This window comes from Lactobacillus xujianguonis (assembly GCF_004009905.1).
In the GTDB taxonomy this organism is placed as follows: Bacteria; Bacillota; Bacilli; order Lactobacillales; family Lactobacillaceae; genus Lactobacillus; species Lactobacillus xujianguonis.
In genome coordinates, this window is sequence record NZ_ML136887.1 from 1 (window position 1) to 45,820 (window position 45,820).

41 protein-coding genes and 3 pseudogenes are annotated in these 45,820 nt (G+C 39.0%); 36 read left to right on the forward strand and 8 right to left on the reverse strand.

From position 1 onward, the window contains the following. Positions 1-348 precede the first annotated feature (348 nt). The 7 genes from EJK17_RS07445 to EJK17_RS07475 all read left to right on the forward strand — a co-directional run bounded on the left by EJK17_RS07445 (position 349) and on the right by EJK17_RS07475 (position 10,067). Entirely contained in the window at positions 349-621 is a 273-nt protein-coding gene (locus tag EJK17_RS07445; RefSeq protein WP_236629362.1) for a hypothetical protein, read from the forward strand. 373 nt (positions 622-994) lie between these two features. Beyond that, on the forward strand, positions 995-3,643 hold the full coding sequence (locus EJK17_RS07450) for a P-loop NTPase fold protein (RefSeq protein WP_103661984.1): 2,649 nt from the start codon (positions 995-997) through the stop codon (positions 3,641-3,643). Between the two features lie 338 nt (positions 3,644-3,981). Then, complete coding sequence (locus EJK17_RS07455; RefSeq protein ID WP_103661985.1) at positions 3,982-6,186, forward strand: glycoside hydrolase family 31 protein; 2,205 nt, start codon at positions 3,982-3,984, stop codon at positions 6,184-6,186. Continuing rightward, positions 6,179-7,168, forward strand: a complete 990-nt coding sequence (locus tag EJK17_RS07460) for a LacI family DNA-binding transcriptional regulator (RefSeq protein ID WP_168180764.1) — start codon at positions 6,179-6,181, stop codon at positions 7,166-7,168. The genes EJK17_RS07455 and EJK17_RS07460 overlap by 8 nt, the downstream gene beginning before the upstream one ends. A 15-nt stretch (positions 7,169-7,183) precedes the next feature. Beyond that, a complete protein-coding gene (locus EJK17_RS07465) occupies positions 7,184-8,401 on the forward strand; it encodes an extracellular solute-binding protein (RefSeq protein ID WP_127796313.1) in 1,218 nt (405 codons plus the stop codon). 126 nt (positions 8,402-8,527) lie between these two features. Next, on the forward strand, positions 8,528-8,779 hold the full coding sequence (locus tag EJK17_RS11835) for a hypothetical protein (RefSeq protein ID WP_236629363.1): 252 nt from the start codon (positions 8,528-8,530) through the stop codon (positions 8,777-8,779). 787 nt (positions 8,780-9,566) lie between these two features. Then, on the forward strand, positions 9,567-10,067 hold the full coding sequence (locus tag EJK17_RS07475) for an O-acetyl-ADP-ribose deacetylase (protein ID WP_103661987.1): 501 nt from the start codon (positions 9,567-9,569) through the stop codon (positions 10,065-10,067). A gap of 38 nt (positions 10,068-10,105) precedes the next feature. Here the strand turns inward: EJK17_RS07475 and EJK17_RS07480 are convergent, their stop codons facing one another. After that, on the reverse strand, positions 10,106-11,350 hold the full coding sequence (locus EJK17_RS07480; RefSeq protein WP_103661988.1) for an MFS transporter: 1,245 nt from the start codon (positions 11,348-11,350) through the stop codon (positions 10,106-10,108). Between the two features lie 141 nt (positions 11,351-11,491). Between EJK17_RS07480 and EJK17_RS07485 the strand changes: the two genes are divergently transcribed. Beyond that, positions 11,492-12,475, forward strand: a complete 984-nt coding sequence (locus EJK17_RS07485; RefSeq protein WP_103661989.1) for a cytochrome C5 — start codon at positions 11,492-11,494, stop codon at positions 12,473-12,475. A gap of 78 nt (positions 12,476-12,553) precedes the next feature. Here the strand turns inward: EJK17_RS07485 and EJK17_RS07490 are convergent, their stop codons facing one another. Beyond that, positions 12,554-12,925 (reverse strand): aggregation-promoting factor C-terminal-like domain-containing protein, encoded by a 372-nt coding sequence (locus EJK17_RS07490; protein ID WP_369823616.1) that lies wholly within the window; start codon positions 12,923-12,925, stop codon positions 12,554-12,556. A gap of 184 nt (positions 12,926-13,109) precedes the next feature. On the opposite strand from EJK17_RS07490, the gene EJK17_RS07495 reads away from it, so the two are divergent. Next, complete coding sequence (locus EJK17_RS07495) at positions 13,110-15,641, forward strand: M1 family metallopeptidase (protein WP_103661991.1); 2,532 nt, start codon at positions 13,110-13,112, stop codon at positions 15,639-15,641. Between the two features lie 128 nt (positions 15,642-15,769). Beyond that, a pseudogene (locus EJK17_RS07500) lies at positions 15,770-17,263 on the forward strand (peptide MFS transporter). 98 nt (positions 17,264-17,361) lie between these two features. Here EJK17_RS07500 and EJK17_RS11450 read toward each other — a convergent pair. Together EJK17_RS11450 and EJK17_RS07505 are read right to left on the reverse strand one after the other, a co-directional pair. Then, the gene (locus EJK17_RS11450; RefSeq protein ID WP_168180766.1) at positions 17,362-17,529 is read right to left on the reverse strand and encodes a hypothetical protein; all 168 of its coding nucleotides are present in this window, start codon (positions 17,527-17,529) and stop codon (positions 17,362-17,364) included. 15 nt (positions 17,530-17,544) lie between these two features. Further along, on the reverse strand, positions 17,545-18,756 hold the full coding sequence (locus tag EJK17_RS07505) for a L,D-transpeptidase family protein (protein WP_103661992.1): 1,212 nt from the start codon (positions 18,754-18,756) through the stop codon (positions 17,545-17,547). A gap of 165 nt (positions 18,757-18,921) precedes the next feature. On the opposite strand from EJK17_RS07505, the gene EJK17_RS07510 reads away from it, so the two are divergent. Further along, complete coding sequence (locus tag EJK17_RS07510) at positions 18,922-19,725, forward strand: DUF4931 domain-containing protein (RefSeq protein ID WP_103661993.1); 804 nt, start codon at positions 18,922-18,924, stop codon at positions 19,723-19,725. A gap of 19 nt (positions 19,726-19,744) precedes the next feature. On the opposite strand, the gene EJK17_RS07515 is transcribed toward EJK17_RS07510, so the two are convergent. Further along, positions 19,745-20,392 (reverse strand): hypothetical protein, encoded by a 648-nt coding sequence (locus tag EJK17_RS07515; protein WP_103661994.1) that lies wholly within the window; start codon positions 20,390-20,392, stop codon positions 19,745-19,747. A gap of 59 nt (positions 20,393-20,451) precedes the next feature. On the opposite strand from EJK17_RS07515, the gene yaaA reads away from it, so the two are divergent. Next, complete coding sequence (yaaA, locus tag EJK17_RS07520) at positions 20,452-21,213, forward strand: peroxide stress protein YaaA (RefSeq protein ID WP_103661995.1); 762 nt, start codon at positions 20,452-20,454, stop codon at positions 21,211-21,213. Here yaaA and EJK17_RS07525 read toward each other — a convergent pair. Beyond that, positions 21,210-21,965 (reverse strand): alpha/beta hydrolase, encoded by a 756-nt coding sequence (locus EJK17_RS07525; protein WP_103661996.1) that lies wholly within the window; start codon positions 21,963-21,965, stop codon positions 21,210-21,212. The two genes, yaaA and EJK17_RS07525, sit on opposite strands and share 4 nt — an antisense overlap. Positions 21,966-22,097: 132 nt before the next feature. Between EJK17_RS07525 and EJK17_RS07530 the strand changes: the two genes are divergently transcribed. The 4 genes from EJK17_RS07530 to EJK17_RS07545 all read left to right on the forward strand — a co-directional run bounded on the left by EJK17_RS07530 (position 22,098) and on the right by EJK17_RS07545 (position 25,224). Further along, positions 22,098-22,697 carry a histidine phosphatase family protein gene (locus tag EJK17_RS07530; RefSeq protein ID WP_103661997.1) on the forward strand — a complete coding sequence of 200 codons (600 nt, stop codon included), beginning with the start codon at positions 22,098-22,100 and terminating at the stop codon, positions 22,695-22,697. Between the two features lie 259 nt (positions 22,698-22,956). After that, positions 22,957-23,487 (forward strand): TetR/AcrR family transcriptional regulator, encoded by a 531-nt coding sequence (locus EJK17_RS07535; RefSeq protein ID WP_103661998.1) that lies wholly within the window; start codon positions 22,957-22,959, stop codon positions 23,485-23,487. Next, the gene (locus EJK17_RS07540; protein ID WP_103661999.1) at positions 23,487-24,548 is read left to right on the forward strand and encodes an FtsX-like permease family protein; all 1,062 of its coding nucleotides are present in this window, start codon (positions 23,487-23,489) and stop codon (positions 24,546-24,548) included. The genes EJK17_RS07535 and EJK17_RS07540 overlap by 1 nt, the downstream gene beginning before the upstream one ends. Position 24,549: 1 nt before the next feature. Further along, on the forward strand, positions 24,550-25,224 hold the full coding sequence (locus tag EJK17_RS07545) for an ABC transporter ATP-binding protein (protein ID WP_103662021.1): 675 nt from the start codon (positions 24,550-24,552) through the stop codon (positions 25,222-25,224). Between the two features lie 168 nt (positions 25,225-25,392). Here the strand turns inward: EJK17_RS07545 and EJK17_RS07550 are convergent. Next, a pseudogene (locus tag EJK17_RS07550) lies at positions 25,393-26,805 on the reverse strand (C69 family dipeptidase). A gap of 95 nt (positions 26,806-26,900) precedes the next feature. On the opposite strand from EJK17_RS07550, the gene EJK17_RS07555 reads away from it, so the two are divergent. The 6 genes from EJK17_RS07555 (at position 26,901) to EJK17_RS07580 (ending at position 30,997) form a co-directional block, all read left to right on the forward strand. Next, a complete protein-coding gene (locus EJK17_RS07555) occupies positions 26,901-27,131 on the forward strand; it encodes a hypothetical protein (protein WP_103662000.1) in 231 nt (76 codons plus the stop codon). Between the two features lie 127 nt (positions 27,132-27,258). Continuing rightward, positions 27,259-27,885 carry a TetR/AcrR family transcriptional regulator gene (locus EJK17_RS07560; RefSeq protein WP_103662001.1) on the forward strand — a complete coding sequence of 209 codons (627 nt, stop codon included), beginning with the start codon at positions 27,259-27,261 and terminating at the stop codon, positions 27,883-27,885. 164 nt (positions 27,886-28,049) lie between these two features. After that, positions 28,050-28,589, forward strand: coding sequence for an NADPH-dependent FMN reductase (locus tag EJK17_RS07565; RefSeq protein WP_103662002.1), 540 nt, complete (start codon positions 28,050-28,052; stop codon positions 28,587-28,589). 12 nt (positions 28,590-28,601) lie between these two features. Then, entirely contained in the window at positions 28,602-29,150 is a 549-nt protein-coding gene (locus EJK17_RS07570; RefSeq protein ID WP_103662003.1) for an NADPH-dependent FMN reductase, read from the forward strand. A gap of 102 nt (positions 29,151-29,252) precedes the next feature. Further along, on the forward strand, positions 29,253-30,047 hold the full coding sequence (locus EJK17_RS07575; protein ID WP_127796314.1) for a tyrosine-protein phosphatase: 795 nt from the start codon (positions 29,253-29,255) through the stop codon (positions 30,045-30,047). Positions 30,048-30,049: 2 nt separating this feature from the next. Then, entirely contained in the window at positions 30,050-30,997 is a 948-nt protein-coding gene (locus EJK17_RS07580; RefSeq protein ID WP_103662005.1) for an FAD:protein FMN transferase, read from the forward strand. Between the two features lie 101 nt (positions 30,998-31,098). Here EJK17_RS07580 and EJK17_RS07585 read toward each other — a convergent pair whose 3' ends face one another. Further along, complete coding sequence (locus tag EJK17_RS07585) at positions 31,099-31,635, reverse strand: CvpA family protein (protein ID WP_103662006.1); 537 nt, start codon at positions 31,633-31,635, stop codon at positions 31,099-31,101. Between the two features lie 164 nt (positions 31,636-31,799). Between EJK17_RS07585 and rsmG the strand changes: the two genes are divergently transcribed. From rsmG to EJK17_RS07655, 14 genes and pseudogenes are all read left to right on the forward strand, one after another. Beyond that, entirely contained in the window at positions 31,800-32,522 is a 723-nt protein-coding gene (rsmG, locus tag EJK17_RS07590) for a 16S rRNA (guanine(527)-N(7))-methyltransferase RsmG (protein ID WP_103662007.1), read from the forward strand. A 22-nt stretch (positions 32,523-32,544) separates the two neighbouring features. After that, positions 32,545-33,381: a nucleoid occlusion protein gene (gene noc, locus EJK17_RS07595; RefSeq protein ID WP_127796315.1), complete on the forward strand. Its 837-nt coding sequence runs from the start codon at positions 32,545-32,547 to the stop codon at positions 33,379-33,381. A gap of 16 nt (positions 33,382-33,397) precedes the next feature. Then, positions 33,398-34,177 (forward strand): ParA family protein, encoded by a 780-nt coding sequence (locus tag EJK17_RS07600; RefSeq protein WP_103662009.1) that lies wholly within the window; start codon positions 33,398-33,400, stop codon positions 34,175-34,177. Then, positions 34,155-35,039 (forward strand): ParB/RepB/Spo0J family partition protein, encoded by an 885-nt coding sequence (locus tag EJK17_RS07605; protein ID WP_103662010.1) that lies wholly within the window; start codon positions 34,155-34,157, stop codon positions 35,037-35,039. Before EJK17_RS07600 ends, EJK17_RS07605 begins: the two co-directional genes overlap by 23 nt. Continuing rightward, positions 35,032-35,295, forward strand: a complete 264-nt coding sequence (locus EJK17_RS07610) for a DUF951 domain-containing protein (RefSeq protein ID WP_103662011.1) — start codon at positions 35,032-35,034, stop codon at positions 35,293-35,295. Before EJK17_RS07605 ends, EJK17_RS07610 begins: the two co-directional genes overlap by 8 nt. A gap of 54 nt (positions 35,296-35,349) precedes the next feature. Continuing rightward, positions 35,350-36,450, forward strand: coding sequence for a redox-regulated ATPase YchF (gene ychF, locus EJK17_RS07615; protein WP_103662012.1), 1,101 nt, complete (start codon positions 35,350-35,352; stop codon positions 36,448-36,450). Between the two features lie 9 nt (positions 36,451-36,459). Beyond that, a complete protein-coding gene (locus EJK17_RS07620; RefSeq protein ID WP_103662013.1) occupies positions 36,460-37,248 on the forward strand; it encodes a DUF1129 family protein in 789 nt (262 codons plus the stop codon). A 136-nt stretch (positions 37,249-37,384) separates the two neighbouring features. Continuing rightward, a complete protein-coding gene (locus tag EJK17_RS07625; RefSeq protein WP_103662014.1) occupies positions 37,385-39,109 on the forward strand; it encodes an ABC transporter ATP-binding protein in 1,725 nt (574 codons plus the stop codon). A 39-nt stretch (positions 39,110-39,148) separates the two neighbouring features. Then, positions 39,149-40,990 (forward strand): ABC transporter ATP-binding protein, encoded by a 1,842-nt coding sequence (locus EJK17_RS07630; protein WP_127796316.1) that lies wholly within the window; start codon positions 39,149-39,151, stop codon positions 40,988-40,990. A gap of 165 nt (positions 40,991-41,155) precedes the next feature. After that, a complete protein-coding gene (croR, locus tag EJK17_RS07635) occupies positions 41,156-41,842 on the forward strand; it encodes a response regulator transcription factor CroR (RefSeq protein WP_103662015.1) in 687 nt (228 codons plus the stop codon). A 3-nt stretch (positions 41,843-41,845) separates the two neighbouring features. After that, positions 41,846-42,988 (forward strand): sensor histidine kinase, encoded by a 1,143-nt coding sequence (locus EJK17_RS07640; RefSeq protein WP_103662016.1) that lies wholly within the window; start codon positions 41,846-41,848, stop codon positions 42,986-42,988. Positions 42,989-43,040: 52 nt separating this feature from the next. Further along, a complete protein-coding gene (locus EJK17_RS07645) occupies positions 43,041-44,612 on the forward strand; it encodes a UDP-N-acetylmuramoyl-L-alanyl-D-glutamate--2,6-diaminopimelate ligase (RefSeq protein WP_103662017.1) in 1,572 nt (523 codons plus the stop codon). A 7-nt stretch (positions 44,613-44,619) separates the two neighbouring features. Then, a complete protein-coding gene (locus EJK17_RS07650; protein WP_103662018.1) occupies positions 44,620-45,366 on the forward strand; it encodes an aspartate/glutamate racemase family protein in 747 nt (248 codons plus the stop codon). Between the two features lie 78 nt (positions 45,367-45,444). Beyond that, a pseudogene (locus EJK17_RS07655) lies at positions 45,445-45,582 on the forward strand (ATP-binding protein); the annotation flags it as partial. Positions 45,583-45,820 lie beyond the last annotated feature (238 nt).

Below are 45,820 nucleotides of genomic sequence, written 5' to 3' on the forward strand. Positions count from 1 at the left end.
ATTATAAAACTAAGCTTACAAAAATTATAGATTTGCAGGCTTATTTGTCATACTTTCGTTTAAAAATAAATCGACACAATTTTAATTAAGTCGTTAAATTATACAAAATAATAAAGCAAAACATACGATGATGCTTGACTTTACGTAGAAAAAGAAGTAGCGATTATTTTTTATTAAATATTCATAAGCTATTTAGATGAAATGGTAAATTTGATTTAACACGGTGGTGCTTCGCCCATTAAATAAGTAATTGAAACTCCTGAATCTGATCGAAACAAGGTAAATACTGTTTTTTGTATTAAATATAGATGCCTTCAAATATTTAAGAAGGAATTCGCTAAAGCAAATATGGCTGATTCATACTGGGAAGATGCCAATAATTTATCATTTATGAAGCATGCTAATGCATACGTAGCACAGCTCATTGCTCTTTATCAATTGGCTTTGACCGAATATATCAGGGCTAATAAGGATACTCTTGATGAAATACAAGCGAAAATGAAAGATACGGTATTACGTAACGCTATTGTGTGGAGTAACGCTTCGCCTCAAGATGTACCAAATGCTATGAAGCAGAATAACTTCACGCTGCATCCCATAGTAACGCTGCCAGATCTGTAGGACACTGGCGGCATATAATAAGATATAAGGAATCAGCGCTAATGACGTTGGTCAACAAGGCTTCGAGCTAAGTTGATTCAGGTTTTAAGCATCATGCACTTATGTGTGTGATGCTTTTCTCATTTTTATAGGAAGTTAGAGCAAGAGAGGATAGTCAAGATTGAGCGCTAATGAAAAATCCCAGTCTTGTTGATATGAGGCTAGAATTTTTATGTTGCATGAATCGCATAATGTTTATTGGTATAATTTATATGTTTATTAAGTCGTATATAGTGTAGCTGGCTCCGGCAATCTCCTTGGTTGAGGTTGGTGGGGCTGTTTTTGTGATGTGGAATATTCCAAATTAAAATTAACGTGAGTAGAAAAGAAAAATATGAGTATTAAGTATATAAAGTGTATTGCAAATTACTTTAAAGTTGCATTTTTTAAGATTCAGCCGATTACGGTCTCAGCTATATTAATATTTCTAAGTTCATATGTAAGTGGTAATGGATGGGTAAATAAGTGGCCCCGTAAGACAATACCTGACTTTCCATATTTTGGTATATTAAGCATTGTTTTGACTATTATAGTTTTGCTTTTTTGGATTGTTTCTACACACTTATTTTATTTAATGAAATTTTCCATAGTAAATGAAGTAGATACATTTTTAACCTCCTTGTTTATTATTTCTGCTACGGATATCTGGATTTTTAGTTTTTCAAATAATCAAGCTGAGTCAATTATGATGGCAATTACGCTTTTGACGGGTAGTATAATTTGTTGTCGAATTAAAAAAATTTATGATACATCGATTTCAAATGAAATATTTGAATCTAATAAATTATCAAGTTCTTTAGTTGATTTACGTGATTTATATAATAAAAGTAATGTTACGCAAAATGAACATGGCGAAATTTTAGTGGATGAGAGAGAAGTAGATTATGATCTGTTCGATAGAAGAAATATTGTTAAACAATTAACAGAAGCTATGCAACATCCAACTAGTAAACATTCATATGTTATAGGATTAACAGGTATATGGGGATCAGGAAAATCTACAATTCTTAACTTGGCTAAGAAAAAGATAAACAAAGATGCAAACTCTGTTGATTTATCACATACTAATAAATCTGATTTTGATCTATGGTTATTTGAATCTAAAGAAGAAATGATTAAAGGGATGTATAACTATTTCTTAACAGGATTAGGTATACAATATCGTTCTGCCTTAACTAATAAATTAATTACTAGTGCTGCAAAATTACTTGCAGGGATTTCAATAAATGGAATTGAGGCATTATTTTTAGATCCTAATACATATCAAGATGTTTTCGAGTTGAAGGAAAAGTTAACTAATTATGTAAAGAGTGCGAATAAACATTATGTAATGTGTATTGAAAATCTAGATAGAGCTGATAATGAACAAGTAATTTTGATTTTAAAACTTATTAATTCGGTCTTCGACATACCTAATGTTACTTATGTTCTGCTTTATGATAATGACAGACTAAATAAAGTATTGGAAAATACCGAAAGTTCAAATGTTTCATTTGCTGAAAAGGTAATAAATCAAGAGATTCAAATGCCAATTAGCATTGATTTGGACATTTGTAATACATGTCTGAACAATTTAAGAGATAGCTATGGAATGAACAATGGCTTTCAAGTAAGAGGAGAAGCTAAAGACTTTCAGAAAGTTCAAGAAAATATTGTATCGAATATCACAACCATACGAGATTTAAAAAGAATAATTAATTCGGTTTATACGATTTTAGCAAATAGGGATACACTGCGCTTATATTTACCGGACGTAATTGCTATCCAATATATCCACTTCAAAAATCCTGAATTATATGAAAATATCAAAGATCACAAAAAACTATTAACTTGGACTCAATCTCTTTATTTTAACAATCTTAATAATTTGACCACTGAAGACAGAAAGTATATTGAAGATCTTATTTCTAATAATAGACAATATGCAGATATGCTAAAAGTAATGTTTCCTGTCATAACTTATGTGACTCAAAATATTATTGAAGAATCATGTTATGGAAATTATAGTTCAAAAAGAGCAACAATAAATTCAGAAATGTTCTTTGACTGTTACTTTAATTTAGCAGAAAATGATAATACTGTTGAGAATAGTAAAGTAAAAAAGTTCATTGCTGAAGTCAATCAGATAGGAGAACAAAAAGGCAATAATATAAAAGACGATATAAATAAAGCCTGGGTAGCATTTATTACATCGATCAACACAGACAAAAACGAATTGCCGATTTCGGGACTATCAATGTTTACTGATAGAGATGATATTGTTTCTTCACAAATACGAAAAGTACTTTCTGAAGTAATTTTTGAATATGTTATCGATAATCGCCAACATAATGGATTTTATTGGGAAGATTTTATATTTATTGTTTCTAATCTTATTAAGGAGGTTAACAAAGAAGATTTTAATGATTTTTTGGTAAGTGAATTTTCTAATAGGTATGATTTGTTATATATTGTAAATAAAATTAATAGAGATATAAGTGAAAGTATAGGCAGCTTATCAGGAGATTTAATAAGAAATAGGAATACGATAGCTCAATTTCAATTACAGATGTACAAGGATATTATTGCTAAATCGGTAAATATCTTTGACGGGAACGGCTTTTATCAAAATGCCCCGCAACTTTATAATTTAATGCTCAATAATAAATTGGTTCCTGAAAAGGTTAATGCTTATTTGAGTAAGACAGTTACTTCAAAAAGTATCTTTCGCTTTTTTGGATGTCTAATAACTAATGGAGAAAACTTTAAAACAATATATTATGAAATGTCTTCTGAAGAAATGGGTAAGATTGAAGATAAATTGAAATGTATTCCGGATTTAATTGAGATTTGTAAAGAAACTGCTCCTAAAAATAAATCACAGAGAATAGTGCAGAAGGTAGTCAATGAGTATGTTGCATATAAAACCGAACTGTTAAAAAATAAAGATGCGAAGATTAATAGAGTGGAAAAAGATAGACAAATCGATTATTGTGAATTGTAATTTAATATTGTCTAAGTAATTTGTACATATAAAAGACAAAATGATAAGAATAATTGATCAATAGCAATATTAATGCTATTTGATAGTGGATTTTTATAAATAGTTGTACCAAAACAGTAATTAGAAAATTGTAGAGTCGAAGTATCTTAAGTTTTCCTTATATATTTATCGCTTTAGAGTTAAATAAGCACAGATGTCATAGTTTGGCAGCTGTGCTTTTTCTGTAGAAAGAATATGCATTATTTCTTTTGTTAAAAATCAGTCCTTTACAAAATGGAACGTTCCAACTATACTATAACTATAGAAAGCGGTTACAAGTAAAACGAAAGGAATAACATATGAATTATATTGTTAAAGGAAATACATATCGTTTTACCGTTATTACGAATTCATTAATTAGAGTTGAAGAAAGTTCGAATGGTCAATTTGAAGATCGACCTACAACTGCAATTCTAAATCGTGATTTTGCTTCTCCGGAACCAGAGGTTCTTAAAAATCATAATGGACATGTGGTAGAGATAATTACTCCTGCCTTCCATCTCTATTATGATGGCGGACAATTTTCACCAGAGAATTTATATGCAGATATTAAAGTAGCTCAAGCCCTCCATGTTAGTCGTTGGTATTTCGGTAATAAAAATGCTGAAGGAACTAACAATTTAAAGGGTACTGCCCGTACTCTAGATAGAGCAGATGGACCTATTGATCTAGAAGATGGGATCATGTCTAAAGATGGTTATAGCTATTTAGATGATTCTAATTCCTTTATTTATGATGAAAAGGAAGACAAATATATTCCTCGTTCACAAGATCAAGTAGATGGCTATCTCTTTACCTATGGTCATAATTATCAAGAAGAATTGAAAGATTTCTATTCTTTAACTGGTAAAACGCCATTGATTCCTCGGTTTGCCTTAGGAAACTGGTGGAGTCGCTACCATCCATATTCTCAAGAAGAATACATGGAATTAATTAAAAAGTTTGAAACTAAAAAGATTCCCATTAATGTGTCCGTAATCGATACTGATTGGCATCGTGAAGACATTCCAGCAAAATATGGTTCTCCTTGGACTGGTTTCTCCTGGAATAAAGATTTATTCCCTGATCATGTTCGTTTGTTGCAGTGGCTGCATGAACACAACAAACATATAGCACTGAATATTCACCCAGCCGATGGTATTCGTGCCTTTGAAGATCAATATCCACTTGTTGCTAAAGATCTTGATTTGGATACTAAGAATGAAGAGCCTGCAGCATTTGATTTGGCTAATACCAAATTTAGAAATGCATACTTTAAGGACGTTCTACATCCATTAGAAAAAGAAGGTATTGATTTTTGGTGGATAGATTGGCAACAAGGATTTTCAAAATCTAAGTCTAGTTTAGATCCTTTATGGTTACTAAATCACTATCAATATGAAGATATTAAGAAAGAAAAACCATATGCTGCTCTTATCCTAAGCAGATATGCTGGAATTGGTTCGCACCGTTATCCTTTAGGATTTTCTGGTGATACAGTAATCTCTTGGAATTCATTAGATTTCCAGCCTTACTTCACGATTACGGCATCCAATATCGGTTACACCTGGTGGAGCCATGACATTGGCGGCCATATGCGTGGTAGCTATGATGGAGAATTGTCAACCAGATGGTTACAATTTGGTGTATTTAGTCCAATTAATCGTTTGCATTCATCAAATAATATCTTTTCAGGGAAAGAACCTTGGAATTTCCGCTTAGATTATGAAAAAGCTCAAGAGAAATTCTTACGGTTACGTACCAAATTAGTGCCATTCTTAGACACAGCAAATTATCAAACAGCTGAAAATAGCGTTCCAATTGTTAAGCCACTTTATTATGAATATCCTGAAAAGGATGAAGCATATCAAATCAAGAATGAATATATCTTTGGTTCAAACATGTTGGTTTCACCAATTACCCAGCCACATGATTCCGCAACTCAACTTGGACACAGCAAGACTTGGCTTCCTAAGGGACAATGGGTTGATTACTTCAATCATTTAGTTTACGAAGGCAACACTGTTCTTAAGACATACCGCTCGATTGATGAAATGCCGGTATTCGTTAAGAAGGGCAGTTTAATTGTTACTAACCCTAACTACATGGAAGATATCGATAATCTACCAAAGAAACTACAAGTTGCAGTTTTCCCAGGTCAAGATTGTAGTTATACATTAGTTGAACATCAAAAGGGTCACGTTGCTAAAACACAATTTGATTGGAACGAGCAACAAAGAAAACTCGTCTGGAAGGTTGCAGGCGATACAGAAATTATTCCAGCAGATCGAGAAATCGAAGTAAAAGTAGTGCAATACAAGTTAGACGATGTTTTCAACAAAGCATATCAAGTATTGCAAAAGGCCAAGATCTCATTCGATGTAAAACAAGAAATTTATCAAAAGTTTGTCGCAAAAGATTATAGCTATGGTGATTTCATTAATTACTTGAATAACTTACAAGATGCAAATCTTCGTAGTGCAATGAGTGAACTTGCTTACGTCCGTGAGGCATACCATGAATAGAAAGCCGACAATGAACGATGTTGCTAGGGTAGCTGGAGTTGGTCGTGGCACGGTATCTAATTATATTAATGGCCGAAAAATTAAAGAAGAAAATCGACAAAAAGTAGATAAGGCCATAAAAGAATTAGGTTACATTCCTAATTTACAGGCTAGAGAACTAAAGACCTCGACTAATTCTGAGATTGTTTTTATCGTTCCAACTAACTGGACTTCATTCTTCTCTGAAATGATTTTTTACATGCAAGAGGAATTGAGCCGACATCATTACAAAATGATTCTAGAGAACTCACATAGTAGCCCTCAGGAAGAAAAGGAAATATTACGTATGGCTGCCTTAAATCAAGTGGCTGGAGTAATTACTATGTCATATTCCGATTTTTATAATTTTACCGATTTTAGTGAAAATTTGAATTTAGTTTCGATTGAACGACAAGTTTCACCAGAAGTGCCGCTGATTTCTAGTGATAACAAAGGTGGTGGTATTTTAGCAGCTAAACAATTATTGAAAATGCAAAGAAAACACTTATTGTTACTGAGTCGAGAAACGCATCATCATACTGGGACTGATTTAAGAGCTGAAGCGTTTAGCAAGTATTTAACTGATAAAGGTATTAAGTTTAAGCGCTTCAGAGCTTCGTTAGAACCAAGTTATCGGCAAGAAATATTTAATTATCTAGAAAAAGAAGGGAAATCTTTAGATGGTATTTTTGCCGTAACTGATGAGTATGGAATGATTGCACAACGAGCATTAGCTCAGATAAATCCAAAATTATTAGAGCAGATAGAGATAATTGGATTTGATGGAGCGCATACTTCACAATCTTCGCCATTATTTTTGGATACTATTCAACAGCCGATTAAAGATCTTGTAAAAGAAGCTGTTCACATTCTTTTGAAGAAAATTAATGGAGAAACAGTTGAGAATAATTATCGCAAAATTCTGCCAGTAACTTTCGTGAAAGCAGAAAGGGATTTATTTTAATAAGGAGTAAATATTATGAGTATGTGGAAAAAATTATTGATGGTAAGTACAGTTGCATTAACTGCAGTAACACTTGGAGCCTGTGGAAATAACCAAAGTTCTACTAGTTCTTCAAATAATAGTAATAAGCCATTAACCCTTTGGGTAGCTACTGATTATGTTCCATGGTATAAAACTTCAGTTAAGGAATTTGAAAAGAAGCACCCAAACATTAAAGTAAAGGTAGCTCCAAGTCCTAACGGTACTGCCAATGCCAAGACAGATGTTGGTAAAGACCCAACTAAAGCAGCTGATGTATTTGCAGTGCCACATGATCAATTAGGACAAATGGCAAGTTCTGGATACATTAACCCAGTTTCACCCAAAGATACCCAAAATATTAAGAATAATGATATTGCAGTGGCATACAAGGCTGCTTCTTGGAAAGGTAAAGTGTACGGTTATCCATATACTTCAGATATTAACTTCTTGTATTACAACAAGTCTAAGTTGTCAGCTAACGATGTCAAAGATTGGGACACTTTGACTAAGAAAGGCGTTGTAGCAACTGACTTCTCAAATGCATATAACATTTGGCCAATTATGTTCTCAGCAGGTACAAAGTTATTTGGTGATAACGGCGAAGATGTAAAGGGCTCAACTATGGATAGTCAAGATGGTGTAAATGGCTTGAAATGGGTAGCTGCTCAAAAAGATAATAAAGGCGTAATGCAAACTTCTAATGCATTGAACCAATTAAAGTTGAACCATGCACAAGCAATTCTTGATGGACCATGGGATGCAACTAACATTCGTAGAATTTTAGGTAAAAACTTTGCTGTAGCTCCATTCCCTAAGGCAACTGTTGGCGGTAAGCAAGTACAAATGAAGGCATTCTTGGGTATTGGTTGTTTTGCAATTAACTCACGTACTAAGAATCCTAAAGGCGCTGCAGAATTGGCTAACTTCTTAACAAGTAAGGAACAACAATTAGTAGTTCATAAGAAGACTGGTGAAACTCCTGTTAATAAAGCAGCGGAACAAACCCCAGCTGTTAAGAATGATGAAGTTGCAGATGCTGTTATGACTATGTCACAACCAAGTCACTCAGTAATTATGCCAAAATTACCACAAATCACTGTATTCTGGAATGAATCAGCTCCATTATTAAGTGGTGTATACGACCACAAAGTTAAGCCTGATCAATACAGAGCTAAATTAGCTAAACTTCAAAAAGATATTTCTAAGAAATAGAACATAAAGCAAAATAATAATGAAGACATCCTGTTGAAGGATGCCTTTTTTATGCATGAAATTTCTCTCACTCATACCAGTTTGATCAGGTTTATACTGAAGATAAGTAGTAATAAGGAGAAAAACATGAAGATCAAAAGAATTTTAGCTTTTTTGGCAGGGATGTTAATTGCTATTTCAGCAGGTTGGATAACTAATCAACCTGAGCAAGTAGGTGCATCTATTTTTCAAAAGACCGCAGTGCCTAAGAATTTCTGCAGCACTTGGTATAGTTGCTGGGGTAACGGGAAGGTTCAGCCCTTCAAGATTACACGCACTGAAATTAATTTAGCCGGCTGTACTGATGGCGGGGCAAGAGTCTACAAATATACTAAATGAGCATATAATGCCAAAGGCAGTTCGCACCTATTGATTAGGACTAAAGGCAATAGAATGTGGATATGCGCCCCACACGGTCAGACATCAACTGCGTACGTCACTAATAGCCGTAAAAATCTCTATGTATTTGTCACTACTTGGCCGAATACGTATTCCAAGAGTAAATCCGCAGCCAGAAAAAACTATAAAGCCGATAGTAGCATGAGCAGAAGAGGTAAGCTTTCTAAGCTGGTTTGGGGTAATTAGTTGAAGGAGCTGAACTGTCTGTTAAACAATTGAGTTAACAACTCAGCTGTGACATAATGTAAGCAATGGGAGGAAAGCTCCTTTATAAAATTTACGTGGGACAATGGTCCCTTGGCACTCATTTTTTGATGGGTGCTTTTTTTGTTTAGGGGATGCATTGTGATCCAAAACATTTTAATAAAACCTATGTTCTTTTTACTGACTTTAATATAATTATTTCAGTTCCTACGAACAAATGATCGAAGAGAGCAATAAAATAATACTTTTTGTAATAAACCTTGTAAAATAATAGATGAAAAATAGTATTAGATTAGAAAGTTTTTAGTAAAGCCAAATATAAAAGTTGGACCTAAAGCTAATAGATAAAATATAAGAATAATATTTGCAATTACTTTGAGTTCTTTTTTTGAAAACATAGATTTTTACCAAATGATTATATTGAATAGACTTACTTTTTTATTAGCATACCAAATATTTTTAGGGGAACTCAATCTATTTTGAAAATGTTAGAATTAATGAAAAAGAAACACGAGGCATAATCATGTCAGAAATTAAAATTGTTCAAGGAGATATTACTAAAATGCCAGCCGATGCGATCGTTAATGCGGCTAACCGCTCCTTATTAGGCGGCGGGGGCGTTGACGGTGCAATTCACGCTGCTGCTGGTCCAGAATTACTCGCTGAATGTGAAAAGCTAGGTGGCTGTGAAACTGGTCAAGCTAAAATCACTAAAGGTTACAACTTACCAGCCAAATATGTTATTCATACGGTTGGTCCGGTTTATCATAGTTCTGTTAGGGATGCCGAAAAACTGCGGGCTTGCTACTACAATTCCTTAGAAGTAGCCCGGAAAAACAACTTACACAGCATTATCTTTTCTTCCATTTCAACTGGAGTCTACGGTTATCCCGCTGACAAGGCAGAAAAGCTTGCCTTTGACACAATCCGGACTTGGCAAAAAGAGCATCCAGATTATCAAATTGACATTACGCTTTGCGCCTATGATAAGTGGATGTATCAATTGATGAAAAAATTGCAGTAAACAAAAAGCCATGATCATGTGCGATCATGGTTTTTATTTTAGTTACGATAACTTTTACTCCAAGCAAAAATCAAAATTAAAATAAAGTTGAGTAGCAGGGTAAAACCAGTAATCCAAAAGACAGTCGCATAGTTGGATAAGCCTGAAATCGTTGAGCCCATCAAGGATCCCAGCACAGCTCCAACAGCTTGGAAGGACTGATTGTAACTGAAGATTCTGCCAAAGCTTTCAGCTGGCGTATTCAAAGTTAAGACGGTTTGCGCAGCTGGTAACATCCCCGCACTGGCAATTCCTAACAAGAACCGCAAGAAAGCCAGTACCCATGGATTATTCGTCAAAGCCATCGGAATGAACAGAATAAACCCCACAACTAAGCCAACGCGTAAGACCCGCAGTGGACCAATTTCGTCCATCTTGTGGCCAATCTTTGAGGCTGCAATTAAGGTTCCAAGGCCTGGTGTAGCGGCAACTACCCCGGCAACAAAGGCGACATCGGAGCTATGAGGCATCATTGATTTAACATATAAAGACACGATTGGGTCAATCGACATGGTTGAAGATTGAACCAACATAGTAGTAATAAACATGATGATAATCAATTTCACACTAGGCAAGCTCTTCATAATTTCGCCCATTGGCTTCATCTTGTCACGTGAAATTGGCGTAAAGTTTTCATGAACTAAAAAGCTCGTTCCTAAAAAGACCAAGAACATCAAGACCCCAGTGATAAAGAACGGAATCCGGTAACCCCAGGCTCCGCCAAAGATATTACCGAAGGAACTTGAAAGGGCCCCACCAAGTAGTGGTCCAACCAAGTTGCCGGCCGTCCCAGCCGTCATCATCTGGCTCATTACCCAGCCGCTACGTTGGTGCGGAGTTTCACCAGCCATTAAGGCCGTAGCGTTATTGATGTAACCAGAAAAAGAGCCCTGAATAAACCGCATGATAACAATGTAAAGAGCGTTGGGTGCAAAACCAGTTAAAGTAATGGTCAACGCCATCACGCCTGAAGCCCGCATACACATTAATTTTCGTCCTTTGCGGTCAGCCAAACTGCCCCAGTAAGGAGAAACAATTGCCTGAGCGATGAAAGTCATGGCAAAGGCAAGTCCAGAATAAAGGTTAACTTGCAATTTACTGTAATTACCTAAATCTGAAATAAAGAGGGAAATAAAGGGCATGGTCATTGAATAGCCCATCCCGGTGATGAAACAGCCAAGCCATAAAGTATAAAAGGCTTTGTGCCAACTTTGTGGTAAATTTAGCGAATCTGTTTTATGCAAAAAGTCATCTCTTTCAATTAGTAAGTGTATCTAGTTAATTGTACCACGCAAAATGTATAAAAATTGTTGAAAAAGTAAAAATTGTTGTAGCAGTTTAGCGTTTCTGTGCTAGGATAGTGGCTTGAGAAGGGAGTTGTCACTATGGCACATATGTCACGCCGTGAATATCGCATGAAGAAAGAACACGGCCAGATGCAAGCGGAGAAGGCAAGAAGTAGTTATGCTAAAAATCGTGCTAATAGCCGCGAAGAATTTCAGTTAAGAGAAAAAAGACATGAGCACCGCAATAAACCAGCAATCACTGCTGGAAATTCCCGTGAGGATTATACCCACGTAAAATTGAATTTTTGGCAAATTTTTTCGGATCGGCCATATGTTTCTGTTTTCTTGATTCTGGTGGCGATTTTCTTAATCATGATCAAGCTCTGGTGGGGATTAGCGATTCTGGCAGTTTTGATTGCCTTAGGTATTGTGGTGATTGGTCACAGTCACCATCCGCATCAAGTACTCAGTCTTGAATTTAAGATGAAGGCTTCCAGAAAGCTTAGTATGCTCAGAGCTCTGCAATTAGGTGGGTCAGTTCTAATGTTCTTGGCTACTTATATGAAGCAAGTCGTGAACGTTAACTTTTCTTCAGCTGGTTCCACTGATAGTTTGCAGGTAGTTGAGGGGATGCTTTCTAGTCGTGGCGGGAGCTATGGCCAACAAGGGACGTATTTTTTAAATTTGTTAAATACCTTCACTGGTAACCAGCTCTGGAGTACATACCGTTATGCCACCAATAGTGCACAAATGATGAGTTCACCCTCAGGACGCTGGATTGTGATGTGGACGCTTTTATTAATGATTGCTCCAGCTTTTTGTGTGTTAGCGCAATTTTTCAAAGAACCATATTCAAGAAATGCAACTTTAATTGCTTCAATTATTACGATGGTAAGCTTCTTGTTCACTCCAATCTTGATGAAACGTTGGGTAGTAGCTTATGCCGTTGAAAATCAAATGGATCAAGTTTCAGCTCAATCAGCTGTCACCATTGGTCCGATGGCTTATGTGGCAATTGCATGTGCGATTGGCGTTATGATCATTGCCTTTTATCGCTTTATTAAGCGTGATAATTTTAACTAAAAAATGCAAAAAAATAGCGGCTAGGATTGATTATCCTAACCGTTATTTATATTTACGGGAATTTCACTGAAGTAATTTTTAGTACCAGTGGTGAGCTAACCAAAATCTCTTAGCGTTAGCCCATGAACCGTAACGACTGTAAACGTAGTTGTCAGCAACTCGTTCTTGATTCTTAGGAGATAAATCGCCGTGCAAGTAACCAATACTTAATTGGTACTTACCGTAACAATTACCGTTTCTAGCGATGTAGCTACCGCCTGATTCACGTAAAGCGATCCAACGCTTAGCTGCCTTTTCCTTCTTAGAAAGCTTACGAGCAGCTTGAACAGTTTGAGTGGTAGAACTATTAGTAGTAAAAGCTTGAACTGCAACAACTGTAGTCAAGGCTAAAGTAAACGCGATAACTAATTTAACTAACTTAGATTTTAAATTATTCATAGATATTTTCATTCCCTGTAAAACTTAATTATTTCTTAATGACTATGCTTTAATAGTACAAGGTAAATGTGACAGCAATGTTACAAAACGACAACGGAGCTCTTACAATCAAGAAAAAAAGTGCATCAGCTACGTAAAAAACCGCTTTTTTGGTAAAATTTAAGGTGAATCATGCTATTTAAGGAGGAAGAAATATATGGCAGTTAAACGTTTTTATGAAACTTTCCACCCAGAACATTACGACTTACGGATTAATGTTAACCGTAAGCACAAGACAATCAATGGTACTTCAACGATTACTGGTGAAGTAATCAGTAACCCAGTTTTCATTAATCAAAAGTACATGAGCATTGATAGTGTTAAGGTTGATGGTAAAGACGTTGATTTTGAAGTAATTGAAAAAGATGAAGCAATTAAGATCACCGCTGGTGTCACTGGTAAGGCAGTTATCGAAATTGTTTATAGTGCTCCACTAACTGATACTATGATGGGAATTTATCCTTCATACTACAAGCTAAATGGGGAAAAGAAGGAAATCATCGGTACTCAATTTGAAACTACTTTTGCTCGTCAAGCTTTCCCAAGTGTGGACGAACCTGAAGCTAAGGCTACTTTTTCACTTGCTCTTAAGTGGGATGAAGAAGAAGGCGAAGTTGCCCTTGCTAACATGCCAGAAGTTGAAGTTGACAGGGATGGTTACCACCACTTTGAAGAAACTGTCCGCATGTCTAGTTACTTGGTGGCCTTTGCCTTTGGTGACTTGCAATCTAAGACGACCCATACTAAAGATGGTGTCCTAATTGGAGTTTATGCAACCAAGGCCCACAAGCCTAAGGAATTAGACTTTGCCTTAAATGTTGCTAAGCGCGCAATTGAATTTTACGAAGAATTCTACCAAACTAAGTACCCATTGCCACAATCATTGCAACTTGGTTTACCAGACTTCTCAGCTGGTGCCATGGAAAACTGGGGCTTAGTAACTTACCGTGAAGCAGCCCTTTTGCTTGATCCAGACAACACTTCACTTGAACAAAAGAAGTATGTTGCGACAGTTATTACCCACGAATTAGCTCACCAATGGTTCGGTGACTTGGTAACCATGAAGTGGTGGGACAACTTATGGCTTAACGAAAGTTTCGCTAACATGATGGAATACTTGTCAGTAGATGGCTTGGAACCAGATTGGCACATTTGGGAAACTTTCCAAACTAGTGAAGCAGCTGCTGCTTTGAACAGAGATGCTACTGATGGGGTTCAACCAATTCAAATGGAAATTAACGACCCAGCTGACATTGACTCAGTCTTTGACGGTGCCATCGTTTATGCTAAGGGTTCAAGAATGTTAGTCATGGTTTGTGCTCTTCTTGGCGATGATGCTTTAAGAAAGGGCTTGAAGTACTACTTCGACCAACACAAGTTTGATAATGCCACTGGTGATGACCTTTGGGATGCTCTTTCAACTGCTACTGATCTTGATATTGGTAAGATCATGCACTCATGGCTTAAGCAACCAGGTTACCCAGTTGTTAATGCCAAAGTTGACGCTAACGGCCACTTGATTTTGAGCCAAAAGCAATTCTTCATTGGTGAAGGTAAGGATGTAGGCAGAACTTGGCAAATTCCATTGAACGCTAACTTTGACGCATCTAAGATTATGTCTGAAAAGGAAATCGATCTTGGCGACTACAAGGAATTACGTGCTAAAGCTGGTCACCCATTACGTTTGAATGTCGGTAACAACTCTCACTTCATCGTGAAGTATGATGATACTTTAATGAAGGACATCATGGCTGACGTTGATAACTTAAACCCAATCGACAAGTTACAATTACTCCAAGATTTACGCTTACTTGCAGAAGGCAAGCAAATTTCTTACGCTGTCATCGTGCCATTGTTGACTAAGTTTGCGGATTCTAAGTCAAACTTAGTAATCAACGCTTTATACACCACTGCTGCTAAGTTGCGTCAATTCGTTGATCCAGATTCAGAAGCAGAAAAGAACTTGAAGGCCTTCTACAACAAGCTTTCTGAAAAGCAAGTTGCTCGTTTAGGCTGGGAAGTTAAGTCTGGTGAAAGTGACGAAGATATTCAAATTCGTCCTTACGAATTAAGCGCAAGCATTTATGCTGGTAACGCTGATTCAATTAAGGCTGCACACAAGTTATATGAAGAAAATGAAGATAATTTGGAAAGCTTAAACGCTGACGTTCGTCCATATGTTTTACTTAACGAAGTCAAGAACTTCAGTAGCCACAACTTAATTGCTAAATTAATTAAGGAATACCAAGAAACTGCTGATGCTTCATACAAGGTTGACTTGCGGGCTGCCATTACTAAGACCACTGATCCAGCTGAAATCAACACGATTGTTGAAGATTTCGAAAACGCTGATGTCGTTAAACCACAAGACTTGCGTGGCTGGTTTGCTGGTTTACTTGTTAACCACAAGGGTGAACAAGCAGCTTGGGACTGGATTAGAGAAGACTGGGACTGGCTTGATAAGACAGTGGGTGGTGACATGGAATTTGCGACCTTCATTACTGTGATCAGCCGCGTCTTCAGAACTCCTGAAAGATTGAAGGAATTCAAGGAATTCTTTGAACCAAAACTTAATGTCCCATTGTTAAGTCGTGAAATTAAGATGGATACAAAGGTTATTGCAACTAGAGTTGACTTAATTAAGGCTGAACAAGCAGATGTTAACAAGGCGGTTAAAGAAGCTTTGTAATTAGTAAAATATGTTAATCAAAAAGGCTGTAGGAAAGTTATTTCCCACAGCCTTTTTTGACGCCTTCCTTATAAGAGCGATATAATTATTATTTTGTTGACTTTTAGTAAGGAGTTTTTAATTAATTTATGAATAAACAAAATACCGATACAGCCTTCTTCGGTCAGCCGAAGGGCTTATCAACCCTATTCTTCACCGAAATGTGGGAACGGTTCAGTTATTATGGTATGCGGGCAATCCTGCTCTTTTACATGTACTATGCGGTAACTGAGGGTGGTCTGGGCATGAATCAGACTACGGCCGCTTCTGTGATGTCGATTTATGGTTCCTTAGTTTATCTAGCAACGATGGTTGGTGGCTGGATGGCCGACCGGATTTGGGGTGCACGCCGCACAGTCTTTATTGGCGGTGTCTTCATCATGTTTGGGCATATCGTGCTAGCACTTCCAGCTGGACAAGTTGCCTTATTTGTTTCCATTGCCTTAATTGTCATTGGGACGGGACTTTTGAAGCCTAACGTTTCCGACATGGTTGGTGGACTTTATAGTGCTGAAGACCGCCGGCGGGATGCTGGTTTCAGTATGTTTGTCTTCGGGATTAACTTAGGTAGTGCGATTGCGCCAATTTTAGTTCCTTGGGCTGCTAATGGCTTTGGCTTTAAGTTATTTGGTACGCAAACTAACTTCCATGCTGGTTTTTCATTAGCCGCGGTCGGAATGTTCTTTGGATTATTGCAATATTACTTCGGCGGGAAGAAATACTTGTCAAATGAAAGTTTATTGCCTAACGATCCGATTGATAAGGGCGATTTATTACGCATTATCAAATGGGTAGTAATTGGCATAGTTGCTTTAGCTGTAATTTTAGCCGGCATGGGCGCAGCTGGTCAATTGAATATTGATAATGTCATCACCTTATTGACCATTATTGCGATTGCTTTGCCAGTTTACTACTTCGTTGTGATGCTCAAAAGCCCTAAGGTTAACAAGCAAGAACGTTCAAGAGTTAAGGCTTATATTCCTTTGTTTATTGCCGCCGCAATTTTCTGGGGGATTGAAGAATCTGGCTCTGTTGTATTAGCTTTATTTGCGCAAGAAAGAACTATCTTACACCTTGGTAGCTGGCATTTTGCGGCTGCTAACTTCCAGACTTTAAATCCAGTCTTTATCATGATCTTGACGCCATTCTTTGTTTGACTATGGGAAAACTGGAAGAAGCAACCAACTGCTCCAGGTAAGTTCGCAGCAGGGCTAATCTTTGCTGGTTTATCTTATGTCTGGATGGCCATTCCAGGGATGCTCTTTGGGACGCAAGGGCGCGTTAGTCCATTGTGGTTAGTTGGTTCTTGGTTTATCGTCGAAATTGCCGAGATGTTAATTTCACCAATCGGTTTATCAATTACCACTAAGCTAGCTCCTAACGCTTATCGCTCACAGATGATGAGTATGTGGTTCTTGGCCGATGCTACTGGACAAGCCATTAATGCCCAAATTGTAAAGTTCTATTCAACTGGCACAGAAGTCCCATACTTCTGGTCTGTCGGTTTAGTAAGTATTATCTTCGGGTTGATCATGTTCTTGATGGTCAAGCGGATTAATGTGCTAATGGACGGAATTAAATAAAAATAATAAAAAAGTGTTTTGGAAATTTTTCACAAAACACTTTTTTTCTACCTAAAGTCAAGTACTATCAATGATTAAAAGGGATTTATTTCCTACTTCTATGCCGTCATTTTAAAGAAGGTAATTAATGAGATACCAACTAAAATAATTCCTAAAACTAAGAAGATCCAGCCGATGGTCTTTTGCCAGGCCTGTTCTTCATTACTCTTCGCCCGTAAAAAGGAAACTAAGGCGACGAATAAACAGATTATTCCTACAATTGTCATTGTTAAATTCTTTCTTTAGTTGTAAACAATTACTGCTTGGTTTTGGTGAACATTCTTCCAAACACTATGAATTTCAGCTGGTTTAACATTGACACAGCCGTGAGAACCACCCTTTAAGTAAGCAGTCTTACTCCAGTCAGTCCGCCAACTAGCATCGTGAAAACCACAACCACTTAAAGTAAATGGCATCCAGTATTTAACTTTGGAAGCGTACTTTGAACCATCGTCATTGTAACCCCGTAAAGTACTTGGGGATTCCTTATATTGAATGTACCAAACTCCAGTAGGTGTCCGGTTACCCTTACCACCGGTGTAAGTTCCAGTTACTACATCAGTTAAGTGGACCACAACCTTCTTGTTGCGTACGATCCACATTTCTTGTTTCTTAATTGAAACAACAATATAGCTGTTACCAATTCCGTGGTTACTCTTACCGTAGCCGTGAGCATAAGTACTGTAACCTTCACCGTAGAGATAGTCTTTACCATCCACGGTCTTCGTACCGTTCATAAAGGCTTTTTCAATGGCGGGCTTGGTCTTCTTCAGATAAATGCCCCAACCGTAACTTTGGTTCTTGACGGTAATCGTTTTACCGTTAACCTTGTTACCAGTTGGTACCGTGAAGCGGTAGCTCTTGTGTAAAGTTGAAACTTCTTTGTTAATTTCATTTAACTTCTTATCTAACTTATCAACATCTTCAAATTGATATTTACCATCACGATAAGTAGCTTGATCAATTAAATCTTTAGCTTTCAACTTGTAGCTTTTACCACCGACTTTATAGTCAACAACGGCATTATGGACTTGCATCAACTTCTTCTTAGCCGTTGTTAATTCTTTTGACTCGTAGTTATATTTCTTATTGCTTGGCATGGCTGTATGTTGCTTATCGAAGAAGTCTTTGACTTCATTTTCTTCGATCGTCTTTAATTTTGGATCGCGGCTAACCACAACCTTATCATCAGTTAAACGGACCGTGTTTTTGGCTTGGGTGTTGATCTTAGCCGTTGCTTTAGCAACTGTTAATTTACCGACCTTAACGCCATAAATTGTCGTATTTGGATTAAAGTGCGTTGTCGCAAATTTTCGTGCCTTAGCTTCAGCTGCCACGCGGTTATTGTGAATGACCACGCCACCAATAATTGCAATGACGATCACTAGTCCAACAATAACGAGAAGCAGATTACTACGATTATTACGTTTTCTTAGAGTTTTTCTTGATTGCATATTAATACCCAACTTTTTATTTGAATCTCTTAATTAAACGAATGAATGTTTGCTAAAAGTTTATCATTTAGACTCGCATTAGTAAAGCAAGTCTGCTTGAAGAATGTTTATCAATTTCCCTATAATTATCATATTAGTCCAATTAGAAGTGAAGAGGGGAAAAAGATGAAAAATGATCCATTAGTTTTTCAAATGAGTATCGCTAAAGGTAAGCCCCAATCTTATCGTAAAGATGCTCCTAGAAAGAAAAAGGTTTGTCCTTTTTGTGATGTAGCCCATTTAACTGATATTTATGAGCAAGCTGGTCCCATGATCTGGCTGCATAACAAGTTTCCTACGTTAAGAGATACAGTGCAAACCGTCTTAATTGAATCAGATGATCATCACGGCGACATTGCTACATACTCACGTGACTATAACCGCAAGTTGATGAAGTTTGCCTTAGCTTGCTTTAAAAAGATGCAAGCTGATCCGCAATATCAGTCAGTTCTTTGGTATAAGAACTTTGGCCCCAATTCCGGTGGTTCACTAGTGCATCCCCATATGCAAATTGTGGGTTTGCAAAAAGAAGACGGTTATAAGTACCTCCATCCCAATAACTTTGAGGGAGAAACAGTCTTTCAAAGCGCTGACGTGGAAGTTAATGTGGCTGAGCACCCGGTGCAAGGTTACACCGAATTGAATTTTAACACTTACCACGAGCAAGATTTAGACCTATGGGCTGATTGGATTCAAAGCGGCGTGAAGTACATGCTTAACGTTATGTATAACGGCCGCTGTGATTCATATAATCTCTTCTTTTATCCGCGCTTTGATCATGGGATTTGCGCCAAATTAATCACGCGTTTCAATGCGCCACCATATTTTGTCGGTTATAAATTATCACAAGTTAATGATGAACTTACCCTTGATTTGGAAGCTAAACGCTTTGGGAAATTTTTTGCCAATGGGTTAAAAATTGAAAAGTAAAAAATAATTCTAAGAGTTCTTAGAATTTAGTTTCCGCCAAATCATCTTCTGGTCGGTGAGCTTGAATGCGTAGGACTTGCCAAGGAAAACTATCATCAGGTGCAGTGACTTGAATAGTTAACTTACCATTTTCAAAGTTAAAGTCTAAGTCCTTGCGGTTTTCAATCCATTCTACCCGGTTAGGTTCTTGCTCAAGCCCAGTGACCACAATTTGTTCAGGTAGTGGCTGCTTCAAGAAGACGTATTTTTGATAGTCAGCGTGACGGTTAACCAGGACAAAGCCATCATGGTCAACCGTCAACTTAGAAACTTCACCATCGTTAAGAGCATGCCCAAACATGTGCATCCAGTGGTTGATGGTATCAAATAAAGCTACAGTTTCCTCACTGAACTTGCCATCAGCTGCTACTGGAATGTTGATTACAGTGCTTTTACCTTGCTCACGTCTAGTAACTAGCGTGTCAATCACGTTGTCACTAGTTAGGTCTAAGCCATCAGTTGGCTCAGCTAATGAAATTGTGTATTTTTGACAAGCGTCTTTTAACAAGTCACTGCCGCTAACTGCGCGGACGCCAATGTCACGAGCGGTCTTTACCAACTGGTCAGCGTTGGTGCTGTCAGGGTGTTTGATTTGAAAGCTTAAAATTATAGCAAAATCAGGGTTCATAAAAAATCCTCCTTAATAAATACAACTCATTTTACCGTAGAAAAGAGGGAAAATAAAAGTTGAAGATTATTATTGCTCCAGCTAAAAAGATGCAGCGCGATTTAGAAGCCTTTCCGGTGCAGTCGCTACCGCAATTTTTGCCAGAAACTGAAGTCTTAGCTGCTTTTTTAAAAACTAGAAGTCAAGAGCAGTTAAAAGAATTATGGCAGGCTAGTGATAGAGTAGTTACTGCTAGTCTGAAACAACTCGAAGAAATGGATCTTCACCACCATTTAACCCCAGCAATTGTGGCTTTTAGTGGAATCCAGTACCAGTATATGGCGCCAGATTTGTTCACTCAACCAGCCTTGGACTATATTCAAGACAATTTACGAATTTTGTCTGGTTTTTATGGGATGTTACGCCCATTTGATGGGATTACTCCTTATCGCTTAGAGATGAAGACGAGAATGACCGGCTTTCGTGACTATAGTTTGTATCATTACTGGCAGGATAAAATTGCAGCTAGCTTATTTAAAGATGACGATTTAGTGATCAACTTAGCTTCTAAAGAATACAGCCGCATTGTTACGCCTTATTTGTCTGCGAATAGAAAAATGATTACCGTTGATTTTCAAGAAGAAAAAGACGGCAAGTGGCGGACGGTCGCAACTCATGCCAAGATGGCGCGAGGTGAAATGGTGCGCTATTTAGCGGAAAAGCAAATAAAAAATTCTGCAGCTTTGCAGGACTTTCATGATTTTGATTTTCAATTTGATGAAGACGCTAGTACACACGATCATTATGTCTTTCGTACTAACTTTGACTTTAAGCGGCGCTAGAAAAGGGGCTTTACAAAGTCACTGGCAAATTTAGCGGCGGGATCTAAGTATTCACCGGTAAAGCTATGGTCAGAGCCATCAATAATGTGGAGTTCACTGTTTTGGTAAACTTCATCGTACTTTTTACTGTATTTAGGATCAACGACTTGGTCATTTGATCCCACGACAATGGAAACCGGACCAGTGAAGCGAGCGGATACTTCATAGATTGGCAAAATTTGAGCAATTCTTAAGTAAAAACTACCCAGTTTTTTGCCCACCTTGTTACCAATTAAAGGCACTAAATCAGGAATATGATCGGGATTGTATTCTGCACCTTGAGTGTTGCCTTTTAAGGCATCATCCTTTAAAGAAGCGGCTGGTGCCAATAAGACTACTTTTTTAATAATATCAGGGTAAAGACCGGCTAACATTGAAGCAACGACACCACCTTGAGAGTGGCCAATTAAAAAGATGTTGCGGACATGCGGATCGGTTCTGACGTAATCAAGAATTGCCTTAGCATCCGCAATTTCATTAGTTACGGTCATATCTTCAAATTTGCCGTCGCTTTCGCCGTGGCCATTGAAATCAAAGCGGACACTAGCGACATTTTCATCACGTAAGTTGCCCGCGATCTTTCTTAATAAGTCAGTGTTACGGTTAGCAGTGAATCCGTGCATTAAAATTGCCATGTCATAGACTTCACCAAATGGTTCTTCACGGTCACCTACTAACGTAAGCCCGTCTCTTTGGATTGTAATCCGTGCCATAATTTTCCTCTTTTCAATTGGTCTAGTTACTTCTATTTTATACTTTTTTAGAGGTTAATAAGTTAAGAAAATCGAAAATTTGTCTTAAAAATAGTAAGATATAGTCATTCTTGAGAATAATGGGGTTAAAAAATGGAAATTGTGTTTATTCGTCATGGTCAAACTGACCTAAACAAGTCTGGCCGCATTCAAGGTGCTGCCATTGACGCAGAATTAAATGAGGCTGGGCGTCGAACCGCTAAGGCAGCGGCGGCGCATTTTGATGCCAGTGATTTTGATGCCGTGTTTGTGAGCCCGATGAAACGAGCAGTAGAAACAGCTGAAATCTTCACTAAAGGTCAAAAGAAGCTGCAGCGGGACCGGCGCTTACTAGAATTAGATTATGGTGATTGGGATGGACAGTTATTGGCTGATATGATTAAGAAATATCCTGATGCCATTGATCCTTGGGGCAAAGCCGATCAGCATTATATTAAATATGCAAAAAATGGCGAAAGTATTGCTCACTTAGAAGAGCGATGTGCGAGTTTCTTTGATGAAGTATTGAGTAAATATCCAGATGGTAAAGTGCTGGTAGTTGCTCACGGGACTTTAATTAGAGAAATGGCAGCACACTTGGTGGCTGGTGGCAAGATGGATGCCTTCCAAACGATGGCCAATTGCGGCTTAGCTAAGTTTAGTTGCCGCAAGGGAATTAATCGCTTAGTTTATTACAATCGCGTTTTGGCATAAGAAGAAGTGGTCAGAAACTTCTCGAGAAATAGCCGAGATAGTGTAGAACTAAATTAAAGCACGTAGTGCTTAATTTATGTTCGTAACTATAGTCGGCTATTTCTGTTTCTGACCACGACAATTCTGGAATAGAGTATGTAAGATATCTGGGAAAATACCTTTCCCAGATATTTTTTATTTTCCATATTTGACACGGTGTCATTTTCGCAGTATGCTGAGGCCAAGAAAGTGACACGGTGTTATTTGAGGGAGTAGAAAAATGGTCAAATCAACTTTTATCAATTTACCAGATGCAAAAAAGCAGCGCGTTACGGCTGCTTTATTAGCCGAATTTAGTAATCATGCTTTAACAGATGCGCAAGTAGCGCAGATCGTTAAAGACGCTAATATTGCGCGCGGTGCTTTTTATAAGTACTTCGATGATTTAACGGATGCCTATACTTATTTGTATCAAATTGCCATCCAGGATATTCATGTAACGATGCAGCCGGATGCCAAATTTGATCCGGATTTCTTCTATGAACGCGTTCTTAACTTCTTAGATGAAGCAGGTCATAGCAAGTACAAGAAGATGATGCGGCTGCACATGCTCTATAACGAGGCCGCAATTCCTGGCAGCATGAAGACCAACTCGGAACAGTTATTGAAGATGACACCAGAAATCTGGAGTGCGATGGTACTGAGTCATGAAGTAATCGTGTCGGTCTTTGCGGATCCAGATAATAAAGCAGAAAACTTAAAGCGTTACAAAGAAAGTTTGTATTTGATTAAACGTGGGGCCAATAAATAATGTTTTTAGCATTTAAAGAAATTAAGAAAGAAAAATTGCGTTACGGCTTAATTATTTTGATGATATTTTTGATCAGCTATTTAATTTTTATGCTGTCATCTTTGGCGATCGGTTTAGCCCAAGAAAATACGCAAGCCGTTGATGCTTGGCAAATAAAAAAGATTGTTTTGAATAAAAATTCCAATATCAATTTAGCCCAATCAATGCTGACAGAAAAAGACTTGAAGAAGGCTAAATTAGGGTCAAAAGAAGCCTTGATTGGGGAAACGCCTGTGGTTGCTAAAATCAAACATCATCCCTCAGTCTCAGCCCAATTTATCGGGATTAAGTCCAAGCAATTTATTTACAAGAATTTGGAGTTAATTAGTGGTCGCAAGGCTAAGACGGCTAAAGAAGTCGTAGTTGATCAAGCATTTAAATTAAAAGGCTACAAATTAGGGCAAAAAATTAGCCTGAATGATTCAAAAACTAAATACAAGATTGTCGGCTTTGTTAATAACGCCAAAATTAATATTGCTCCGATTGTTTATGGTCGTTTAAGTGTCTGGCGTAAATTGCGGGGCGGGATGCCTAATGTGAAAGCTACAGCGATTATTTCCCAGCGTGATAATTATGATTACCATTATCATAATGCCAAGACTTATCCGGCTAAGACTTTTATTAATAAACTTCCAGGCTACACTGCCCAAAACGCTACTTTCGGTTTGATGATTGGCTTTCTGTTCGTGATTTCGTTAATCATTATTGCCGTCTTCTTGTATATTTTGACGATGCAAAAGATGCATAATTTTGCCGTGATGCGGGCGCAAGGAATTCCGTCCAAGACCTTGGTTGGTGCGACAGTTAGCCAATCCATTATTTTAGTGGTGATTGGGGTAGTTATTGCCCTAGCCGCTATGTGGCTAACCGAATTTGCAATTCCAGCTAGTGTACCGATGAACTTTACCCCGGCCATTATGGTGATTGGTAGCGTAGGGATGCTGGTCATGGGCATTATTGGTAGTTTGATTCCAATTAGATCAATTCTGAAAGTAGATCCAGCAAAGGCAATTGGTGAATAAAATGGCAGTCATTGAATTAAAAGATGTTGATAAATTTTACGGCAAAGGTTCTGCACAAGTGGAAGCTTTAAAAGATGTGGATTTTCAAGCCAATAAGGGCGAAGTAGTCTTAATTATGGGACCATCAGGTGCCGGGAAGAGTACTTTCTTAACTATTGCCGGTTCCTTGCAAAAGCCCAGCTCAGGGCAAGTCTTGATTAACGGCGAAGATATTGCGCAATTTTCTGCTAAGGAGAGTAATCAATTACGGCTTGAGAAAATCGGCTTTGTCTTGCAGGCTTATAATTTAGTACCATTTCTGACCGTTCAAGAGCAGTTCATCTTGGTAGATAAGGTGAAAAAAGAAAACAACTTATCTAAAGAAGATTTAGCTAAATTGCTTAAGGATTTAGGGATTACAGATTTAGTGAAAAAATATCCTAATGAATTGTCTGGTGGACAGCAGCAAAGAGTGGCGATTGCTAGAGCGCTTTATGCCGATCCAGAAATGTTATTGGCAGATGAGCCAACGGCTTCTCTTGATACTCAAAATGTGGAAGAAGTCGGTAAATTATTTAAAAAATTGGCTAAAGAACGGCAAAAGGCGATTTTGTTAGTGACGCACGATCCGCGACTAGAAAAATATGCCGACCATATCTATGAGATGATGGACGGCAAAATGAGTAAGAAGCAGTAAGATTGATTGCGAATTTTTATGCAATCGCATATAATTGTAAAAGAAAAGGAGTTAACGACTTGCACTCGTTAACTCCAATCGTAACCCAGAATGACTAAGTGGTGGCTAACCTTTGTGGTTAGCTTTTTTTGTTACCGCATATAAAAAAGCAGGCTTAGCCTGCTTTTTTTACAAATTCGGATCCATCTTAAAGCGTAATGGTGAATCAGCGGTTTGCTCAGTAATCAATTTGGCAATTAATTCTTTGTAAATATCGAGCGCTGCTTTCGCCATTTTGGCATTAGCTTCATCCACTAAGGATGTTTGCTTAGCTGGATCTTTTTCTTTACTTAACTTTTGATCATATTGGTAACGCAAGTGTGTCACCTTTTCTCTAGCAGCAGTTTGGGCATTGCCAAGCTCAGTACCGTACTTGCCCCAATCGCGGTCAACTAACGTACCAGCTAATTTGAAGACCCAGTAGGCAGAGTTGGAACTGTAAGTTTCTTTACCATACTTATACATAGTTGGTACTTTAGTTCCTTGGGGGTAGAACGGAATATAAACGCTTTGTGCGCCCACACCCATGGCTAACCAATGGACCATCTTTTCACCATTTAATTCAAGCAGGTGGGATTCTTGCGTCGTTGCTACAGAAATTGGTCGAAAGGTCGCATTGTCCTTATTTTTAGCATTAGTTAGATCATAAGATGTGTTCTGGTAGTGATTGCACAAGACGGCTTCGGCATCTTGGATAGCAATCGACTTATCGGCTTTTTGAATGAATGGCAATTCGAAGCTTTGTGGTTCTTGCTTAACCTATGGTGTTAACAATTTTTGCCCAATCCAGACTCTTGGTGTGTTGTAATGCAAATCGCTATCATCATGAGTGCCAAAGATTTCTCTAAAGTTAAAAGCTTGATCAGCTGGCCACAATTGATTGGTCTTCACAAATTCTTGAATGCCAGTTGAAAACATAAAGTCGTCACTGTTAAAGTCAATGACTTGAATGGCTAATTGGTTAGCCACAACTGCATAGGAATCCTCTGGAATTCTTTGAGCTACCCAGTGGTGTCCAGAACCGATTTCCATGTACCAAGCTTCATCGCGGTCACCAAATAAAATTCCGTCAGCTTCGGCAGCACCATGTTTTTCCACGATTTCGCCTAAGCGTTTGACACCTTCACGAGCAGTCTTCACATATGGTAAAACGACGGTAATCATCGCTTCTTCTAAGATACCTTTTTCGGTCTCAAAAGGATCAACAGCTAGGACCCGTTCGTTGGCATATGCACTTTCAGTAGCACTCATGGCAACATGATATTCATTAATTCCGTCTTCTTCAAAAACGCCATACTTGTCGGTCCATTCAGGAGTAGAAGAGTAAGCAAATTTAGTAGTAGGTAATTCCATTTCAAATTTGTTATCTTTTGATTTGAAATGATTATTTGCTAAATTCTCTTCATGTTTATTAAAAGCCAAATGCTTCGGCCAAGCGGTCTTGGCATCTTCATTACGGCCAATGATCACGCTACCACTTGTTGTGGCAGCTTTTCCGACTAAAATAGAAGTACAAGAGGAACGTCCAATTTTTGCAATCATAAGATTCTTCTTTCTTTTTACAACTTGTAATTAAATTCTAAGTTATAATGGTTGTAACTTAAACAATAACATTATTTTAAATGAGGTGTTAAAAAATGGAAAATAAATCAGTTCAAATCGATACCGACTACGACAAGCATGCACTTAACATTAAGTTCTCAGATAACTTGACAGATGACCGTGAACGCGGTTATATCTTATCTGCAGCCTTTCTTTCCTTCTGTGCTTCTCAAGGTTTAGATAAGCAAGAAGTGATCGAAATGATCAACACCAATTATTCCCAATTTACTGATCAAGATGGCAGCACGTTATTTAAGCGTCTCTAATTCCTGTCAAAAAAGCTCAATTACCTCTTGCAATTGTTATTTAATAGATATATTATTAGCAGTGAAGAGTGAATAAGGACTTTTTAAATAAAGCACATTTTTCATTATATTGATTGAGGCGATTAAAATGGCAAGAAAGAAAGAAATTAGCAGAAGCAAGATTTTAGACATTGCTTACAAGATGGCAGTTAACAATGGTTTAGATAGAATGCACGCTCGTAGTATTGCGAAGACTGGTCACTTCTCAACTCAACCGTTATACTTGGAATTCAAGAACATGGATGAAATTCGTTCAGAAGTTTTGAAGCGGATTTCTCATGAATTGAGAACTGAAACTTTGCAAAAGAAATATGTTGGTGACGCATTAATCGATTTAGATTTAGCTTATATCAACTTTGCACAAGACCACTCGAAGTTGTTCCGCGCAATGTTTGTAGGTGGTAAGTTCGGTAGCCAAATTATCGTAGATACTTTAATGGACTTAGGAACTGCTAAGTTCAAGGAACAATACGGTGACACTAACTACAGCGACCAAAAAGTTCACGACATTGTAATTGCTAACTGGATTTCTACTACTGGAATGGCAGCTTTAGTTGTTAATGAAGTTGCTAAGTTTAGCCAAGATCAAATCGTTAACGTTTTACAGGCGCAAATCCACGACGCCATGCTTAACGACCGTCTTGACCTTTCTTCAGAAGAGAACCCAATGTTTGCTGCAGATGATGAAGCATCATTGAAGGATAGTTTAGCTTAATTGGACGCCGAGTGAAAATTGTGCTTTTGTCAATCGAGTTTAGGACCTTGTGTCCTAAACTTTTTTTGTGCAGTAAATTCAAAATATAAAATATTTTATGTCTTATCTTTTGCATTTTTTAATATATAATGGACTTGGAATTAGTTTTCGAAAGGTGGTTTTTTATGAAAATCCTTGCATTATCAGGTTCAAATGCTGACAATTCTTTTAACTTAGCTTTGTTAAAGTTTATTGCTAAGCATTTTGCCGACAAATATGATTTTGAAGTAGCTTCAGTTAAGGGCTTGCCTTTGTTCAAGGAAGGCGTTGACGCTTCTACTGAAGTTTTAGCTTTAGGTAAAAAGATTGAAGATGCTGATATAGTTTTAATCGGTTCTCCAGAACAACAACACTCAGTAACTAGTGCTTTAAAGAGTGCACTTGAATGGTTATCAAGTTCCATTCACCCATTTAAAGACAAGCCAGTAGTTGTTGTTTCAACTTCTCCAATGCCTCAAGGAGCTTCTCGTTCACAATTACGTTTGAAGACTGTTTTGACTTCTCCAGGCTTTAATGCTCACGTCTTTAATGGTGACGAATTCATGATGGGCTTTGCTCCAAAGCAGTTTGATGAAAACGGCGACTTAGTTGATGAAGGTACGGTTAAGTTCTTAGACCACTTCTTCACTGAAGTTGACGACTGGTACGCACAAATTACGAAGTAGGAGGGGTTGAAGATGAAATTATTAGCAATCGTTGGAACCAATGCTCCTTTTTCATATAACCGTTTCTTAGCACAATTTATTGCTAAGCGTTATGGTGATAAGGCTGACATTGAAGTTAAAGAAATTGATGAAATTAAGCCATTTTGCAGAACTGAAGAACCTGATGAAGTTACTAAGAAATGGATTGAAGACATTAAGGCTGCCGATGGTGTAATTTTAACCACTCCAGAATATGACCACGCCATTCCTTCTTCACTTAAGAGTGCGCTTGAATGGTTAGGTTCACACGCTGGCCCTAACGTAATGAAGATGAAGCCTGCGATGGTAGTTGGTGCTTCATACGGTATTCAAGGCGCTAGTCGTGCCCAAGAAGATGCGCGTGAAATCTTACTTTCACCAGATATGAGCGCTAACGTTTTACCAGGTAATGAAGTCTTAATTGGTGGTGCTGCTAACAACTTTGATAAGGAAAGCGGCGACTTGACTAACGAAACTTACATCAAGCAATTAGATGGTGCAATGGATAACTTCATTAACTTTGTTAAGCAAGCAAACAAATAATTTTGCCAGAATTTCTGGTAAAAGTATAAAATAAGGTCTGAGACAAATTGGTCGCAGACCTTATTTATATTTCAGCTAAACTATTAAGAAAGGGGGCAGAAAATGCTCAAACCACTAGTTTTGCCACTTAAGAGTGTCCGTAATCCGCGGGACTTAGGAGGCTATGTTGGCTTTGATGGCCGTAAGATAAAAGCACGGCGCTTGCTGCGCACTGGCAATATTGCCAACATTTCAGAAGCTGACAAGCAATATTTGCAAGCTTATGGTTTAAACCAAATTATCGACTTGCGTTCACCTTTAGAAATCAAAAGGAATCCTGATCAAGAAATTACTGGCGTAAAGCATTATCTGCTGTCAATTTCTGATGAAGATAATACTAATGGCGGTAAAAAAGATTTGACGCGGACTTTCCAGCGTTATCGTGAAGATCAATATGCCGGCTTTCACATGATGTGCCAGCGTTATCATGATCATGTTGCTCGCGAGCATGCTCAAAAAACGCTCCACCAAATCTTAGAGCTGTTAGCCAATAACCATGAAGGAGCAACCCTTTATCACTGTTCAGAAGGCAAGGATCGAACAGGAATTGTCACAATCGTGTTACTCTATATCTTGGGTGTTGATTTAGAAACGATTCGGCAGGATTACTTATTTTCTAATCCAATGCTTGATAGTTACCGGGCTAAGCGGGATCAACGCTTTGCTGCTAACGGTGAAAATTTGAAGTTTAGAGCCAATATGCGGGTTTTAGGTTCGGTTTCCAATAGCTTTTTTGATACGGCACTAATTACCGTCAAAGAAAAATTTGGCAGTTTAGATGATTATTTGCGTGAGCAACTCGGAGTAACACCCGACTTACGAGATGCTTTGCGTGAGCTTTATTTAGAAAAGAAATAATTATGGAACAAAAATATATTAAAGATTTAGCGCTCGAACAAGTAACGGGCACGCACCATGCTTTAGGGACGTCAATTACCTTACAGATCTTTGGCATGCAAGAAGACAAGTTTGGCATTATTCCTAAGTCTTTTGCGCTAATTGATCACTATGAAGATTTATTGACCGTTAATCGGGATGAATCTGAAGTAATGGATGTTAACCATGCAGCAGGTAAGCATCCAGTTCAAGTGTCGAGCGGCACTTATGATTTGATCAAGTTAGCTGTTGAAAAAAGTCGCGAAAACTTCGGCTTCAACGCTTTAATTGGGCCAGTTGTTAAATTGTGGCACATCGGCTTTAAAGGCGCTCATGTCCCAACTGATGAACAAATTAAAGAAAGAATGAAGTTAACGGACCCAGAAAATGTCGAAATGAACGATCAAGATCAATCCGTCTTTTTGACTAAGCCAGGGATGGAACTTGACCTTGGCGGGATTGCTAAGGGTTGGATTGCCGACCGCATTCGTGATTTATGGCTTGCTTATGGCATTAAGGCCGGAATCATCAACTTAGGTGGGAATATCTTGCTAGTTGGCGATTCTCCTAAGCGGATTAACGGCAAGTGGGTCATCGGTGTCCAAGACCCTAAGGAACCACGGGGCGACAATATTACCACTTTAATGGTTAATAAGTGTTCAGCGGTTACGAGCGGGACTTATGAACGTTACTTAATTGTAGACGGGAAGAGGTACCACCACTTGATCGATCCTCGGACCGGTTATCCAGTGCAAACTGATTTGGCAGGAGTGACAACCTTTACCAAAGATTCTGTTGAAGCAGAAATCGAATGTAAACGGCTCTTCTTTGCTGGTCATCCAATCAAGGGCTGGCATGATGATCCTGACCGTTTGGGTGCGGTGTTTGTTTATAATGATGAACACGTTGAATATGATAATTTTAAGAAATAAGAAGTGGTCAGAAGCTTCTCGAAAAATAGCCGAGATGGCGTAGAACTGACTTAGAAGTAATGGAGTACATTAAAAAAGCTTGGAAAATTCCAAGCTTTTTTCTATCCCACGGCTTTGCCGATACTAAAGATACTATTGAAGACGCTATTTGATAAACCAGGCGTGTTATAAATGATAAACCGCAAGAAGCTCGAGTCCACGGTCTGCTGCATGAACCACGGATTTTGCAAGGCGTTAAGCATCGACAAGATCACGTAGACAAAGAAGTAACCAGCAATTAAAGAAGCTAAAGCTCCTAGGACACTATCTAAAATACTGCCAAGATTTGTAGCGTGCGGATTCTTGGTTGGAATCCAGCTCTTGAAAATCTTAACCACCATTCTGCCGACAAACAAAATCAGGAAGAAGGCCAAAAAGCGATACAGCATTAAGTCGGTAGCTGTGGTCAAATTAGTTTGAATGTTGTGACCGGTAAATTCGGTGTAGAGCCAATTACCAAATGGATTTTGCATAAAAATCGCGACCATAAAGACAATTGCCGCAAAAATCAAGTTAATGATGTAGCGGGTAAAGCCGGTCTTAAAGCCGTTATAAGCCTGCCAAAGTAAATAAATAAGTACAATTAGCGTAACAATCATAAGAATTTTTTCTCCTTTGGCAAACATTATACCCTATTTTTGCCTTTGTAGACTTTGACGATTACACGAAAATACTTCATAATTGTAAGGATAATGTAGCTTTACTTATTGCCGATTTAGGCGTTAAATTAATAGAGTGTGAAACACAGTTTCACGGGTGAAATATGAATCCTGAACAATTTATTCAAGAACTAGCAAAAAACAAAATTAACTTAACTAAGAAGCAAGCTGAACAATTTCAGTTGTACTTTCAAGCATTAATTACTGCCAACGAGCACGTTAACTTAACGCGAATTACTGCAGAAGAAGATGTTTATTTAAAGCACTTCTTCGACAGCGTGACGCCGCTTTTTTCTTTTGAAGAAATTTTTAAAGCAGGGGCCACACTTTGTGATGTCGGTGCTGGTGCTGGTTTTCCATCAATTCCGATGAAGATCTTGATGCCAGAATTAAAGATTACCATCGTTGATTCTTTGGCTAAACGTTTAACCTTCTTAAAGGACTTAGTGGCTAAACTGGGCTTAAGTGATGTGACTCTAGTGCATGGCCGCGCCGAAGATGTTGGTCAAAATCCGCAATACCGGGAGAAGTTCGACATCGTCACCGCACGGGCTGTTGCCAATATGACGGTATTAAGCGAATACTGCTTGCCATTAGTCAAAGAAGGAGGCTATTTCGTAGCCTTAAAGGGACCAAAAGCTGAAGCAGAGCTTGATGACAGTAAGAAGGCCTTACAAGTGCTAGGGGGCAAGGCGCTTAAGGAAGAAGAGTTAACTTTGCCAAATAGCGATGAAGAACGGACTTTAATTTTAGTTAAAAAGGTGAAGCCGACCCCAAAGAAGTATCCACGTCAAGCGGGGACGCCGCGTCGTAAGCCAATTCATTAGACTGTGAGAGGGGATAGTCATTATGTCATTATTTTCATTTAAACATCATGAGGAAGTTCCTAAAAACAAGCAAATCCAAGATCTTGAATTAAGTAAGATCACACCTAATAAGTTTCAACCACGGAAGGCTTTTTCAGAGGATTCAATTAATGAATTAGCCCAAACTATCAACGATGAAGGCTTATTACAACCAATCGTTGTGCGTGAAAGTGGTGAAGGCTATGAAATCGTAGCTGGTGAACGCCGCTTTCGGGCCGTCCAAAGTCTAGGCTGGGAAAAGATTCCGGCCATTGTCAAAGACATGGATGATGATCAAGCAGCATCTTTAGCTTTGATTGAAAACTTGCAACGGGAAAACTTAAACCCAATCGATGAAGCTGAGGCTTATGAAAGTTTGATGAAGTTAAATAATTTAACGCAAACACAGCTAGCCAAAAACATTGGTAAATCCCAATCTTACGTCGCAAATAAGATGCGGCTGCTTAAGTTAATTCCTAAGGTGCAAACTTACTTAGCTAGTGGTGAAATCACCCCTCGTCATGGTCGGGCCTTATTAGGCTTGAGTGAACAAGACCAGAGCCGGGTTTTAGATGAGATTTTAGCTAACAATTTAAATGTTAAAGAAACCGAAGCAATCGCCAAAGATGTGAATGCTTATTTTGCTCATAAAGACGAAGGTAAAGAAAAAGAAGAGCGTAAGAAGCGCTTTGTTGAGCGGGTTCCTAAGGATCTAAAGGTGCAAATTAACACCATTAAAAGAGCTATTAAATTGGCTAAGGATTCCGGAATCCAAGTTAAAGTTGAAGAAAATAATGATCCTGATGATTATCGCATCACTATTGAATTAAAGAGAAAGTAGAGAGGACATGGAAAATATGGTAAGTGTAATTTCGGTTGCTAACCAAAAAGGTGGAGTAGGTAAGACCACAACTACCATCAATTTAGCAGCCTCAATTGCCGACCGTGGCTACCGGGTGTTGATTGTTGACATTGACCCGCAGGGGAATGCTACATCGGGATTAGGCATTGAAAAATCAGAAATCGATCAAGATATCTATAATGTTTTAATCGATGAAATTCCTATTAAGGAGACCATCCACCACACCAGTACTAAGAAGCTAGACATGGTACCAGCGACCATTAACTTATCTGGGGCGGAAACGGAATTAATTAGTATGATGGCCAGAGAAACGCGGCTAAAGTCAGCTTTAGATGATGTCAGTGATGAATATGACTTTATCTTTATCGACTGTCCACCATCTTTAGGCCAATTATCAATCAACGCCTTTACTGCTTCTGACTCAATTTTGATCCCAGTGCAGAGTGAATACTATGCTATGGAAGGGTTAAGTCAGTTGTTAAATACGATTCGCTTAGTCCAAAAGCACTTTAACAAGGACTTAGGCGTTGAAGGCGTACTTTTAACCATGCTCGATGCCAGAACTAATCTGGGTGCAGAAGTAGTTAAAGAAGTGCAATCCTACTTCAATAAGAAAGTGTATAAGACCATCATTCCTCGGATTACCAAGTTGGCGGAAGCTCCAAGTTATGGCCAACCAATTACGGAATATGCGCCACGGTCACGCGGAGCTAAGGTTTATGATGATTTAGCTAGAGAGGTGTTAAAGGCTCATGGTAAGAGACTCAAAAAGTAAAGAACCAAGAAGAAAAGGCGGTTTGGGTCGCGGGATTGAAGCGTTGTTTGAAGACGAGCCCCAAGTCGATGAAGTTGAAGAAGTCCAAGACCTTCCTTTAGCTGAAATTCGGCCTAACCCTTATCAACCAAGAAAGAGTTTTGATGATAAGAGTTTGAAGGAATTAGCTGATTCTATTAAGGAAAACGGCGTCTTTCAACCAATCATTGTTCGTAAGTCCGTTAATGGTTATGAAATCATTGCCGGTGAGCGGCGGTGTCGGGCTTCTAAATTAGCCAAGAAGAAGACCGTGCCAGCAATTATTCGTCAATTTGATGAAAGTCAAATGATGGAAGTTGCGGTGCTGGAAAACTTACAACGTGAAGATTTAACTCCCCTTGAAGAAGCACAAGCTTACGAAATGCTCCAAAAGAACTTGGGCTTAACGCAAGAAGAAGTTTCTAAACGGATGGGTAAGTCCCGGCCATATATCGCTAACTACTTGCGTTTATTAACTTTGCCAAGTAAGACCAAGCGCTTATTGCAACATGGTGAACTTTCCATGGGACAAGCGCGGACTTTGCTCGGCTTAAAAGATAAAGACAAGATTGATGAAGTGGCCAAGAAGGTGGCTAAGGAAGGGATGCCAGTGCGGAAGGTTGAAGCCTTGGTTGCTAAGCTCAATTCCAAGAAGCCGCGTAAGAAGACCACCCGCAAGTCTGCCTTTATTCGGGCTAGTGAACATCAATTAGCTGATAAGTTCGGTTCAAGTGTTAATATTTCTAAAACTAAAAAAGGTCGCGGTCATTTATCAATTGACTTTGGCTCAGTTGATGAATTGAATCGTATTTTAGATATTTTAGGCGTTGATCTCGATGATTAAAAACGATGCATATAATTTAGCTGATACGGTGCAAATGAAAAAGCCCCATGCTTGTCAAAAAAACGATTGGGAAATCTTGCGTTTAGGTGCAGATATCAAGTTAAAATGCATGGGCTGCGGGCATGTCGTGATGCTGCCGCGGGCAGAATTTAACCGCAAGGTGAAGAAGGTTTTGACCAAGGCAAATGATCCGGTAAACCTGAAAAAAGAACATTATTTGCCAAAAGATCAAATCGCCCGCCCAAATATTGGCTAAAATAAAAAGGTAACAAGTATTAAAAATAATTTTTAACAGAAAAAGAGGAAGAAAATGTCATTAACTGCTGGTATTGTTGGTTTACCAAACGTTGGTAAGTCAACTTTGTTTAACGCAATTACTAAAGCTGGTGCCGAAATGGCTAACTATCCATTTGCCACCATTGAACCAAATGTCGGAATGGTTGAAGTTCCTGATAAGCGCTTGGCTAGAATCCAAGAATTGATTCCTGCTAAGAAGATTGTCCACACCACTTTTGAATTTACTGATATCGCTGGTTTGGTTAAAGGTGCTTCCAAGGGTGAAGGTCTTGGTAACAAGTTCCTTGAAAATATCCGTCAAACTGACGCCATCGTTCACGTAGTGCGGGCCTTCGATGATGACAACATTACTTCCGTTACTGGTAAGGTTGATCCTGAAGAAGATATCAACACCATCAACTTGGAATTAGCAATTGCTGACCTTGATGCCGTTAACCGCCGCATTAACAAAGTTAAGAAGGTTGCTCAACAAGGCGACAAGGAAGCTAAGGCTGAGATGGCTGTGTTAACTAAATTGCAACCAGTTCTTGAAGAAGGTAACGCTGCTCGTTCAATCGACTTTAATGAAGATGAACAAAAGATTGTAAAGGGCTTGTTCTTACTTACTTCTAAGCCTGTAATTTACGTTGCCAACATTGCCGAAGATTCAATGGCTGATCCAGAAAGCGACAAGTACTACCAAATCGTCAAGAAGCATGCTGAAAGTGAAGGCGCAGAATGCTTAGGTATTTCTGCTGCGACTGAAGAAGAAATCGCTGGCATGGATGACGATGAAAAGAAGGAATTCCTTGAAATGGAAGGCGTTGAAGAATCCGGTTTGGACCGTTTGATTCGGGCCGCTTACCACATCTTAGGTCTTAGAACTTTCTTTACTGCTGGTGGTCCTGAAACTCGTGCTTGGACTTTCCACAAGGGGATGAAGGCTCCTCAAGTTGCTGGTGTCATTCACTCAGACTTTGAACGTGGTTTCATTCGTGCCGAAGTTGTTTCCTTTGATGATTTAGACAAGCTTGAAACAATGCAAAAGGTTAAGGAAGCAGGTAAGCTCCGTCTTGAAGGTAAGGACTACGAAGTTCAAGACGGTGACATTATCGAATTCAGATTCAATGTCTAGAGGTATTCAATGTCTGAAGAAAACAAGAAGCAAAAGATTGACGAAAAAAAGCAAGCAAAGTTAAAAGCACAAACTGCAAGTCAAAACCAAGATGAAGAATTACAAAACATGGCTCCTGCTAAGCTGAGAACCATGTTAACTAACAAAAATTCCGATTACGTTTTCCGCTTGCAAAAAGAATTGCGTGAACAAGGCAACATGTCTGAAGCTGAAGCAACTAGCAAGGTTGATGAATTATTGCCAGATATCATTATTGCTCAGCGCCACGCGCAAACGGCAAATAATTTGTTCATGGCTTCACCTAAGATGAAGGCTGATCAAATTTTGCACCCTGTGCAAAAACCAAAGACGATTATGGACTTGCCATTTTGGCAACGGGCTGTGGATAACGGCTTGTTCTGGTTAGCGATCATGATGGCCATCTACGGCATTATGGAATTGTTTAGCACTAAGCAAGCTCAAACCTCCGCTAACGGGGTTTTGACCATTGCCTCAACGGGGATTTTGCTAGGAATCTTCATGGCAAAGTACAATGAATTGATTATGCCAAATGTGAACGGCAAGCCGAAAATTTCTTGGCCACGTGTCATTTTAATTTCAGTAGGCTTGGTTGTGGTCATTGTGATCTGGCTCGGCTTACTCAGCCTGCCAGTCTTCCGGGTAATCAACCCAGTCTTACCAGGCATTTGGTATATTATTATTGCCGCTGCTGCTTACGGTATTCGCTACTTATTTAGAAAGAAATACCAAATTGTGGGTTCCGCTTTTGGACCAAATCCACCACGTAAGCAAAGCTAAATATGTGCATTATACAAAATTTAGGTATATACTAGAATTTATCTGTTCGTGAAAGGGATAAACGGGCCATGGGCTTCGTTTATCCTTTTTTACAGTTTTTCGTGTGTTTAGGTAGAAAAAAGAAGGGGGCTTTTAATTGATCAAGACGCTGAGCAAATCGATTCGGCAGTATAAGAAATTATCACTGCTGTCACCGCTCTTCGTTATTGGCGAAGTTATCATTGAAATGCTGATCCCATATTTGGTCGGGGTTTTAATTGATAAAGGGATTATGAAGGGTGACATGCCTTATATCCAAAAGGCAGGTTTAATCTTATTGGTACTGACGATCGTCTCACTAGTTTTAGGGGCTAGTGCCAGTTATGTGTCCGCGCATGCGGCAGCTGGATTTGCCGCTAACTTGCGTAAAGACATGTTTAATCATATTCAAGATTATTCATTTGAAAACATTGATAAGTTTTCAAGTGCCAGTTTGGTTACGCGTTTGACGACGGACGTTAACAACGTACAGATGGCTTACCAAATCATCATCAGAATTGCGGTAAGAGCACCAATGATGTTGATTGTTTCCGTCGTGATGTCTGTGATCATCAGTCCACGCTTGTCATTAATCTTCTTGGTCATCGCACCAATCTTTGTGGTTATCTTAGGCTTAATTATTCGGGCAGCTTACCCATACTTTCCTAAGATCTTCAAAGGTTACGACCGCATGAACCAAGTAGTTCGTGAAAACGTCCGCGGAATTCGTGAAGTGAAGACTTATGTCCAAGAAAAGCCACAGATTGCGCAATTTGAAAAGTCATCTGGCTTTATCTACAAGTTGTTTGCTACTTCACAGAAGATTATTTCTTTGAACGCCTTAGTTGTAGCTGCAGTTTTGAACATTGCTACTTTGGCAATCTGCTGGTTCGGGGCTAAGGAAATTGTTGGCGGCACTTTACAAACTGGTCAATTGGTTTCCATGTTCTCATACTCCAACTCAGTTTTGTTCAGTTTGAACATCTTAGCCATGATCGCCACGCAATTGATTATTTCAGGTGCTAGTGGTCGGAGAATTGCCAACGTCATTACTGAAGAACCATCAATTGAAAACCCAAGAAAGCCATTGAAGCGTTTGACTAATGGGGAAATCATTTTTGATCATGTTAACTTCAAATATGACGAAAGTGACAAGACCTTGGCTTTGAAGGATATCAACTTGCATATTCGTCCTGGGGAAACAATCGGAATTATCGGGGAAACCGGTTCTTCTAAGTCAACTTTGGTTTCTATGATTCCACGTTTGTACGATATCAGCTCTGGGGCCGTCCGGGTTGCTGGGCACAATGTTAAGTCATATGATCTGAAGACCTTGCGTGATAATGTTGCCATGGTCTTGCAAAAGAACGTGCTCTTCTCAGGTACGATTAAAGAAAACCTCAAGTGGGGTAATGAAAATGCCACTGATGAAGAAATCGTGGCAGCAGCTAAGGTTGCTCACGCTGACGGTTTCGTCCGTGAAATGCCAGATGGCTATGACACGATGGTTGAACAAGGTGGTAACAATGTTTCTGGTGGGCAAAAGCAGCGTTTAACCATTGCTAGAGCCTTGCTCAAGAAGCCAAAGATCTTGATCTTGGACGATTCAACTTCAGCCGTTGATACCAACACTGAACGGGAAATTCGTCAATCCTTGGCTAAGGACATGCCAGAAACAACCAAGATTATTATTTCGCAAAGAATTGTTTCTATTAAGGATGCTGACCGAATTATCGTTATGAATCACGGTCAAATTCAAGATATCGGTACGCATGATGAATTAATCAAGCGTAATGAACTCTACAGTTCAATTGCGAAGTTCCAAGAAGAAAACGGAAAGTAGGGGTGATTAATTTTGGATCAAACAATTAATAAAGAAAACATGAAGGGACATCGTTCCCAAACTTTAAGCCGTTTACTGAAATTAGTCTTAACTACTAGTCCTTGGATGTTTGTGATCTCTCTGATTACCATCATCTTAGCGGCTCTTTCCAATGTGATTGGGACGCTCTTCATTGAACGGTTGATTAACAACTACATCACGCCGTTAGTTAAGCAAGTCCAACAAGGTCAAGATCCAAACTTTGGTCCGTTAGCTTATGCGATTGCGGTGATGTTTGGGATCTATGCCATTGGTTTTATTTCCAACTACCTCTTTAACATGTTAATGGGGATTTTGGCCCAAAAGGTTCAATTCCGGGTACGTAACGAAATGTTCACCCACATGGAAAGTTTGCCAATTGCTTACTTTGACCAAAATGACTACGGCGATATCATGTCTCGTTACACTAACGATATTGATACCTTGATGCAGATGATTTCACAGTCAATTCCGCAGTTTACCAACTCCTTATTGACTTTGATCTTCGTTGTGTCAGCGATGTTTATTTTGAGTTGGCAATTAACCATCTTCTCCTTCATCGTCTTTGCCTTGTCATTTGGAATTGTGCGTTTCTTAACCAAAAAGTCCAGCCACTACTTCCAAGTTCAACAACAAAAGCTGGGTCAAATCAATGGTTATAACGAAGAAATGCTTAATGGGTTGAAGGTCATTAAGGTCTTCTCTCATGAACCTGAAGTTAAAGAGGACTTTGAAGTTTATAACGAAGAATTGCGGAAGGCTTCTGGTAAGGCCAACACTTATGCTACGATCTTGTTCCCAATCATGGGTAACATGGGTAACTTGCTTTACGTTTTGATTGCCTTTGTTGGTGGGGCCGCTGCTATTAACAACTGGGCTCCATTATCCCTTGGTGCAATTGCTTCCTTCTTGCAATTATCTAAGCAGTTCAGTATGCCAATTGCCCAGATTTCCCAACAATTGAACTCCATCGTTATGGCTTTGGCTGGGGCACGGAGAATTTTCCAATTGGAAGATGAACCAGCTGAAGAAGACAACGGTGTGGTTACGATTGCTAAGAACCAAAAGGTTGATAATTCTTGGTTCTGGCAAGTTCCAGAAAAAGACGGTTCTGTTAAGGATGTTCCCGTTCGTGGTCACATTATTTTTGACCATGTGAACTTCTCTTATGTACCGGAAAAGCAAATTTTGCATGATATTTCAATTGATGCCAAGCCAGGGATGAAAGTAGCTTTGGTTGGTGAAACTGGTGCAGGTAAGACGACTATTTCTAACATGCTTAACCGTTTCTACGAAATTGATTCCGGTAAGATTATTTATGATGGGATTCCAATTAAGCAAATCAAGAAGGATGACTTACGGAAGTCCTTGTCCATTGTTTTGCAGGAAACTCACCTCTTCACGGGGACAATTATGGACAACATTCGCTTCGGTAATCCAAATGCCAGTGATGACGATGTTTACCAAGCAGCGAAATTGTCACACGCCGATGAATTCATTCATGAACTTGATGATGGTTACCAAACCATTATCGATGGTGATGGTGGCGACTTGTCTCAAGGTCAAATGCAATTGCTCAGTATCGCGAGAGCGATGATTGCGGATGAACCAGTAATGATTCTGGATGAAGCTACTTCAAGTATCGACACTAGAACTGAAAAGATGGTGCAAGCCGGGATGGACAACTTGCTGGCTGGGAGAACGAGTTTCGTCATTGCCCACAGATTGTCAACGATTGTTAACTCTGACTTAATTTTGGTACTTGATCATGGTCACATCATTGAAGCTGGTAACCATGATGAGTTAATTAAGCAAAAGGGTTACTACTACGAACTTTACACTGGTAAAAAAGAAATTCAGTAACAGAAGTGATCAAAAACTTCTCGAAAAATAAGAGCTTAAGGAGAAAAATAATCTGCTTAAGCTCTTTTTTTGCTAAAAAACGTTTAAAATAAAGAGGGTTTAATTAATTATTCTAAGCAAGTATATTAAAATAGAACAAAGTTACTACAGAGAGGGGTTTTCTTTGTGAAAATCTTAGTTGTTGATGACGATAAAGAAATCGTTGAATTATTAAGTATTTATCTAAAAAACGAAGGCTATGAACCAGTAACGGCTTATAGCGGTAAAGAAGCAATTACGAAATTAACGACCACACCAGACATCGCCTTGATGATCTTGGACGTTATGATGCCAAATATGAGCGGAATTGACGTGATTAAGGAAGTCCGCAAGGATTCCGATATTCCAATTATCATCGTTTCTGCGAAGACTGGTGATATGGACAAGATTCAAGGCTTGATTACGGGGGCTGACGACTATGTTTCTAAACCCTTTAACCCACTTGAAGTGATGGCCAGAGTGCGGTCTCTACTTAGAAGAAGTCAAAAGCAAGTTAAGGATGAAAAGCCAGATATCTTAGAAGTTGGCCCATTAATCATTAATCGTGATTCTCACGAAGTGAAAACCATTGACGGCACAACCATTCAATTAACGGCTTTAGAATTCGGAATTTTGTACTTGTTAGCTAGTCACCCGAACCGGGTCTTCTCCGCTGATGAAATCTTCGAACGGGTTTGGCAACAAGAATCAATTGTTTCTGCTAAGACCGTTATGGTGCACGTTTCTCACTTACGAGACAAGATTCAAAAGGCCACTGGCGGTGAAGATGTCATCCAAACCGTCTGGGGTGTCGGCTACAAGGTTGAGGCTTAATTCATGAAAAAAGAACGGGTAAAACTTACAGGTGCTGAGAAAAGTGAACTTTTTGCGGAAGGCGTTGTAACGGTTATCCTCCTTTTACTGCTCAATCTATCAATCATTATTTTGATTCACTTAGCTGTGCTCCAAGACCAGAATTTAGTGAATGGGATCTACTTCTTAAAGAGTACCGTCACCTTAGTTGGTAATTACCACCTCTGGTCCTGGCAGCGGATTTTCATTATTTGTATGGCAATTGGCGATCTGATTGTGCTCTACTGGCGGCTAATTCGGCGCTACCACCAGATGCAGCTGCGCCACGTCATTTCTGAATTGCATTATATTGCGGACGGTCACTTTGACCACCGCATTTCTTTTGCGGTCAGAACGGACCTGCAGCGGGTGATTGATTCCATCAATTCTTTAGTTGATAGTACAGTGAACTCAATTAATGAAGAAAAGGCCATTGAGCAGTCCAAGGATGAACTGATTACTAACGTTTCGCATGATATTCGGACGCCATTAACATCGATTATTGGTTATTTAGGCTTGTTAAAAACCGGCTATGTCACGCCAGAAGATCAACAGAAATATATCAACATTGCCTATACTAAGGCGGAACAGATGAAGTCCTTGGCGAATGACTTACTAGAATATACGACATTAAAGTCTAATAATACGAAATTGAATCTGTCTGATCTGCATATCTATTCCATGCTGGAACAAGTGGAAGCCGGTTTTGAATTAGAAGCAGAGAAGAAAGGCATTCATTTCAAGATTGAAGCGCGGCCGAAGGATTTGACGATTAAGGCCGATGCCGAAAAATTAGTCCGCGTCTACAATAATTTGATCAATAATGCCTTCAAGTACGGTACAGGGGCAACGGAAATTAAGTTAGTGGCCAACTTGATCAATAAGAAGACGGTTGAATTACGGGTGGAAAATAATGGGGCACCAATTCCGGAGAAGTCCTTGAAGAAGATTTTTGAACGTTTCTACCGCGTTGAAACTTCCCGTAACACCAAGACTGGTGGGACCGGCCTGGGATTATCCATTACTAAAGGGGTCGTTGATCTCCACCACGGGACGATTCGCTGTACTTCAGATAAAGACTGGACAAGTTTCATCATTCGCTTGCCTTTAGACCCTAGCCAAGCCTAGCTGTGTTATAATTTTGTCAGTATAACAATAATAACTATTCGAGGGGTATACCATGAGTATTTCTTTAAATACCTGTATTTTAATTTTAAAAGAACATCACTTACTTAAATCAAGTGCAGTCCAAGATACGGTCGCTACCAAGATGGAATACGTATCTTACGATTCACGTGATATTCAAACCAACACCTTGTTCTTCTGCAAGGGTGCGGGTTTTAGACCAACTTACTTATCAATGGCTAAGGATAACGGGGCAATTTGTTACGTGGCAGAGCAACCTTATCCAGAAGGTAAAGGGATGCACGCCTTAATCGTGCGTGACGTTTCTAAGGCCATGGCCTTACTTTCAGCTGCCTTCTTCCGCTTTCCACAAGATGACTTGTACGTGGTCGCCTTCACTGGAACTAAGGGGAAGACGACTTCAGCTTACTTTTTGAAGGGGATGCTGGACCAAGCCAATGGCGGTAAAACCGCGCTCATCTCTTCAGTTAACGATGTCGTTGGTCCTAAGCCAGAAGACACTTTCAAGTCTAGTTTGACCACACCAGAAAGTTTGGACTTGTTCCGTGATATGCGGACCGCGGTTGACAACGGCATGACTCACTTAGTCATGGAAGTTTCAAGTCAAGCCTACAAGAAGAACCGGGTCTTTGGTTTAACTTACGACTTGGGCTTTTTCTTAAACATTAGTCCAGATCATATTGGACCAAATGAACACCCTAACTTTGCGGATTACTTGCACTGTAAATTGCAATTGTTAGTTAACTCTCGCAAGTGTATTATCAATGCCGAAACGGCTCACTTTGACGAAGTTTACGCTGCTGCCACTACAACTACTAATCCAGACAGTATTTACTTGTTTGCCAACGAAAACTTTGAAAATCCAAAGTTGAAAGAGCCAATCGACTTCAGATTTGCTTCCCAAGAATTGGACATGAACGAAACTCGCTTCAAGTTATTCTGCGCTAGTGATAAGGCGCGTAAGTTGCCAATTAACGGCGATTACACCTTGAAGATGTTAGGTGACTTTAACGAATCAAACGGTACCGCTGCGATTATTGGGGCTGGCTTAGCTGGACTTGATCATGATCAATGTGCTAAAGGAATTCGCGATGTCACGATTCCTGGCCGCATGCAAACCGAAAAGACTAAGAGTCACGGCATGGTGGTCGTTGACTACGCCCACAACAAGGCTTCCATGATGGCTTTGATGAGCTTTATGCAAAGTGAATTCAACAGTCCTAAGATTATCGTGGTTGTTGGGGCACCTGGCGACAAGGGCGTATCTCGTCGCCCAGGCTTTAGTGAAAGTTTGACTGCTTATGCGGACAAGGCCTTCTTGACGACTGATGATCCAGGCTTTGAAGATCCACAAAGTATTGCCGAAGAAATCGACTCTGGCATTGACCACTCTAAGTGTGATGTCACGATTGAATTAGACCGGAAAAAGGCCATCCATGATGCGATTGCAATGGCTGGTCCTGGGGATGTCGTTTTGATCTGTGGTAAGGGAGCAGATGCCTTCCAAAAGATCCGCGGGGTTAACACGCCATACCCATCTGATATCGTGGTTGCACAAGATGTCATTAATAAATTAGAAGGACAAGACGAACACTTTAGAAAGTAGAAAGAAAATGAAGCATTTCTTTAGTATTATTGGTGGGATGGGCACCATCGCCACTGAAAGCTACGTGCGGTTAATTAACCACCGCGTCAAGATCACTAAGGACCAGGATTACTTGAATTATTGCTTAGTCAATGATGCACAGATTCCTGATCGAACTGCTTATATTAAGGATCATAGCAAGCCTAACTTCTTCTATGATTTAAAAGATGATATTGAAGGCCAAGCCAAGTTAAATCCTGACTTCTTCGTGATGCCATGTAATACGGCTCACTACTTCTACGATGATTTAGCTGCATTGACTGATATTCCGTTCTTACACATGATGCGGATTGCAGTTCATAACTTCGTTGACAATTATCCCGATGAAAAGAAGATCGGCTTGATTGCGACGGAAGGGTCAATTTATGATCACTTATATGCGGATGAAATTGCTAAAGTGGGGCGCGAAGTTGAATTAGGTGGCCCAGAAATTCAGCCAATGGTGAACGAGTTGATCTATTCTGACATTAAGGAAAAGGGCATTGTGGATCATGACCTCTATCACAAGATCTTGAAGACAATGCATGATAAGTACGGCTGCAATGTGATTTTGCTAGGTTGTACGGAATTATCCTTAGCCCAAGAAAAGGCACCAGATCACCCTTACAACGTGGTTGATCCGCAATCAATTATCGCGGATGTGTCGATTGAATTGGCGTTGAAGATCCGGAATGGGATGGATCCAAAAGAAGCTTGTCAAAAGTATTTGTATTAGAAAATAAAAAATTAAATTGTAATTTACTGAATCGTAATAATGAATATCGTAATGTTGTAAATGATAGGAGCAATGAAGATGACTTTCGTAGGTAGAAAAAAGGAATTAGATAGCCTAGCTGAACATTATGAAACTAATCAATTTCAATTTGCTGTCATTTATGGTCGGCAGCGAATTGGAAAGACGGCCTTAATTAATGAATTCATTAAAGACAAACATACTAACCTAGTGTTAGATAATTATTCGACGGAATGATTATCTAGCGCTTTTATTTTTGCTTTAAAATAAAAGTTGAGGTAAAGCACTTAATGCCGTGGGCTTTTTGGACACTTGATGTCGTACGACAAACGGGCAGCTTCACCGGCTTTTCAGGGAATTTCATTGGAGTATGTGGGCTTTTAAAGCCTAGTTTAGAAAATTAATGACTGAAAAATCAATGTGAAGAGCAACTTTA

Excerpts from the sequence above, each read along its gene's own strand:
- ychF (WP_103662012.1), top strand. The coding sequence starts at position 35,350 with ATGTCATTAACTGCTGGTATTGTTGGTTTACCAAACGTTGGTAAGTCA.
- EJK17_RS07535 (WP_103661998.1), top strand. The coding sequence starts at position 22,957 with ATGGTCAAATCAACTTTTATCAATTTACCAGATGCAAAAAAGCAGCGC.
- EJK17_RS07505 (WP_103661992.1), bottom strand. The coding sequence starts at position 18,756 with ATGCAATCAAGAAAAACTCTAAGAAAACGTAATAATCGTAGTAATCTG.
- EJK17_RS07465 (WP_127796313.1), top strand. The coding sequence starts at position 7,184 with ATGAGTATGTGGAAAAAATTATTGATGGTAAGTACAGTTGCATTAACT.
- EJK17_RS07555 (WP_103662000.1), top strand. The coding sequence starts at position 26,901 with ATGGAAAATAAATCAGTTCAAATCGATACCGACTACGACAAGCATGCA.
- EJK17_RS07545 (WP_103662021.1), top strand. The coding sequence starts at position 24,550 with ATGGCAGTCATTGAATTAAAAGATGTTGATAAATTTTACGGCAAAGGT.
- EJK17_RS07575 (WP_127796314.1), top strand. The coding sequence starts at position 29,253 with ATGCTCAAACCACTAGTTTTGCCACTTAAGAGTGTCCGTAATCCGCGG.
- EJK17_RS07485 (WP_103661989.1), top strand. The coding sequence starts at position 11,492 with ATGGCACATATGTCACGCCGTGAATATCGCATGAAGAAAGAACACGGC.
- EJK17_RS07445 (WP_236629362.1), top strand. The coding sequence starts at position 349 with ATGGCTGATTCATACTGGGAAGATGCCAATAATTTATCATTTATGAAG.
- EJK17_RS07510 (WP_103661993.1), top strand. The coding sequence starts at position 18,922 with ATGAAAAATGATCCATTAGTTTTTCAAATGAGTATCGCTAAAGGTAAG.
- EJK17_RS07580 (WP_103662005.1), top strand. The coding sequence starts at position 30,050 with ATGGAACAAAAATATATTAAAGATTTAGCGCTCGAACAAGTAACGGGC.
- EJK17_RS07640 (WP_103662016.1), top strand. The coding sequence starts at position 41,846 with ATGAAAAAAGAACGGGTAAAACTTACAGGTGCTGAGAAAAGTGAACTT.
- EJK17_RS07645 (WP_103662017.1), top strand. The coding sequence starts at position 43,041 with ATGAGTATTTCTTTAAATACCTGTATTTTAATTTTAAAAGAACATCAC.
- EJK17_RS07560 (WP_103662001.1), top strand. The coding sequence starts at position 27,259 with ATGGCAAGAAAGAAAGAAATTAGCAGAAGCAAGATTTTAGACATTGCT.
- rsmG (WP_103662007.1), top strand. The coding sequence starts at position 31,800 with ATGAATCCTGAACAATTTATTCAAGAACTAGCAAAAAACAAAATTAAC.
- EJK17_RS07455 (WP_103661985.1), top strand. The coding sequence starts at position 3,982 with ATGAATTATATTGTTAAAGGAAATACATATCGTTTTACCGTTATTACG.
- EJK17_RS07450 (WP_103661984.1), top strand. The coding sequence starts at position 995 with ATGAGTATTAAGTATATAAAGTGTATTGCAAATTACTTTAAAGTTGCA.
- EJK17_RS07610 (WP_103662011.1), top strand. The coding sequence starts at position 35,032 with ATGATTAAAAACGATGCATATAATTTAGCTGATACGGTGCAAATGAAA.
- EJK17_RS11835 (WP_236629363.1), top strand. The coding sequence starts at position 8,528 with ATGAAGATCAAAAGAATTTTAGCTTTTTTGGCAGGGATGTTAATTGCT.
- EJK17_RS07495 (WP_103661991.1), top strand. The coding sequence starts at position 13,110 with ATGGCAGTTAAACGTTTTTATGAAACTTTCCACCCAGAACATTACGAC.
- EJK17_RS07525 (WP_103661996.1), bottom strand. The coding sequence starts at position 21,965 with ATGGCACGGATTACAATCCAAAGAGACGGGCTTACGTTAGTAGGTGAC.
- EJK17_RS07490 (WP_369823616.1), bottom strand. The coding sequence starts at position 12,925 with ATGAAAATATCTATGAATAATTTAAAATCTAAGTTAGTTAAATTAGTT.
- noc (WP_127796315.1), top strand. The coding sequence starts at position 32,545 with ATGTCATTATTTTCATTTAAACATCATGAGGAAGTTCCTAAAAACAAG.
- EJK17_RS07605 (WP_103662010.1), top strand. The coding sequence starts at position 34,155 with ATGGTAAGAGACTCAAAAAGTAAAGAACCAAGAAGAAAAGGCGGTTTG.
- EJK17_RS07585 (WP_103662006.1), bottom strand. The coding sequence starts at position 31,635 with ATGATTGTTACGCTAATTGTACTTATTTATTTACTTTGGCAGGCTTAT.
- EJK17_RS07565 (WP_103662002.1), top strand. The coding sequence starts at position 28,050 with ATGAAAATCCTTGCATTATCAGGTTCAAATGCTGACAATTCTTTTAAC.
- EJK17_RS07540 (WP_103661999.1), top strand. The coding sequence starts at position 23,487 with ATGTTTTTAGCATTTAAAGAAATTAAGAAAGAAAAATTGCGTTACGGC.
- EJK17_RS07515 (WP_103661994.1), bottom strand. The coding sequence starts at position 20,392 with ATGAACCCTGATTTTGCTATAATTTTAAGCTTTCAAATCAAACACCCT.
- EJK17_RS07600 (WP_103662009.1), top strand. The coding sequence starts at position 33,398 with ATGGTAAGTGTAATTTCGGTTGCTAACCAAAAAGGTGGAGTAGGTAAG.
- EJK17_RS07460 (WP_168180764.1), top strand. The coding sequence starts at position 6,179 with ATGAATAGAAAGCCGACAATGAACGATGTTGCTAGGGTAGCTGGAGTT.
- EJK17_RS07650 (WP_103662018.1), top strand. The coding sequence starts at position 44,620 with ATGAAGCATTTCTTTAGTATTATTGGTGGGATGGGCACCATCGCCACT.
- EJK17_RS07630 (WP_127796316.1), top strand. The coding sequence starts at position 39,149 with ATGAAGGGACATCGTTCCCAAACTTTAAGCCGTTTACTGAAATTAGTC.
- EJK17_RS07620 (WP_103662013.1), top strand. The coding sequence starts at position 36,460 with ATGTCTGAAGAAAACAAGAAGCAAAAGATTGACGAAAAAAAGCAAGCA.
- EJK17_RS07530 (WP_103661997.1), top strand. The coding sequence starts at position 22,098 with ATGGAAATTGTGTTTATTCGTCATGGTCAAACTGACCTAAACAAGTCT.
- EJK17_RS07475 (WP_103661987.1), top strand. The coding sequence starts at position 9,567 with ATGTCAGAAATTAAAATTGTTCAAGGAGATATTACTAAAATGCCAGCC.
- EJK17_RS07570 (WP_103662003.1), top strand. The coding sequence starts at position 28,602 with ATGAAATTATTAGCAATCGTTGGAACCAATGCTCCTTTTTCATATAAC.
- EJK17_RS11450 (WP_168180766.1), bottom strand. The coding sequence starts at position 17,529 with ATGACAATTGTAGGAATAATCTGTTTATTCGTCGCCTTAGTTTCCTTT.